This window comes from Hymenobacter psychrotolerans DSM 18569, from assembly GCF_900142395.1.
Classification (GTDB): domain Bacteria; phylum Bacteroidota; class Bacteroidia; order Cytophagales; family Hymenobacteraceae; genus Hymenobacter; species Hymenobacter psychrotolerans.
Map to the genome: position 1 here is coordinate 1 of NZ_FRAS01000027.1, position 52,557 is coordinate 52,557.

The window sequence follows — 52,557 nt, forward strand, 5'->3', positions numbered from 1 at the left end:
TTTGACCGCCGCCACGGCCGTTGGGTACGCCGCCGGGCCTGGGTGCTGCCGCTGGGCGAGGAATTGGCCGGATTGCGCACCTGGCCCGGCTTGCGGGCCATCATCGCGGTCGAAACCATTCGGCAGGTGCAGCACCAGCCAGGCACGCACGTCGAGTGGCGCTACTACCTAAGCAGTTGCCCCGATGCCCCCGCCGTGCTCATCCAAGCCATCCGCCGCCACTGGGCCATCGAAAACAGCCTGCATTGGGTGCTGGATGTCGTCTTTCGCGAGGATGAGGCCCGCAGTCGCGACCAGGTAGCGACCCGCAACTTTGCTGTTTTGCGCAAGCTGGCTTTCAACCTCCTGCAGCAGGGAAAACATCAGCCTGGGAGCCTGCGGGCCCGACGACGGAACGCGGGCTGGAACGATAACTGTGGTACTCCCCAAAAGTTGGACAGTTTAGATGGGCTAGCTTAGCCCATGTATGAACCCCAAACGCACCCGTCGCCGCTTCACGGCCGAGTTCAAGGCCGAGGTGGCCTTGGCCGCTCTGACCGAGCGGCAGCCGTTGGCCGAGTTGGCCACGCGCTACCAGCTTTCCGTCAGCCAGATTACGCGCTGGAAGCAGCAGTTGCGCGAGCAGGCGGCGCAGGTCTTTGCCGAGCCGGCCAACGCGGCTCCGGTCGCTCCCGACGTCGAGCCGCTTTACGCCGCCATTGGCAAGCTGCAGATGGAAAACCAGCTGCTAAAAAAAATGCAGCGCCCGTGAGCCGCGCCGCCCAACGCGTGCTCGTGCAGGCCAGCGCCGAAGGCAGCGTGGCGGCCCGCTGCCAAGCCGTGGGCCTGGCGCGCAGCAGCTACTACTACCGCCCGTGCGGGGAAAGCGCCTTCAACTTGCAGCTCATGCGTCTCTTGGACGAGGAGTACACCCGCCACAGCTTCAAGGGCGTGCTGGGCATGCGCGACCATTTGCGCCTGCACGGCCACCCCGTCAACGAGAAGCGCATACGCCGGCTGCTGCGCCTGATGGGCCTGCAGGCGGTCTACCCCAAGCCGCGCCTCTCGGCGCCGGGCGAAGGCGTCACCCGTTACCCGTACCTGTTGCGCGAGCGGGTGATTACGGCGCCGAACGAGGTGTGGAGCACCGACATCACCTACATCCCCATGGCCCGCGGCTTTCTCTACCTGGTGGCCGTGCTCGACTGGCACTCGCGCTACGTGCTCAGCTGGGAACTGAGCAACACGCTGGACGTAGGCTTTTGCCTCGCCGCCCTGACCACAGCCCTGCGCCAGCAGCCGGCCCCGCACATCTTCAACTCCGACCAAGGCAGTCAGTTCACCAGCGCCGCCTTCGAGCAAGCACTGCGGGCGGCCGGTTGCCAGATCAGCCGCGACGGCCGGGGCCGGGCTACCGACAACGCCTTCGTCGAGCGGCTCTGGCGCTCCGTGAAGTGGGAGTGCGTTTACCTCAGCCCGGCCGACGACGGCCACCACCTCTACCAGCAGCTGCAGGCCTACTTCACCTACTACAACCACCACCGCCCCTACCAGGCACTCAAAGGCCAAACGCCCGCCACCATCTACACGCAAACCCCTACCTTCAACCCCGAACCAATTTGCTTAACCACCCCCGTCTAAACTGTCCAGGTTTTGGGGAGTAGTACAAACTACATGACTCAGCTCCTAACCCGCGCCCGCCAAAACGGCCGGGCAACGGCTCCTTAAATTTGATGCGTAAGCCCTGGAGGCGGACTACCACCAAACGGTCAACTTTTTTCAGGACGAGTCAAAAAAAGGAGGGTGGTCGGAAAACGCCCCTTTTCCGGTACCACCGGGCGCTGCCTAAGATCACGCCCCTAACCCAGCGAATGACGGTACCGGAAACTGGTTTCCGCAATCAAGATACCGTAAATTCGCATTTCGCCTCTTTCCGGTACCGTTCACCCTCCTTTTACTATGAAGAAACTCGGCTACGCCCGCGTCAGCACCCAGGAACAAGTGCTCGACCTGCAACTCGACGCCTTGCGCCACGCCGGCTGCGACGATATCTATACGGACACCGTTTCGGGGGTGCAGGCCCACAAGCCCAATTGGGAAAAACTGCTGGCGTATGCGCGAGCGGGGGATACCATCGTCATCTGGCGGCTCGACAGGCTGGGCCGCTCCACCAAGCACCTGATTGAAGTGGTTGAGGACCTGAGCCGTCGGCAGCTGCATTTGATTTCGCTGCACGACCCCATCGACACGACCTCGCCGGGCGGCCAGCTCGTGTTCCAGATTTTTTGCGCCCTGGCCGAGCACGAGCGCAACGTCCTCGTGCAGCGCACCCGCGCCGGGCTGCAGGCGGCGCGTGCCCGCGGCCGCCAGGGCGGACGGCCCCCGGGCTTGGCCCCACGCTACCAAAAAGTGGCCCCCGCCGTCAAGGAACTCTACGAGGCCGGCCAGCAGTCCACCCGCCAGCTGATGGCCTACTTCCAGATTGGCTCCCGCCGCACGCTCTACAAAATCCTGCGCTTTGCTGGCTGCCAGATTAATGAAAAGTCCATGGTGCCTACCAGCAAGGCGGGCGACGAGGCCTTACCGTAATTCTTTGTCCAGTCACTAACTCAACCCCGAATTGAACGTATGAAGCCGCCTTATTACAAGAATACTACATGGCAAGATTTCCTCTTCACTTCGTGACAAGAGAGATTAGTGTTAGCTGCAAGACTACCGGAGCACCTCTACCCAGCCTTTGACCTGCTGAGTGGACTGCGCGTGACGGAGTAAGTAAAAATACGTTCCATCCGCTAAGCCATCGGCACTCCAGTTCTGCTGGTAATTGGAAGTCTCATACACTTGTTTGCCCCACCGGTTATAAATAACGAGTGACCAAGGCACAGTACCAAGCCCTGTTACTTGTAGAGCGTCATTCTTCCCATCTCCATTCGGCGTGATGATGTTTGGAACGAATACGCTTTGGCGGCATTCATACAACCGAACGAGGATTGTGTCAGTGGCGCTACAGAAATCGGTAGAAACTCTCACCCAATAACGGCCGGAACGGTCGGGGGTGAACGTGGCCCCAGTAGAGCCGTCCTGCCACCGATACCGGACGCCGGGCAGGGTTGCGTCAAGCATGAAAGGCTGCTCTGGCGTACTGCACAAAGTGGTATCCCGGCCTAAATAGACAGTCGGAGGATCCAGGTAGAAAACCCTTACGGAATCTCGCGTACTGCACCCGGCCCCATTGGTGCCTTCAACCCAGTAAATACCAGGCTGATTTACAATTAAGGCGGAAGTTGTCACTCCATTTTGCCATCGGTAGCGTGTCCCTAGCTCAACCAACCGGGGCTGAAGCATTACCGAGGTCCCCACGCAGAGAACCGTATCAGCGCCTAACCGGACTCGAGGTACAGGTGCTGCCCGTATGCGTAGTGAGTCGCGGGTAGTACAGCCTGCTGCGCTAGTGACATCAACCCAATACCAACCAGTCCGGTCTGTGGTAATGGTAGCAGTAGTGGAACCATCCTGCCACCGGTAAGTGGCACCAACAGTTGTTGCATTCAATGTAAGCCTGCTGCCGGGGCACAGCGAAGTATCACGTCCGATGTTTACCTGCGGTAGAGGGAACACATCTACGTAGCGTCGCAAGGTGGAGATGTAGCCCCCCGGCAGTGACAAGGTAAGACTTACCAAATAACGCCCTGGAGCGGAATAGGTGTGCGTGGGTGCTAATAGGGAGGAGAGATTGCGGGGTCCGGACGCAGGATCCCCAAAATCCCACCTGACTGAATCAGGGGCATAGCTAGCCGGGAAGGCAAACGCAATAGGAGAGTTTTGGCACTTCCCTTTTAGGGTAAAGTGCCATAGGTCGCGCTGCACATAGGAAGGCAAACCTAGGGCAGACCGACGCCCGTTCAGGCTCACGCCTTGGTTTATATAGGCGCATGCCGTACCCAAGCTGTTTGGTTCCGTGATTACGCTCACGGCCTGGACGGTAGTGTTGGTGAGTGCCACGTAAATGCGACCATCCGGGCCGAGCTGTAGGGCACTGGGCGTACTGCCTGCTTGCCCCGGTGCCACCGGAATCGGCACCACCGAGGCACCTATATTGGCCGCAGTGAGGTCGTACTGGAAAAGCGCCCCAAAAAACGGGTCGGTCACGTACAGCCGGGTGCCGTCTGGCGAGAACTCCACCCCGTAGCTGGCGATACGGGCTGGAGGCAGCACCACTGGGTTGCTAATGCGACCAGTGGCCGGATCGAAGTCTAGCAATTCGACGCTGGGAATGCCTTGGGTCTGCTGGGGGTTGACGGTCCCGGCAGCTAGGGCGAGGCGACGTCCGTTCGGCGAGGCCTTAAGTTGGCCGATGGCCTGCACCCGCTGGTGAACAAACCCGTCGCGGCTCAGCACCGGCAAACTCACTACTCCCTGAGCGGTTAGCAGATAGACAAAGCACACGTCAGTATCGCGCTCGTGGCCAATCACCCACAGGTCGCGGCCGTTTGCATGAGGTACAGCAGCCACCCGCTCTGTGGAGGTTGGGTGCAGCAACACGTCGCGGCGGACCACCTCGCCCAATCCGCCCTGCCGGTCCATCTCCACAACAGAATAGCGGAATCCTGCACCTTGGCTTACCTCATCCGGCGAGAACAGATAATATACAGAGCGGCTGCCCGGTTGGGCCACCACTAGGCACTGCGTGGTAGATGTGTTACCCCGCAGACTGGCGCCGCCCGCCATCACTTGGTGCTGCCGGTTCCAGACGGTAACCCCATTGGTATAGAACAGCAGGTTGCCAAGGCTATCTGCCCTGCTGCTGCATCCTTCATCCGAATCAAGAGCCCCGTTGGTCAGAGCCACGGGCTCCCCGGCCCGAAAGTCTAGGCCGGCCTGTCGCCCAAAGTACCATTGCGATGCCTCCAGCTGGGCGTGGGCGCACCAGCTCAGCAAAACGCCTAGTCCCGTAAGCAAGCAGCGCCGCAGACAGGAAACCACTCCATGGGGCAGGGCCAACAACAGCTTTGCGCAGGTCGGAAGCATTAGTTCGTCGGACTGGGATGTTAGCGGCGCTTGACAACAAGCACCACACGCTTATCCTTTTTTGCTACGTCCGTCGTTTTCGGGTAGGGTGTGACTTCCTGCAGCACGATTGTATACTGTCGCCCGTTGGCCTGCACCGCCGTCGAATCGACACTACTGGAGCGCCCTTCCAGTTGCAAGGTTAAGACCTGACCCGTGCCGTTCTGGTCCCGGACGCCAAGCACGGTTTGCACATCACCCGGTTGCAAGCAATTCACTCCCTCAGGGCAGCGGGTGTCCACCACGTCATCGACCGTGACAGTCAGTTCCGGAGTACCCTGATTGGGCAAGGCCGCGCGTTGCTGGTAGCGCAATGTTACCGACTGGTTGAACGCCGCATCGATGCTAGGGGCCACGGCGGCTTCTTTCTTGCATCCGGCTAGACACCAGAGGCTGGCCATCAAAATACAGAGTGATTTCATATGAGCGGGGGTTAATTGAAGCCATTGACCTGGCTTCAAAAGCGTGATTTATTTCCGGTGATAATGGTTGCGTCGCCGGTCTAGCTGGTAACTTATAAGTACCACCACGCATGATTTACGCGGCAGTACTTATAAGTTAACGCGCTTTAGCGAGAAGCCAGCCAATTCCTAACGGCTAATCTGAATGCGTTTTGCCGTCGTACCCGATGTCGTCGCGATGGTTACGATAAAGGAGCCAGCTGGTAGCTGGGACACATCAAGAGAAACCATTCGCTGCCCAGGCGCAACTTGCTGAATGTGGAGTGTTCGACCCAGCATGTCCTTAATGCTGACCGTAGTAGGAGTAGCGGTTGGTACAGCCAGGTCCAAGGTCATGAAGGCGTCAGCCGGATTGGGGAAAACAGCAACCTCTTGGCCGGTCGCCCCGCCACTTGCCGCTTGCTGCTGCCGCTGCTGAACCTGTATTTCACATATCTGCCCCGGCGGGCAATAGGGAGGCTGGGGATTGCATATTAGGGTGCTGAGCGAATAGTAGCGCCAAACGTTGGCTGCCGGATTTGGGTACTGAACGTAAACACTGAGCGTGGCCGCATCAGCATACGAGGGTATCTGGGTTAAAACGGCATAATCCACTTGCCCGATTTGCGAGAAACCGAAAGCTGGGTTATCAACCGACCAGGTCTTCGTGGCTCCCGGTGAGGTTTGCACCCGGTACTCAGCGTATACACTGGACCCATTCTCGACGCAAAACTGCGGGGAGCCAGTGATTTGGGCGGCGCAATTAGGGGATGTACTGCTCCCGACGCCCACGGCTGCCCAAGCGTTAGTAGTGGCAATAACCTCGATCGAGCAGGCCCCGTACAGATCTGTCGCGGCCTGAATGGCTCCGGCACGTGCGTTGGCGTAGTTTGAATTAGACCCCAGATAGCGGGTGAGGTTACGGTAGGCAATACGGGCCGCCTTGTCCTCACCGATTGCGGGAATGTAAACACCGGAGCTAGGTGCTGCCCCTACTGAGAGCAGATAGAACCAGCGATTCTGCACACCACCATTCCGATGCGGTCCACCGCCGAAATCCCAGCCATCTCCTTGATACACCTGTGCTTGTGAGGTGAACGGATCCACCTCGCGAGCGAAAGCGCGCCCCAATCCGGCATTGGCTCCTACCCGCCAGTCGTGGTTATTTGAATTGTTGTAGCGCTCGACCATTTCGCCGAAAATGTCGCCGAACGATTCGTTGAGCGCATCTGCTTCTCCACCGTCCAGACCAGCCGAGGTTTTTACTACCCCGTGAGTGAACTCATGGGCCATGACGTCTGTCTCGGCTAAGCTTCTACCATTTGCGCCATTCCGGTACCAGCGCCCAACCACGATGTAATCGGCATCATTCAGCTGGTAGTAATAGGCATTGTTTTGGAGGTTATTCACTGCCACGCGAATGTCACGGTTGCGATTGGCAGGCCCGTTGCGCCCATATTCGGTTTTAAAGAAGTAGTGGGCAGCTTGAACTCCGTAATGGGCCGTAGCGGCCGACTTTGCTTTAAAATCCCAGTTCCAATTAGTGTTCAGCGCGTTGTTCTCGCTGCCACTGGCCGTAATAAAGTACCCGTTGGCAAACTCGCTGGCCGAAGAGCCTGTGCCATCACTGTATTTAGTGTAGATATAGCCCCCGCGGCAAAAGTCCTGGAGCTTAAAGTTATTTGAGTTGCTATCCCACCAAGTGCCTACATACCGGTTGCCGTTATACCAGGTATCAACTTGATTATCTTGGCAGCTACCATTGCTCATTAACGAGGAAATCCGCAGCAAGCGGCCCGTAATAGCATCGATGTATACCGCCTCGTAAGCTTCCGGATCCAACCGCATGATGTCAAAGCGGTAGGCTAAGCGATGGATAGTACCCTCGGCGTTACCGTCATTGGCTGTTAGGGCATATAGTATTTGCCCCTTCGGATAATTGGTGGCTGAGGAGTCGCGCTTGGAGATGCGTAATTGTTGTTCTTGGCGCAGGTCCTGCCATAGGTATCGCTTGGCTGGAACATTGGCCAATGCCGTCGCAAGCGCCTGGCTCTCCGTCACGGCCGGAACTTGCGGGGAGGGGAGCGTCTGAACCAGTCGCCCGTTAGCGAAAAGTGACTTTTCCGCTTTTCCGTAAATACTGAAGTCTGCTCCTTGGACAGGCCATTTTCCGTGGTACTGAGTGTATCGGTAACGGGTGATGCCCAACTCGTCAGTCAACGCCTCAGTAGCTTGGAGTTCATCCGCTGATCCCAAACCAAGCGCTTCCTTGTGTTTGCCTGCAATCTCTTGGGGCTTTTCCTTTAATGTTTCCTTAAAAAGGATCCAGCCGTCAGCTCTCACCTCCTTTGCTAACTGACTGATTTTCTCTTTTGGATAGGGCGCGGTGACTCCTTTTCTGGCCTGGAACTGCGCCATACTGGAATGCACACTCAGACTTAACAAGCCACCTACCAGCAGGGTAAGTTTCGGGGGTCGGAGTGCAAACAAACGCATTGATAAACAGCATTTGGTAGAAGTAAGCATGAAGGGATTGGGTTAGGGTGAAGAAAGAAATGATGAAGTTTTCAGCAAAATATTTCGACAACCCTGCTACCACTTTGCAACTTGGTATGCAAAAACAGATGTATCAAAACACAAAAAAGCCAGCTCCGCACCTTCCTGGAGAGGAAGGCGACGCGAATGCTGGCAATAGGTGTGCAGGATAAGGGAGCGGAGTAGAGGCTCGAAAGTATTAACTATTTCTATTACAATAACTATTTCATATAAATATTTAACAACTTATTATCCTGCTACCTCATGGCTTGGTGGAGATAAGAGCAATTATGAACTACAGAGACCGCACAATCCGCAAAAGCGATTTTTGGACCAAACTTTTAAGACAGGCCAAAGTCTAGGTGCTGGGAGCGAATGACGTTGAGGATAGCCGGTTGGAGGGCACTGTTCACATTGGTATGGACGGATTGCCTTTACTCGTCGGTATCCTCTCAGCAGCTCTAGCTGCTTACATTAACCAACAGTAAGCTGGCCGACCATGGAATTAGGTGGCGCACTCTGGCTCGGAAAGAAAAGCGGGTCCTGTACAACATTCGCTCAGGTCTGTTGATGAGGCTTTGCGCTTTACTGACGGTCCCAAACCGTGCCGCCGCGCTCCTCGAATCGGATGAGCCCCTCAGCCTTTGTCATGTACAGCGTGACGACCACTCTGGAACCGCTCCCGGCCAGGGAAGTCGTGCCACCCAAAACTGCCGGGTAGGTGCGGCCGGCAAAGGTGGCGGGCGAAAGGGATTGGGTGCCGTCTTCCACTTCCTTAAGGGGCAGACTCACCGACGTGTTTCCAATGTTAAACCGGGATTGAACCCGGGTCGTGTTGCCTGCCACCACTGTATACAGTTGCATGGACTTGTTCTCGCTGTTGCCCGTGGAATCAGTTCGCTGAAGAATATGCGAGGTAAACTCCTGGTTATACGTAGGACAGGGGTTCACGCCTGCGCCGACCCCATCCATTTTGTTCTCGGCCTCGGTCACGCGGTAGCTGCGCACGTAGCCGGTGGTGGCGTTGCGAAACCGCAGCACGGCATCTTTTGGATAAGGCGCCGTCCAGGCCCGCAGGCCGGGGGTTAGCGAATACTGGGGGATGTCGTCGGTGTCGCACACCTTTTTACACCCCGAGGAAACAAGGGCCAAACCAACACACAGGATATAAACGAAGGGAAAACGCATGAACAACATCGGATAAATTAGGGAGAAGATAGAATCACGAAAGATACCTCTTTCGCGCCGCAAACGGGCCGCTCACCGGTTGGGCTTAAAACTTCATGCGCTGAATACGCACGGCGTTGAGGATGGCCAACAGGGCGACTCCGACGTCGGCAAACACCGCTTCCCACATGGTGGCTAGGCCGCCGGCGCCCAGGGCCAGCACCACGGCTTTCACGATAAAGGCCAGCCAGATGTTCTGCCACACCACCGAGTGCGTGGCGCGGGCAATGCGCCGGGCGGTGGCAATCTTGCTGGGGTGGTCGGTTTGAATCACCACGTCGGCGGTTTCAATGGTGGCGTCCGAGCCTAGCCCGCCCATGGCAATGCCCACGTCGGCCAGGGCCACTACCGGCGCATCGTTTACCCCATCGCCCACAAAGGCCAGCTTGCGGCCCGCGTCGAGGTACTGCTGCACGTAGCGGGCTTTGTCTTCGGGCAGCAGCCCGCCGTGGGCCTCGTCGATGCCCAGTTCCTTGGCCACGCGCTGCGTGATGCTGTCCTTGTCGCCGGAGAGCATCACGATTTTGGTGATGCCGTCGGCCCGCAGTTCGCGCACGGTTTGCTCGGCGTCGGCCTTGGGCGCGTCGGCCACAGTCAGGTAGCCGGCGTACTTGCCATCAATGGCGGCCACCACGATGCTGTCAAACACCTGGTCGACTTCAGCTGGGTAAGCCACGATGAACTTGGTGAGCAGCTTGGTGTTGCCGGCCAGCACGTCGCGGCCGTCCACGCGCCCGCGCAGGCCGTGCCCGGAAATCTCCTCGACGTTCTCCACGGGTACTCCCGTGGCCGCCGCCCCCACGTGCAGCACCACGGCTTTGGCAATGGGGTGGGTGGATTTGGTTTCCAGCGCGCCCACCAGCCGCAGCAGTTGGGCCGGGTCCACGCCGGGGGCCGGCTGCACCTGCTGCACCGCAAACACGCCCTGCGTGAGCGTGCCCGTCTTATCCATCACCACGGTGTCAATTTCACGTAGCACGTCCAGGAAGTTGGAGCCTTTTAAGAGGATGCCCGCTTTGGACGCCGCGCCAATGCCGCCGAAGTAGCCCAGCGGAATGCTGATGACCAGCGCGCAGGGGCAGGAAATCACCAGGAACACCAGCGCCCGGTACAGCCAGGTGCGGAACACGTAGTCGTCGACCACGAAGTAGGGCACCAGCACCAGCAGCACGGCCAGGGCTACGACGATGGGCGTGTAGACCTTGGCGAATTTGGTGATGAACTGCTGGGTCTTGGCCTTGCGGCCCACCGCGTCCTGCACCATGGCCAGAATCTTGGCCAGCTTGGTGTCCTGGTAGGTGGCCGTCACCAGCACCTGCGCCAGCGACTCCTGATTTATCATCCCGGCCAGCACCACCTCGCCCATTTGCTTGGTTTGCGGGGCGGACTCGCCGGTGAGCGCCGCCGTGTTGAAGGAGGCCGGACCCTTCACCAGGGTGCCGTCCAGGGCCACTTTCTCGCCGGGCTTCACCTCGATGGTGTCGCCCAGCTGCACCTGCTTGGGGTCGAGCACCAGCGACTGGCCGCCGCGGAGCACCGTGACTTCCGTGGCCTGAATTTCGAGCAAGGCGCGGATGCTGCGCTTGGCGCGGTTCACGGCTGCGTCCTGGAACAGCTCCCCCACGGTGTAGAACAGCATCACGGCCACGCCCTCCGGGTACTCCCCGATGGCAAAGGCCCCGAGCGTGGCAATGCTCATGAGCAGAAACTCATTGAACACGTTGCCGCTGGGAATACTGAGGACGGCGGCTTTCAGCACTTTCCAGCCCACCAGCAGAAAGGCCACTCCGTACCAGGCCAGGCGCACGTAGGAAGTAAACCAGGCCACGTCGTAGTAGTCGAGGGCCAGGCCGCCCAGCAGCAGCGCCAGGCTCATGCCGGGCCAGAGGTAGGGGTTTGCCCCCACCTGCCCGTGGTCATGGTCGTCGCCGCTGGCGTGGTCGTGGCCGGCGTGCTCGTCGGCAGCCTTGCCGGCCAGGTCCACTACCTTTTTGCCGGCGGGGTGGTCATGTCCGGCGTGGTCGTGACCCGGCACGTCGTGCCCTTCGGGCTCGGCGGCGGCTTCGGGCGTGAGTTGCTCGCGGCTGAGGGCGCCGACGTTTTCGAGCTTCACCTGCTTGGCGGTGTTGAGCTCTTCGTCGGTATTGGAGGAGGTTGGGTCAGGCATAGGAAAAGGAACGTCATGTTAAAAAATGGGGCAGCGGCCAGCCGGCAGCTACCAGTCCACGAAAAAGCCGGCCACGCCCACCAGCACGAGCACCGCGCCGGTCAGGCGCCGCTCGTGGTGAGCGAGTCCGTCCACGTTGAGGCGGCCCAGGCTGCGGTGGGCCAGGGCCACCAGCGCGCACATGGCCGACACGGACGCCAGCAGGTACAAGCTCATGAGCAGGGCCAGGGCCGCCGAGCCGTGGGTGCCGGCGGCAAGAAAAAAGGTCTGAATCTCCAGGCAGGGGGCCAGGAACATGGTCGCCGCCAGCCCCAGCACCACCCGCCGGCGCGGCGTCCGGCGGCTGAGCGGCCGCGGGTCGGGGTGAGCGTGGCCGGGGCCGGAAAAGGAGTAGAGCAGGCCAATGACGATGAGCAGCAGTGGCGCTACCCAGCCGGCGAACTGCTCGAAGCGGGCCGAGAGGCGCCACCCGAGCAGGCCCAGGGCCAGCCCAATGCCCACGGTGCTCAGCACGTGGGCGAGGCCAGCCACCAGCGTCACCCCCACCGCCCGCCGCAACGGCCAGCCCTCCGCCCGTGCCACGGCCAGCACCGGGGCCCAGTGGTTGGGAATGGCGGCGTGGAGCAGGCTTAGCACAAGGGCACCGGTGAGGAGTTCAAGCATGGGAAGCGGGTCAGGGAAAGCGCACCGCCGGTTACGAGGACAAACCTCGGGAGCCGGACGATGCAATGCTATTGCATTGTTTGGGCGGGGGTTGGCGAGTTGCCCGCGCAGCGCGGGCAGAGGCCCTTCATCACGAGGCTGGTTTCCTGCACCTGGTAAGCGCCGGGCAGGGCAATGGCCGGGACGGGCACGGCGGGCAGGCAGCTGGTTTCCCGGCATTTAGTGCAGAAGAAATGCACGTGCAAATCCTGGTGCTGCTCGGGTGTGCAGCCGGGCTCGCACAGGGCGAACTTGACGGCGCCGCTGCCGTCCTCGATGCGGTGCACCAGGCCCTTGTCGGTAAAGGTTTTCAGGGTGCGGTGCACCGTGATGCGGTCAGCATGCTTGAGCAGTTCCTCCACGTCGGTCAGGCTCAGCGCTGCCGACTGTTTCATCAGCACGTCGAGCACCAGCAGGCGCATGGCCGTGGGCGCAATCTGCTTCGCAATCAAGGTGTCTTCGAGGGGATGGGCCATCATTATTCTTCCTCTTCCGCGTTTTTCATCTTGGCCAGCAGCGAGTAGGCGCCGTCCGTGACGAAGGTGGTGGTGGCTGGTACCCCTTCCGGCAGGGTGACTTCGGTGAAGTTGTCCTCGCTGCGGCCCAGGGTGACGGGCACTAGGCGGTAGCGCCCGGGGGCTTCCACGGCGAAGGCGTAGTTCTTGCCTTCAAAGCGCACCAGGGCCGCGTCGGGCAGGGTGGGCGCCTGCGTGCGGCCGGTTTCAATCATGGCCCGGACGTAGAGGCCGGGCAGCAGCATGGGGTCGTTTTCCTGGTCCAAATGGCCGTGCACGCGCACGGTGCGGTCCTCGCCGATGGCCTTGCCCACCAGATAGACGCGGGCCGTGCGTTCGCGCCGGGAGCCGGTGGAGTCACTGGCCAGCGTGAAGCGAATCAATTGGTCTTTCTGCACCCGGGCCACGTCGCGCTCAAACACGGTAAGTTCGACATGGAGGTGCTCGGGGTCCACGATTTCAAACATGGCGTCGGTGGCCGTCACGGCCTGCCCCACGGTCACGTTGACGGTGCGCACGAAGCCGGCCCGCGGGGCGCGGATGCTGGCCGTGGTCACGATGCGCCCGCCCACGGGCAAGCCCGCCAGCCGCAGCCGGGCGGCTTGGGCAGAAGTTTGCACCTGCAGGGCTCGGTAGTCGGCCTGGGCACGCTGGTAATTTTTCTGGGGGGCCACCTCCTGCTCGTAGAGCTCCTTTTGGCGGGCCAGCTCGGTGCGGGCGTAGTCGAGGCGGGCGCGGGTTTCGAGGTAGTCCTGCTGCAGGGCCACGAACTCGGGGTTGCGGATGGTGGCCAGCACCTCGCCCTTGCGGACGCGGGCGCCCTGCAGCAATTCGGTGTTCTCCACGAAGCCCCCTAACGGGGCCGTGATGCGCACGGTGCTTTCCGGCGGCACGTCCAGGGTGCCCGTCACGGCCAATCCCGCGCCCATGGGCCGGTCGGTCAGGCGGGCGGTTTTTAGGCCCACAGCCTGCTGTTCGGCCGCCGAGAGCGTAACGACGTCGGACGCTTCTTCGCTCTCCGCCTCACGGGCTTCACCGCCGGCTCCTTTGACTTCGGTGGCGGACTCCGCGTCAGCGCTTTCTTTCTTATCGGCACTGCAGCCTACCTGAAAAGTCAGGGCCACAAGTAGTACCAGGGATGCAATCTTATTCATGGTAATTCAAGTCAGGGAGATGGAGAACACCTTACTGGGCCGCGGTGCCGAGCAGGTAGTCCAGGTCAATAGCGGTTTGGTTGTGCTGGAGCACGGCGTCGAGGTAGGCCGTGCGCACGCTCAGGGCGCGCTCCAGGTTGAGCAGCAGCTCGGAGTAGGTGGTTTCGCCGGCCTTGTAGGCCCGCTGGCTCAGGCGCACGATGACGGCGGCCTGGGGCAGGCCGGTTTGCTCGTAGAACTGCACCCGCCGCTGCTGCTCCTGCAGGCGCAGGCGCAGCTCATCCAACTGGGCGGCGGCTTCGGCCTGGTAGCGCTGGTAGGTGGTCGTGGCCACTTGCTCCTGCAGCTTGGCGGCCTGCACGCGGGCTTTCTGCGGCCCGCGCAGCAGCGGGATAGCCAGGCCGGCCTGCACGCTCTGGAACCGGTCGCCGGTGCCGTACGTCGAGGTTTGCCCATCTATCTCATAAGTGCCCCGCAGCGACTGATTGGTGTAACCCACCGTTACCTGCGGCAAGCCCTGGGCCTGTTCCACGCGGGTTTCCGCCCGGCGCTCGGCAACCTGCTGTTGGAGAACCCGCGCTTGGGGCGTGGCGGCCAACGCCGCTGTATCCGCAGAAGCCACCGGGGCGGGCAACAGGCGCAGGATGCTATCGGCAATGGCCACCGGCTGAGTGGTCTGCAATAGGGCCTGCAGCTGGCGCCGGGCAATGGTGTAGTCGGCCCGGGCCTGGGCGAGCTGGTTCTGGGTTTCGCCTTGCTGAATCAGGGCGTTGGCCGGCTCCAGGCGGGCCACTTCGCCGGTCTTGAAGCGCAGCTGGGCCGCGCGCAGGAACTCGGTGTAGATGCTGTCCTGCCCGCGCAGCGTGCGCAGTCGGTGGCGGGCGTGCACCGCCCGCTCGTAGCTCAGGCGCACCTGCCGGCGCACCTCGGCCTGGACCTGGGCCAGCTGCTGCTCCTGGCCCCCAATGCGGGCCTGGCTCAATCCCGCCTGGGCTCGGTAGTAGCCGGGCAGGGCCAGCGACTGGCCGATGCTCAGCACGTTGTCGGAGAGTGGGGAATTGACCTGGCCGTACGTGCCCAGGATGGTCGTGCGGCCCACGTCAAAGGAGGTACGCCGCAGGGCCTGCTGGGCTTCCAGGGAGCGTTGGGCAGCCTGCACCGTGCCATTTGCCTGCAGGGCTTGGCCCACGGCCTGGGTGGAGGTTATCGGACCTTGGGCCCGGGCCGGTAATGCGGCAAGCAAGGTGCCGAGCACGAGCAGCACCACCGAAACCGGCATTGCCGAGACAGGACGGGGCTTTTCTTCGCCCTTTTGTTCCGATTTGCGCTCGGATAGGGCGTAGAGCACCGGCAGCACCAGCAGGGTCAGCAGCGTGGCTGTGACTAGCCCGCCAATGACGACGGTGGCCAGGGGACGCTGCACTTCGGCACCCGCCGACTGCGACAGGGCCATGGGCAGAAAGCCCAGCGAGGCGACGGTGGCCGTCATCAGCACCGGCCGCAGGCGTACCTGCGTGCCTTCCAGGATGCGCTGGTAGACGTCCGTTTGGCCTTCCTCCTTGAGCTGGTTGAAGTAGCCGATGAGCACGATGCCGTTGAGCACGGCGACGCCGAACAGGGCAATGAAGCCCACGCCGGCCGAGATGCTAAACGGCATGCCCCGCAGCCACAACGCCAGCACCCCGCCGATGGCCGACAGTGGAATGGCCGTGAAAATGAGCACCGACTGCTTAAGCGACTTAAACGTGAAGAACAAGAGCACGAAAATGAGCAGCAGGGCCACCGGCACGGCGATGCTCAGGCGCTCGGAGGCCTGCCGCAGGTTTTCGAACTGCCCGCCATAGGTCGTGTAGTAGCCTGGAGCGAACTTCAATTGCTGGTCGACTTTGCCCTGCAGCTCGGTGACGACGGATTCCACGTCACGACCGCGCACGTTAAAGGCCACCGTGATGCGGCGCTTGGCGTCGTCGCGCTGAATCTGGTTGGGGCCCTCCTGCAGGTCCACTGAGGCCACTTGCTCCAGGGGAATTTGTTCGCCGCCGGGCGTGGCCACCAGCAGCTGCCGCACGTTGCCGATGTTCTGGCGCAGCTCGGGGGCCAGGCGGAGCACCACGTCGAAGCGGCGCTCCTGCTCGAAGAGCTGGCCGGCGGTCTGGCCGGCGAAGGCGGTTTGCACGGTGCGATTCACGTCCTCGGCGTTGAGGCCGAAGCGGGCCAGGCGGTTGCGGTCGAGCTTGACCACGATTTGGGGCAGGCCGGTAACCTGCTCCACGTACACGTCTTCGGCGCCCTCAACTTGGCGCACCAGGCGGGCGGCCCGCTCGGCGTAGGAGGAGAGTTGCTGTAGGTCTTCGCCGTAAATCTTAAGCACGACGTCCTGCTTGGCGCCGGAAATCAGCTCGTTGAAGCGCATTTGGATGGGCTGCTGGAAGCCGAAGGTGACGCCGGGAATCACGCTCAACGCTTCGGCCATCTTCTCCGCCAACTCTTCCTGGGTACTCGCGGAAGTCCATTTGTCTTTGTCCTTTTCCAGAATAATCATGAGGTCCCCGGCTTCCACCGGCATGGGGTCGGTGGGAATCTCGGCCGCGCCGATTTTGGCTACCACCTCCTTGACTTCGGGAAACTGCTTTTTGAGAATGGCTCCCGCCTGCAGGCTGCGGTCCACGGTATAGCTCAGCGAGGAACCCGTGAGCGTACGCAGTTCGACCGCAAAATCTCCTTCCGAAAGCTGGGGAATGAACTCGCCACCCAGGGTGCGGAACAACAGCAGCGAGCCCACGAAGAGGGCAACGGCCGAGGTGAGCACCACGGCCTTGCGGCGCAGGGCCCATTCCAGCACCGGGCGGTAGCGGGCTTCGAGCCAGCTCATCATCCGGTCGGAGAAGTTGCGCTTCACCTCCGTCGAGCGGCTCAGGGCCAGCGCCGACATCATGGGCACGTAGGTCAGGCTCAGGATAAAGGCGCCGATGATGGCAAAAGCCACGGTCTGGGCCATGGGCCGGAACATCTTGCCCTCGATGCCGACCAGGGCCAGCAGCGGCAGGTACACGATGAGGATGATGATTTCCCCGAACGCGGCCGAAGAGCGGATTTTGCTGGCCGCGTGGTAGGTTTCCTCGTTCATCTGGTCGGTGCTCAGGCGGTTGCCGGCTACCCGCAGCTGCCCGCCGTGCAGCCGGTGTACGATGGCTTCGACGATGATGACGGCCCCATCTACCACCAGGCCAAAGTCGATGGCCCCGAGCGAGAGCAGGTTGCCCGACACGCCGAACAGGCGCATCATGGCGATGGCGAAGAGCATGGCCAACGGGATGACGGAAGCCACGACCAGTCCAGCCCGCCAGTTGCCCAGGAACAGGATGAGCACGAAGAGCACAATCAGGGCGCCCTCAATCAGGTTGGTTTTCACCGTGCCGATGGCCCGGCCCACCAGCTCGGAGCGGTCGAGGTACACGTCGATGGCCACGCCCTCAGGCAGGGATTTCTCGACCGTCAGCATGCGGGTTTTCACGTCCTTGATGACATCGTTGGCGTTGGCCCCCTTGAGCATGAGCACGATGCCGCCGGTTACTTCGCCTTCCCCGTTGCGGGTCATGGCCCCGTAGCGCACGGCCGAGCCCAGGCGCACGTCGGCCACGTCGCGCACGAGCACCGGCATGCCGCCGGCAGTGTTGCGCACCACGATGTTGCCCAGGTCGGCCGCGTTTTCGGCCAGGCCTTCGGTGCGGATGAAGTAGGCGGTGGGCTTTTGGTCGAGGTAGGCACCCCCGGCGTTCTGGTTGTTGCGTGACACGGCCTGGTAGACCTGCTCGGTGGTGACGTTCAGCGAGCGCAGGCGGGTGGGGTCCAGCCGGATTTCGAACTGCTTGAGCTGACCGCCGAAGCTGGCCACGTCGGCCACGCCGGGCGTGCCCAGCAGCTGGCGGCGCACTATCCAGTCCTGAATGGTGCGCAGCTCGCGGGCGTCGTACTTCTTCTCGTAGCCAGGCTTGGCGCGCACCAGGTACTGGTACACCTCGCCCAGGCCGGTGCTGACAGGGGCCATTTCCGGCCGGCCGATGCTGGCCGGAATCTGGCTTTCCGCTTCGCGCAGCCGCTCACCGACCTGCTGGCGGGCCCAGTAGATGTCAATTTTGTCCTCGAAGACGATGGTGACCACCGAGAGGCCAAAGCGGGAAAAGGAGCGCACTTCCTCGCGGCCGGGGATGGTAGCCAGGCTCTGCTCGACGGGGAAAGAAACGAGGCGCTCGATGTCGCTGGCGGCTAATGACGGGGCCACCGTGTAGACGACAATCTGGTTGGTGGTGATGTCGGGCACCGCGTCAATCGGCAGCCGGCTCAACGAGTAGCCGCCCCAGGCCACCAGGGCCAGGGTCAGAATCCCGATGATGAGCTTGTTGTGAATGGAAAAATGAATCAGCCGGTCGAACATCCGTGGCGATGGGGTTAAGTCTAACGCTTCCGAAAAACACCCTGCGGCCCGGCGGCTTCGGCTGCGAAGAGCGGAAGCGGGCTGGACGGAATGACTTATGGCAAAACGCAATGCGCCCGGCGGCCCGGTGACCCGACTGCACGCGGCAGCAGGCGACCCGGGCGGGAAGTCAGCAGGAAATAGGGGAGGGGTTAGGCTCTGGGCGGTTGCCAGATGGTGCCCAAGGCCCGCGTGGGGGCCGCCACGACCAGCGGGCCGTGCTGGGGGCTGCTGCCCCATTCCACCGCGAGAGGGTAGTCCCCCACGGGAGGCTGAGTTAAACCGATGACGACGCCCCCGCAGCAGTGGCACTGGCAGAGCGGCGAGCACCAGTCGCCCAGGGCGTCGGTGCCGCAGTCGGCGTGCCAGGCCGCGGCGACGGTGGTGGTTTGCTGTTGGTCCTGGCACACCGCTACCTCGTCCGTGCACGTCATGGTCGACAGGCAGGCGAAGTAAAAGGCGAAAAATAGGGACAGCAGACGCATCGGGGCAAAGGTAGCGACAATGGGAAATTGTCAGGTACGGCTTTTACCAGTTCATGCAGGCAAAGGTTCCTGAAACAACAAAAGTCTCACAGTCTTAGCGAAGACCCTGCATTTTTAAAAAAAGGCCACCGGGGTTCTTCGTCGCCTTGATTTTATCCGTCTTCAGCTTGTAGATAAAGGCAAATAAGGCATCCACGTGCTTGGGCGACTGCAGAATGTCTTGCACCAGCTTGGGCTCCTGAACGCCCAAGGTTTCGAGGTGCTTGCGGGCCAGCTGCACCTTGGCATCATCGGCCTCCAGTTCGAAGGGGATGGGCAACTGCTGGGGCACTTGGGTGTTGACGTAGAACTTGATGCTCTGGAAGGAGCGGCCTTTCTTGAGCAGCTCGTACTTGATGCGCAGGTCAGTGTGCTCGTTTATCTGCGTGGTGGCCACGTCGAGCACGTACTTCTGCAGCGAGGAAATCTGGGCGTACTGCTCGGGCTCTTTACCTGCGGGGTCCTTGAGCTTGAGCATGCCCTTAAACTCATCCAGCGAGTAGGTCTTGGTTTCGCCGATGTCCTTCCACTGCGAGGCCAGCTGGTAGATGCGCTTAGCGTACTTGCTGCTCAGGCTAAAGGCAGCCTGTAGGCGGTAAGACGTGAAGTTACTCTTCAGGTCTATCAGGAAGGGCCGCATGCGCTCGGATATCTCCAGCTCAATGGTGCCCTCGCCCTTGCGGTACAGGGCCGAGGCCAGCAGACTCACTTGCAGCAAGGTTTTGCCCGTCTCGATGTGGTAGACCCGGCTGTTGAGGTTCTCAGTGGATTCGAGCAGCTGCTTGTAGTTCCAGGTCCGACCCGTCAGCTCCATCAGCTCCTGCACCCGGATTTCATAGATGGTGCCGGACTTGTCCTGCTTGGTGAGCTTGGAGAGCAGCGAAAAGACGATGTCCATCTCGCAGGCACTCATCTCGTAGCGCGCCGTCGTCAGCGCGTTGTGCTGCCGAATTTCTATCGGGACGGTGGATTCGGGCGCGGCCATACGCAGCTACTGTGGTGATACAAAGCAAACATACGGCTTAAATCGGAAACTAATAGAGCCAAATTGTACTACTCCCCAAAAACTGGACAGTTTAGACGGGGGTGGTTAAGCAAATGACGTTAGGGTTGAAGGTAGGGGTTTGGGCGTAGATCGTAGCCGGGGTCAGGCCTTTCAGGGCCTGATGGGGGCGGTGGTGGTTGTAATAGGTGAAGTAGGCTTGCAACTGCTGGTAGAGATGCTGCCCGTCGTCAGCTGGGTTGAGGTAAACGCACTCCCATTTGACCGAGCGCCAGAGCCGCTCGACGAAGGCGTTGTCCGTGGCGCGTCCCCGCCCGTCGCGGCTGATTTGGCAGCCGGCGGCGAGCAGTGCGTGCTCGAAGGCCGTGCTGGTGAACTGGCTTCCTTGGTCTGAGTTGAAGATGTAGGGTGCCGGCTGCTGGCGTAGCGCGTCAGCCAGGGCCGTGAGACAAAAGCCTACGTCCAGTGTGTTGCTCAGTTCCCAGCTGAGCACGTAGCGCGAGTGCCAGTCCAGGACAGCCACTAGGTAGAGGAAACCGCGGGCCATGGGGATGTAGGTAATATCCGTGCTCCACACCTCATTGGGGGCCGTAATCACCCGCTCGCGCAACAGATACGGGTAGCGCGTCACGCCTTCGCCCGGCGTGGAGAGACGCGGCTTGGGATAGACTGCCTGCAGGCCCATCAGGCGCAGCAAGCGGCGCACGCGCTTTTCGTTGACGGGGTAGCCGTGCAGGCGCAAATAATCGCGCATGCCCAGCACGCCCTTGAAGCAGTGGCGGGTGTATTCCTCATCCAGCAGACGCATGAGTTGCAGGTTCAGCGCCGTTTCGCCTTGCGGGCGGTAGTAATAGCTGCTGCGCGCCAGGCCCACGGCTTGGCAGCGGGCCACCACGCTCCCCTCGGCGCTGGCCTGCACCAACGCCCGCTGCTCAGCCACACTCACGGCCGCTGCATTTTTTTTAGCAGCTGGTTTTCCATCTGCAGCTTGCCGATGGCCGCGTACAACGGCTCGATATCGGGGGCGGCTGGCACCGCAGCGGCGGGCTCGGCAAAGACCTGCGCCGCCTGCTCGCGCAACTGCTGCTTCCAGCGTGTGATCTGGCTGACGGAAAGCTGGTAACGGGCGGCCAGTTCGGCCAGCGGCTGGCGCTCGGTCAGAGCGGCTAAGGCGACTTCGGCCTTGAACTCGGCCGTGAAGCGGCGACGGGTGCGTTTTGGGTTCATACATGGGCTAAGCTAGCCCATCTAAACTGTCCAACTTTTAGGGAGTACTACAAATCCTGAATCTATGAGTAAGCGGAAAGGCGGCAGCTTGGCTGGCTTATAAAAGCTATTAGTTAGACTTATGAAACCTATTAGTTAGCCCGCCGCGAGTTTTTGGCGAGGCTTATAAAAGCTATTAGTTAGACTTATAAAAGCTATTAGTTCGCGGCCCGCCAGCATAGCGTCTCAGAAACCATGAACCACCAGCGGCTTATAAAATCTATTAGTTCGCGAACAGTAGGGCTTATGATAGCCCCACGAATTGACTCTATTAGTTAGCTTATCAAACCTATTAGTTTGGCTTATGAAACCTATTAGTCAGCTTATGAAACCTATTACTCCACTTATAAGACCTATTAGTTGGCTTATAAAACCTATTACTAAAGCCGCTTAAGCTACTGAGGTACAAAAAGTTGCGAGCCCTGCAAATACCTTAAATACTTAAAATACTCACAAGCTTGTTGAAGCTGGAGTACAAAAGCTTATAAAGTGGTGGTTTAGGGCGATGCCCGAACGAAAACAACAAAAAAGGGAGTCTAAACAAGCACAAAATGGGATTGCACTTTTTAAAGAATTTTTTACCTTTTTCTACTATTTAGAACATCTCTGTATACCTCAAAGGTAACTGTAATACTACGCTCAAAGCTAGCACAAGCCTCATTAATAGATTTTATAAGTCTCACAAGAGGCTCTCAGCAGCTTCTTCAGCAACACCGGAAACAGCCCAGGGAGGAGCAGTTGAGCATAATAGCACCACCAACAGCACCCTCTGGGCTTATAAAACCTATTTTTTAGCGGGGTTGGCAGCCTACAGTTCAGCTGAGCCGGTGAGTGAACTAATAGGTTTTATAAGCCATAATGCGGGGTAGCACCATTTGGCAGCAGGTTGTGGAATGCTACCGGATGGCACAGCGAAGCATTGCTAGTTTCCTTGATTGCAACGGAGCGGCAGCAAGCGTATCAGGACTAACAAATGGCTTCTGCGTACCCCTGAAGGGCAGTGGGACGTAGGCAGAACCGCTCGGACTAGTTTTCTTTGCGCCAAATGCACCTCACGGGTACCGTCCTGACTGACCTTAACAGTTACTCCTGAGCCCAGCATGGCGTAGCCAGGAAAAAGATACACCACACATGACTGAAGAAGTAACCCGCCAGACCGACGTTGCCCCGCTGCCATTCCCAGACCTGAGTTTGACCGTTTCCTATGCTGATGCGCTGCTCTATGCCCAAGCAAGGTTAAAAATGCTGGGCAGTGGGGAGTTGAAGCCGTTTTGTGAAACGCACCAGCTCACCTACACCAACATCGTCAACCTGAAAAATGGCAAGCTTAAGCGCGAGGAGCCTCGCCTAGTGCAGCGTGTGCTCGGTAGCTTGGGCCTACCTGCGCAGCAGTTACGCTTTCCCCTATCAAGTAAGACTACGTGGTTTGTGTTGCCGGATACTGAGGCACTTGCTTCTTTTCAGGGACAGTTGCAGTTCCTCACGACCCCGGAGGCTGAGGTATAGTTAATTGATTATTAAGAGGGTGGGGTAGCAACATCAAAAATCACTGAGGCGGGCAATCGCCAGAGCTAGCGAAATTGGCGACTACCAGACCAACCACTTCGTGCAGACTAGGCATAGATAGCCCGAAGCTTCTGTTCTAGTTGGGTTGGAATAGTATAGCCAGTAGCCGAAACGTGCTTTAAGGCTTCAAACGGCTTGTACTTGCTGCGACTTGGGATGAAGGCAATTTCTTCCTCAATGTCGTTGTCGAATAAAATCGAGGTGCCATACGTGGCGTCAATTTTGTCCTCAATTAACTGAGATGAAGCGGTGGCACCCTCCAACTGCGCGGGCGTCTTGTGGGCTTGGTGGTCTTTATCATACACCACCACATACTTTATTTTAAAGCAGTTGAATAAGTGGATGTACAGCGGGATTCCCTCTTTGCCCGACGCCTCGATAAAGCTGTATTCGTGCTTGAAGATGTTTAGGCTCTTGGCTAGAAATGGAATGACAGCCTTGTCGGTGGGCCCTTCCACAATAACCACCTTCTTGGCAAAAAAAGACTCGCTGCGTTCTGGGTTTATCAGCAGCTGTAAGCCGAATAGCTTACGGGCGTCCTCTTCGTGGTAAAGGTCATCATTGCATTGCACAATGGTGGTGCCCTCTTCAAAGTCGTTTTTATGGACGATGACGATGGATTTGTGGTCTTCTAAGTTCACAAACGAACTGGAGTGCGTCGTGAGAAACACCTGGTTGTCGGCTTGCGACAACTCCTTGAGCGACGTGAACAGCTCCCGCTGCGCCTGCGGATGCAAAAAGAGCTCGGGCTCCTCAAAAATGAAGTACGTCGAATGCGAAGCGCCCCGCTTCGGGCCATCTTCACCGGCATCGGCCCGGCGCTTTTCGCGCTCCTCCTTCATGATAACCGCCCAGGCTTTGATGAGGGCAAAGACCAAGGAGCGCTGTAAGCCATTGCCTTTGCGGTCGATGTCCGTCTTTTTACCGTCAAACACCATTACGGACGTTTCCAGCTTTACGGCGTCTTCAACATGGGGGGCCGTAAACTCGATTTCCAACTTGGACTTCCACGCTTCCATTTGCGCTCCAATCAATTCCTCTAATCGGGTTAGCTCTTCTGGCCGTTCGGTATTAGGAGAGCCGTCCGGATTGGTTCGATTCATGGAGCTCACCAGTGCTGCCAAGGCCGCGCTGGCCTGCCGGTACAAAGGGTTCGTTTCCGATATTTTGGTCGCGACCCGAGAATAGAGCTTGTTGAACATGGAGCTGCCTTTCACGGCCAGTTCACTTGCCGCTACCGTCACAGCCGGGATGTAAAGAATTTCGCCAAACATGCTTTGGCCAATGCCCCGGGCACCAAAAAATGGGGTTGTTTCCAATTGGTACTCCATTGGAATCGCAGCACGGTTAGCTTCTATGTGAGCAGCCAAATACGATTTGAGCTGGTCCTGCGTAATCCGGCCGGCTGGTAATTGGTCAGCAAAGGGCAGTTCGCTGCGCTTTTCGGCGGTGGTGAAGCCGCTCATGGCATCTTCTCGCAAATTCACGTCCCGAGGGAGTTCGAGATAGCCGTATAAATCCGCCGCGCTACCCTTTTGCGCCACTTTGCGGACCTTGATTTCGCCTGAGGCGGTTACGTATTTCTGAAACTGATTTTGGTCGAATTCATCCAGGCAACAGAAGGTGATTTCGACATACAGCTCGGTGTCGCAATCGTTAAAATCATGCTCTGTATGCTTGATTTCCCCGAAAAAGAACAGCAAAGCATTCAGGATATTGGACTTGCCGTTGTTGTTCTGACCAATGAAGATGGCTAAATCCTGCAGCTCAAGTTGTAAGCTCTTAATGGAGCGCCAATTGCTGATTTCTAAACTTTTAATTTTCATTACTACCGCACCTGAAGAGTGGAGTAGTTGTCCCGTACGTGGTCGTTGAAATAGGCCCCGTGGGAACGGGCGTCCATCAAGGCTTCGTAAATGGATTCTGGAACCCGACTATATTGATAAACACTGCCTGATTGGAATTCTACTTCCAGTGTCTGGGAGTTGACTTCGTAGCCGATGGAAGAAATGTTGCTGGAGCGTACACGTGCTCTTTCCATAGGGGAGAGGATATTTAACAAGGCACTTGAAGTTTAACTTAGAGCCTTAAGGGGGCCAAAGTACAGCAAATGCTTAGGTTCACTGTCCTAACCTTGCAAGTGGTGCCTGATAGTGCTGATTTTCAACGGTTCTAATTACTTGCCTTTGTCATCAGGATGCATCATTTACACCTAATCTGTCCACCCAAAAGCCTTGCTGTTGCCATTGCTGACAGAAATAGGTCGCGCTTATCGGAAAGGACCTATTTTGCATCGTGCTTTATACCGACTTCGAAACCCGCTGGCTAAAATCAGGCGGAGCGGAGCGGGCCAACTACGGCCTGTTTCTCCAGGATTTATGTGACTTACTCGGCGTTCCGCGCCCGGACCCAACCACCGATAACCCCGCCCAGGATGCGTACGTGCTGGAGCGGGCTGTGACGTTCGAGGACGGGGGCGGCAAGCAGACCACCGGCCGGATTGACTTGTACAAGCGCGGCTGCTTCGTACTTGAAACCAAGCAGGGCACCACTACCCCCGACGAGCAGGCCGCCGCCGAGAAAGCTCAGCTCGGCTTGCCGGCCGAGAAGCGCCGCAAGGGCCACGCGGTGCGCGGCACGGCCAAATGGGAGCAGATGATGAAGGCCGCTCAGGAGCAGGCCTTGCGCTACGTGCGGGCCCTGCCGGCCTCGGAACCACGCCCGCCGTTTGTGGTCGTGGTGGACGTGGGGCACTGCTTTGATGTGTACAGCAACTTTGCCGGTGTGGGGGATACATACGTGCCCTTTCCCGATGCCGCGCATTCCCGCTTCTACCTGCCGGCACTGACCAAGCCTGAGCTACGAGAGCAGCTGCACTTGCTCTTTACCGACCCGCAGCAGCTCGACCCCAGCCGCCGCGCCGCGCGGGTCACGCGCCAGCTCGCCGGTTACCTGGCCGGATTGAGCACCCAGCTGGAAAAGGCCGGGCACCCGTCCGACGTGGTGGCCCAGTTCCTGATGCGCTGCCTGTTCACCATGTTTGCCGAGGACGTGCAGTTGATTCCGGCTGATTCCTTTAAGGGGCTGCTGGCCACATACGCGGAAACGGAAGAATCGCGGGGCTATCTGCCCGACGCGCTGCAAGGCTTATGGGCCGTGATGGACAAGGGCGGCTTTTCGCCCGAGCTGCGCACCAAGCTCCGGCGTTTCAACGGCCAGCTGTTCAACGAGGCGAAGGCCTTGCCTTTGAACGGTGACCAGATAAAACTGCTGGAACTGGCCGCCGCTGCTAATTGGACGGAAGTAGAGCCAGCCATCTTCGGTACCCTGCTCGAACGGGCTCTGGACCCGACCGAACGCCACAGCCTGGGCGCTCACTATACGCCCCGGCGTTACGTCGAGCGGTTGGTGCTGCCGACAGTGATTGAGCCGCTCCGCCGCGAGTGGGCGGCCGCGCAAGCCGCCAGCGCCACCCGCCTGGACGAAGGCAAGGGCAAAAAGGCGGTTGACGCGGCCCGCGAGGAGCTGCTGAAATTCTTGCGCCGGCTGACAGCGGTGAAGGTGCTGGACCCGGCCTGCGGCTCCGGCAACTTGGGGTAGCGCAAGAGTAAGAACAGAAATTCCCGTTAGGAGAGTTGGGCGAGTTGTTCCTCCAAGCTGGTTGGGTCGCGTAGCGGCCGCAGCTGTCCGGCGGCAATGCCTTCAGGCAAACTAAAATCGTAGCGGCCCAGCATGTTGATGTGCTCGTGCAGCAAGGGCGAGAGGCGTGCCACGTCGCCCGGCTCCGGCGGTCCGTCCACGGCTTGGTGGTGTTCCAGCGCTTGCTGCAGATAGCGGGTGTTCCACAACACCAAGGCGTTGACGACCAGGCCCAAGGCCCCGAGTTGGTCTTCCATGCCCTCGCGGTAGCGCTGGCGCAGCTCGCCTTTCTTGCCGTGGAACACGGCCCGGGCCACGGCGTGTCGCCCCTCGCCCCGGTTGAGCTGGACCAGGATGCGCCGGCGGTAGGCCTCGTCCTGCACGTAGGCCAGCAGGTACAGGGTTTTCTCCACCCGCCCGACTTCGGCCACAGCCCGCCCCAGCCCGGAGAGGGTACCGGCCCGTTGCAGGGTGCGCATCACGGCCGTGGCCTTGACCTTGCCGAGTTTGAGCGAGCCGGCCAGCCGCAGCATGTCGTCCCAGTGCTCGGCGATGAGCCGGGCATTGACCACGTGGCGGCTCAGCGCGTTGAGCGGCCCGTAATCCGCCTCTTTTTCCAGGCGCCAGAAGCGCTGGTCCGGCAGGTCGGCCAGGCGGGGGCTGAAGCGGTAGCCCAGCAGCGAGAACAAGCCGAACACCACGTCGCTGTAGCCGTGGGTATCGGCCATGATTTCCCGCGGGTCCAGGCTGGTTTGTTGTTCCAGCAGCCCGGCCAGGATGAAGAGCGAGTCGCGCAGGGTGCCAGGAATGACGATGCCGTGAAAGCCCGTGAACTGGTCGCTGGTAAAGTTGTAGTAGGTCACGCCGCGCTCCGAACCGAAGTATTTGCGGTTCCAGCCCGCGTGCACCGTACGCACGGGCACCACGAACCGCATGCCGTCGGCCGAAGCGACTTCCCCGCCGCCCCAGGCCTGGGCCAGGGGCAACCGTGCCTGGGCATCCACCAGCCGGGCGTTGGCGGCCGTGAGCGTTTCCACGCGCAGGTAGTTTTGCTGCACCCACGAGAGGTGGGGCAGCGTCAGGGCCGGCACGTCCGCACGAGCCACGGCCTTCAGACCGATGTTGCAGGCCTGGGCCAGCAGCACGGCGCAGATGCTCAAGGGCAAATCGGCAGCCGCCGGCTGCCCATCGGCCACGTGGGTAAACGCACGGGCAAAGCCGGTGAAGGCGTCCACTTCCAGCAGCAGGGCTGCCAACTCCACCTGGGGCAGACGCTGGGCCAGTTGTGCCCGCAGCGTGCGTAGGCCGTCCGACTCGGTTTGGGCCGTCAGGGCGCTGACGCTGACGTAGGGCTGCCCGTCTTCTTCGAGCACCTGCAGGGCCGTGTTGTGGGGCAGGTTCGTGTGCACTTCCGTGTAGGCCGCCGCCAGCTGTTGTTGCCAGCGGGCCAGCTCCACCTGCGGGTCCGTGGCGCGTTCCAGGGCCCGGGCCACCGAGTCGCGGACCTGCTCCCAGCCCTCGCCGCGCAGCAATTCGGCGCGCGGGTCGCCGTAGCGCTCGCTGCGGCGCACGAACACGTCGCGGCGGCGCAGCGCCTGGTGCAGGCGCTCGACCACGCAGAGCGTGTAAGCGGGCGGGTGGACCTGGCCTTTGGCGGGAAACACCCGCCGCGCCCACCGGGGCGGCACAACGGTACGCGGGGCTGCGGCCCACCTCGGGCAGCCACGGCCGCCGGCTTCCTGGCCCTGCAAAAAGCGCCAGGCGTCGAGCAGGGGCTTGGCCGCGGGCGTGCCCTCGAACACTACCCCGCGCAACAGCGCCGGCAGAAAGCGCCGCACCGTGGCGTAGCGCGTGGTCAAGGCCTGCACCAGCGGGTCCTCGTCGCTGCGGGCCAACTCCTGCACCGCATCCGCCGCATCGCGCAGGGTGTCTTTGCTGAAGCGGTCGAGCACGTGCTGGCGCAGGGCCGCATCCGGCACGGCGTCGTCGAGCAGCAGGCGCACGGCCTGCTCCAGCACCAGGGCCGCCTGGTCCAGATCCTTGAGCGAGCGCAGGCGCTCGCGGCGCCGGGTGGTTTCGCCGCGCAGGGCCAGTGTGGCCATCAGGCCGTCGAAGAGGTCGAGCAGGTCATCTGTGGCCGTGCGTTCGAGCGTTTGCGCGAACACGAGCAGCGTGGCCAAGCGGCGCTCCTCGCTCATGCGCTGCAGGCTTTGGGCCCAGGCGGATTGGGCATGCCGGGCCAGGCGCGCCAGCCGGGCTTCGGGCAAGTCCTGCACGGGCACCTCGCCCACGCCCAGGGCGCGGATGTGCACCAGCCGGCGCAGGGCGGCCACTAAAGCGGGAGCCGAAATCCGGGTAGGGGCCGTGCGCAGGATTTCCAGCGGGGTGAGGCGCTCACCCGGCTCCACCTGCAGCAGCGCTTCCAGGGCCGCTTGTTGCACCGGGTTCAGGCGGGTGCGCAGCTGGCGGTAGAGGTGGCGCCCCGTGCGCTCGCGCACGCGGGCAATCAGGCGGGCCAGCACCGTGACGCCGGGCAGCACCACGCGCTGGGCGACCAGGTGGGCCGTGGCTAAATCGAAGAGCACACTCGGCCGCACGGTGCTGGTGGCCACCTGCGCGTAGAGCCAGCGGGTGAGGCGGAAGGCCTGCCGGCCGTCAAACGCGCGGTACTGCAGGTAGGCCTGAATCAGGGGCTGATGCTCGTAGGCGGTGTTGGGCCGGTCGCCGTACGTGGCCAGTTGCTCCGGCGCCAGGCCGAGTTGCTGGGCCAAGGTCTGCACCACAGCGGGCGGCACTTGCAGCGGGTCGACCAGAAAGGTGCCCAAAAACCGCAGCGTCCCCAGCTGCACGGCGCAGCCCAGGCGGGTGTGCGGCAAGCGCCGGGCCGCCAGGAACTGCTGGTCGGCCGCGCTCAGGTAAAAGAACCGGGTAAGCTGCTCCGGGCTGGGGTCGGCGTGGTACCGGCCGTAGCGAGCGGCTTGCTCGTCATTGAGAAACTCGACAGGCATACGTGGCGCTTACTGGCTGGCCGGACTGCCACCCGTCGGAACGCCCAGGTGGGCAAGGTAGCGGTAGATGGTGGCCCGACCAACGCCCAGCAACTGGCCAATTTCGGCCACCGTTTTGTCCTGCTGCAGATACAGCGTCTTGGCGGCCTGGGCCTTGGACAACGCTTCTTTCGACAAGCCTTTGGGCCGCCCACCCTGCCGGCCGCGGGCGCGGGCGGCCGTTAGGCCGGCGCGCGTTCGTTCGCGGATGATGTCGCGCTCAAACTCGGCTAGGGAGGCAAACAGGTTGAACATGAGCCGGCCCTGCGCCGTGGTGGTGTCCAGGTGGTCCTGCAAACTGACAAAGTGGATGCCTTTGTCCTGAAAACCCGTCACCAGCGTGACCAGGTCTTTGAGCGAACGGCCCAACCGGTCCAGCTTCCAGACCACGAGCGTGTCGCCTGCCCGCAGGCGGGTCAGCAGGTGCTGCAGCGCTGGCCGCTCTTTGGCGGATGATACCTTCTCCTGCGCGACCTCTTGGCAGCCGTAGGTCTGCAAGGCATCGGTTTGCAGGTGCAGTTGTTGGTCGGGGGTGCTAACGCGGGCGTAGCCGAAAATCACAGGTACTGTTCTCAGAAAGTCAAGAATGGCAAAGATAGCGAGCCATTGATTTGTGAGAACAGCGTATGAGACATTTATTACTGGTCACGAGCGCCTCCCGAACGGGCGAGATCACCGGGCCGAAAAAACGCCCGTTTTCTGAGACACCCCGGCCCACACAGTTTGTCCTTGCCGTTACTTTCTGTGTCTACTCTTGTCTTACTTCTAATAGGTCGCTATGCTACTGTCTATGCCCCACCCAGATTCTGAAAAAGCAGCAACTCTAACGGCAGCGCTTCCACTTGCTGCTGCACCTCGCCAAGTGGTTGGAAAACTTCCGTGCTGGTATTGGGCTTTGCCGGGCTGGAGCTGCTGGGCGTGAAGCTCCTTTCAGGCGTTGGCCCGGCGCTATAGCTGGTGGGCACCATAATCTGGCTGATCTCAACAGCTGACCCGTCAACCTTTGCCCGGAACCGGGGGTATAGCCAGGGGAGGGCAGCGTAATATAGCCCTTCTTTACCCTTGCCCACTGAGGCCAGCTGGCCCAGGCATGTTACCACTCCCCTTAATCCCCGCTGATGGATTTTTCCCTTGCCTGGCAGAAGCTTCACCAGATTGGCCGCGACCTGATGCTGGCCCTGCCCAACATCGTTTTCGGCCTGATCGTCTTTCTGGGATTTCTGCTGCTGGCCCGCGGCGTGCGCGCCTTGGTGCAGCGTATCACGCGCAGCAGAAAAAGCAGTCACAACTTGCCTCTGTTGCTAAGCCGGCTGGCCTACGTGGCCACGCTCATCCTGGGGGTGCTGGTCACGGTGACCATCGTGCTGCCGGGCTTTACCCCGGCGAGCCTAGTCAGCGCCCTGGGCGTGGGCGGCATCGCCATCGGCTTTGCCTTCAAGGACATTTTCCAGAACTTTCTGGCCGGCATCCTGCTGCTTTTTACCGAGCCGTTTCGCATCGGCGACCAGATTAAGTACAAAGATTTCGAGGGCACCGTGGAAGATATCCAAACCCGGGCCACCAGCATCAAAACCTACGACGGACGCCGCGTCATCATTCCCAACGCGGAGCTGTTCACTAACGCCGTGACCGTGAATACGGCCTACGACAAGCGCCGCCTGCAGTACGACGTGGGCATCGGCTACGGCGACGATATTGCCCGGGCCCGGGAGCTGATGCTCGAAGCCATGCGCGCGGTGCCCGGCGTGCTGCAGGACCCCGCGCCGGAAGCCCTGGTGATGGACCTGGCCGCAAGCTCCGTGAACATCCGGGCGCGCTGGTGGGTGGATCCGCCCCGGCAGGCCGACATCCTTGATGCCCAGGACAAGGTGCTCGAAGCCATCAAGAACAAGCTCGCCGAGAATGGCTTCGACTTACCCTTTCCCACCCGGCAGATTCTATTCCACGACCAGACCGAAACTACCGATGGGGACCGACGCCGGCAGCGCGAGGGCTGGCCGGCGGGCTCTGGCGACGTTCCAGTGGCCCGGGCGGCCGCATATGGCTCCGAGCCACTGGAGAATACCCCTCAATAGCCGGCGGGGCGGGGGCGGTATGCGGTTGTGCTTCCCCTCAACCCGTAAAGCAGTTGTTTGGACTTCGCGTATTCACCTGGTTCCAACTCGTTTTTATTTTCCCAACGCCGTGGGCCTGATTGACCATGTGCCCCGGACCCATGTGTACCTGCATTGGACGGGAGCACCGGTATCTAGCGTCGAGTTTCGGGCCCTGTACGTGCACATATGCAACCTACTGCAGCGCCACCAACTGAAGGCGATTCTAGCCGACCATCTTTGATGACTCAGACCGGGCCAGCGCCTGGTTTCAGGGCGCCTAGATTTCTTACCGATAAGGATTATCCGGCCTTATTCCCTCGCCGAAGGCGGCGGCTACCTCTGCCAGCCGCTGGCGCACCTGCTCCCGCTCGTAGTCGGTGGGCAGGGTGCGCCGGGCGGCTTCGGCTATCAGGTCAGCTTGCTGGCGCAGGGCCTGGCGGCGGGCCGGGGCCTGGGTCCGCTGCCCGATGGTGGCCAGGGCCGTGAGCAGGCGCAGGTACACGGCCACGTTGCCGTCGGCACTGCCGCGTATCTGGTCGAAGGCCGTGGCCAGATAGCCGCCAAAAGTGGGGCGCACGGCAATGACGCGGACCCGCTCGTGATCGGTACGCCAGGGTTGCTCGAAGTGCCGGTCGGCCAGCTGCGCGAGCAGCGCACTCAGGTGGTCGATGCCGATGAGGGCGGTGGTGGTGTCGTTGATGCCCGGCGAGAGGGCCTTGAGGGCAATGTCCACCAGCTGACGCAGACCGAAGCCGGCATCCTGCTCGATGGTGCGCTGGCTGCCCAGGCTAAAGCAGTCGTTGAGCTGCGCGGTGAGCTCCCCCGTCAGGGCCATGGGAGCTGCCGGCTCGTAGCGCGCCACACTGGCCAGGGCCGCGCCGCGGGCCACGAACCCGCCCATGCCGTGCTCTAGGCGCACCACGCCCCCCAGCCGGCGGGCCAGCGCGAGCAGTGCCTCCTCGTCCATGCTTTGCACGTAGCCCGTAGCCCCAGCCGGCACCGGCTGCCAGTGCAGCTGCCCGGCCTGCCGGAGCAACTCCTGCGCTTGCGCCGGGTCGGCTTCCTCGCCCAACTGCTCGGGAAACAGGCGGGCAATGGCCGCCTGAGTCTCCTCGGTGGCGTGACGGATGATGGTAGACGCCTGGATGGCCGTGGCCATGTGGTGGATGAAGAAGATGAGCACCCCGATGCTAACCAACGCCAATACCAGCCCCATGAGCACAGCCAGGGAGGGAATAAAGCCGCCTTCGTCGCCGCCGCGGATGGTGCGCAGCACGATGAGGCAGTACACGAAGATGCTCACGAAAAAGCCCAGCACCACCTGATTAGCCCGGTCGCGCATGAAGTTGCGCAGCACCCGTGAGGTGTACTGGCTCGACACCTGGGCCAGGGTGCTCAGCGTGAGGGAGAAAATCAGGGCCGCCACTGTGACCATGGAGCCGGCAATGGCCGTGAGCATGCCCCGGGCCCCGTCGGAGCCGGCCCCGAACAGCAGGGGGTAGTCCGGCACCCAGTCGTGGCGGATGCCGGCGTCGAGAAATACCAGCGCAAAGGCCAGCCCGATGGCGGCGGCTACCATCAGGGTGGGCACAAACCAGAGACTGGCGTTCAGGTGCTGCCACAGGGCGCGGAGTCGGTGCATAGGAAGCGGTTTACGAGCAGTTAATGACCGGCATCGGCGGGCGCCTCGCCGGTACTCAGACCCAGCCGCTTGACCAGCGGCCCGATGGTAAGGCCCTGCCCGATGATGCTGAACACCACCACCACGTAAGTAACGCCCACCAGCAGGTCGCGGGGCATGGAGGCGGGCAGCGACAAAGCCAGGGCCACGGAAATGCCGCCCCGCAGCCCGCCCCAGGTCAGCACACGCAGCGTCCGGCGGTCGAAGGGGTAGTAGCGCTGTAGCAGAGCCAGCGGCAGGCCCACCGACGCCCAGCGGGCCAGCAGCACCACCCCGATGGCCACCAGGCCGACCAGCAGGGTAGTGCGGCTGATGTCGAGCACGAGCATCTCCAGGCCGATGAGCACAAAGAGTACGGCATTCAGAATCTCATCGAGCAGCTCCCAGAATTTGTCCAGGTACTCCCGCGTCTCGTCCGACATGCCCAGCTCCCGGCCCTGGTCGCCCACAATCAGCCCCGCCACCACCATGGCCAGCGGCCCCGAGGTGTGCAGCCGCGCGGCCAGGGCGGTGCCACCCATCACCAGGGCCAGGGTGATAAGCACCTCTACCTGATAGTGGTCGATACTGCGCAGGGCCCAGAAGCCGGCGTAGCCCAGCGCCGCCCCCAGGGCCAGACCGCCCACGGCTTCGCGCAGAAACAGCTCCCCGATGATGGCCGGCGTGGCCTGGCCGTTCCCGAACTGGGCAATCTGCAGCAGGCTCACGAACACGACCACGGCAATGCCGTCGTTGAAGAGTGACTCGCCCACGATGCGGATTTCCAGGCGCGGATCGATGCGCGCCTGCTTGAGAATGCCCAGCACCGCAATGGGGTCAGTGGGGGAGATGAGGGCCCCGAACAGCAGACAGTAGATGAAGTCGGTGGGCAGGCCAAAGAGCGGCAGCAGGTAATAGAACGCCGTGCCGACCAGGGCCGTCGAGAGCAACGTACCGGCCGTGGCCATGGCCCCCACGGCCACGCCTTCCTTGCCCAGGGTCCGCAGGTCGACGTGCAGGGAGCCGGCAAACAGCAGAAAGCTCAGCATCACCTGCATGAGCACCGTGTGAAAGTCGATGCCGCGCACCAGCTCACCCGCGGTCAGCACCCAGTCGACGCCCAGCTTGCCCAGCCCGATGGCTAGCAAGGACGAAACCAGGGCCAGCACCATCAGCCCGATGGTACCGGGCAGTCGAAGGAAGCGGTGGTTGACGTAGCCGAATACGGCGGCCAGAACAATGAGCAGCGCCAGGGTATTATATAATTCCATCGGGAGGCCAGGGGCGGGTAAGAGTTCAGTAGACGCGAAACAGCGAAGTTAGTTAAGCAGCGCCTGGCTAAGGAGCCGCGGCGGGCCGGAGCGCAGGGCGTGCAGCCCGGCCGGCCACGGCTCCCGGACCATCGTATACTGGTTACGGGCCGATGGCCGGTCCGGCCCTCATGTTCCTTCTGTTGTTGTGCTTATGACTTCCGATGCACCCATGCCCATGGCGCCACATCCCTACCGCGGCTTTGCCGTGATGCTGGGTATTTCCTTTGTGCTCATGTACGGGATTATGTTTCTGAACGTGGACCAGCCCGACCATGTTTACCTGAGCCTAACCCGCACCTATATGAGTTTGCTGATGGTTTCGGCCATGGCGTTGGTCATGCTCGGCCTCATGCGCCACATGTACCCGGACAAGCGCACCAATCAACTCATTGCGGGCGGCAGCGCGGCTTTGTTTGTGCTTGTTCTATTGCTGCTACGCGCCCAGATTCCGGTGGGCGACGTGCAGTACATGAAGGCCATGATTCCGCACCATTCCTCGGCCATTATGGTCAGCCGCTCGGCCAAGTTGCAGGACCCGCAGGTACAGAAGCTGGCCCAGGACATTATTCGGTCGCAGGAGCGGGAAATTGCCGAGATGAAAGCGGCCATCGCTCGCCTGAATGGGCCGCAATAGCTTCGAACCCTTCTGCCTGGTGTAAGCTGAACGCCCTGCTGGTTACCGGCCCCGCAATGGCTAGGGCACTTTGCCCTATGCTCTTGGTGCGGTTCTGGCCGCACTTTGCGGCTACCTTGCGGCGGGATGCGTATGCAGCGCCTTCCCTGCTACTCTCTTTCGAATGAATGTGCGCTTTCTGGTCTGGCTCCGCCAGCGCTTTGACCTTTCCCACGACATGGCCGACCCGGCCCACATCCTGGCTGGCGTGGAAGAGGGCATTGTCTTCCGCGGCACCAACCTGTGGGTGCTCATCTTCGCTATTCTGGTAGCCTCGGTGGGGCTCAACGTCAACTCCACGGCCGTCATCATCGGGGCCATGCTCATCTCACCGCTCATGGGGCCCATCGTGGGCATTGGCTTCGGGGCCGCCACGGCCGAGGTAGAGCTGGTGCGGCGGGGTTTGAAAAACCTGTTCATTGCCGCCGGCATCAGTTTGCTGGTGTCGGCCCTGTACTTCCGGCTCACGCCCCTCACCGATGCGGGCTCCGAGCTGCTGGCCCGGACCCAACCTACCACCTGGGACGTGCTCATTGCTTTGTTCGGCGGGGCAGCCGGGGCCGTGGGCCTCACCCGCCGCTCGCGGGGCAATGCCGTGCCCGGCGTGGCCATTGCCACGGCCCTAATGCCGCCGCTGTGCACGGCCGGCTACGGCCTGGCCACATCCCACTGGAGCTATCTGCTGGGGGCGCTGTACCTGTTTTTCATCAACAGCGTGTTTATCAGCCTGGCCACCTTTCTGGTGGCCCGCATCCTGCCGCTGCCGCACCACACCTTTGTCAGCCGCCAGCGCGCCCGGCGCGTGCAGCTTTCCATCTGGGCCGTGGCCCTGCTCACCGGCATACCCAGCGTGTACCTGGCTTCGCGCATCGTGCAGCGCACCGTGTTTGCCCACAATGCCCAGCAGTTCGTGGACGAGCAGTTTAATCAACAGCCGGGCACCTACGTGGTCACGCGCCGCATTGAGGCCGACACGCGCACCATCAACGTGCTGCTGGCCGGGCAGCGCCTCACGCGGGCGCAGCTGCGCGAGGCCCGGCAGCAGCTGGTCCGCTACCGCCTGCCCCAGGCCCAGCTGACCGTGCGCCAGGGCCTGGCCCAACTCGACTCGGCCGATGCCCAAACCATGCGCAACAGCCTGCTCGAAGACGTACGCAGCCGCAACGAGCAAACCCTGGCCGGCTACGATGCCCGCCTGGCCCAACTCCAGCAGGTGCTTACCCAGCCCGATAACCCCGCCCTGACCGGCCTGCCCACCGCCCCAGTTCTGCTACGCGAGGTGCAGGCCGAGCACCCCGCCGTGCGCCAATTGGGCGTGAGCCGTGTGGTGCGGCCCGCGGCCGATTCGCTGCGGGCCGATACGACCGTCGTCGTGTCGGTGCGCACCGCGCAGCCCCTGCCGGCGGTCGAGCAGCAGCGCCTACGGCAGTGGCTGAGCGTGCGCGCCGGCAGCCAGCATCCCGTGCAGCTGCTACTGGAAGCGCCACCCCGGCGCTAAGGATAGGGTCCCATCCTTCAGGTTGGACGCAGCTTCCACAGTTTGTCGATGTACTACCCACCCAGAACGTACACCCGCAAAGCCACCGGCAGGCCCGCTTCTGCTCGCTTCACCCCAACCTACGCAGCGCAAGTCCAACCAAGCCGGGCGCGAAGAGCCAGAATGTTTTTGGTGCGGTCCTCTTTTCTCGCTACCGCAAAAGAAGCGAGAAGCATTCAATGCTATTCACTTTCAGTAGCTTCTTGGTTAAGCTTATGACGTTGCCTGGGCACGATAACCACCCAACGCCCCGGCCGCCGCGGGGACTTTTTCGTGCCGCATCCGCGCCAGCCGACCCAACCCCGCTGCCCGGCCGTAGGTAAGGGTACCCTCCACCATTCCCCGGCCGCATGACAGATATTAACCGCGCCTTCACCCTATTATCGGGCAAGCTTACTCGCTGGCTGCAGCAGTTTATTCTGCTGCTGCCCAACCTGCTCATTGCCCTACTGATTCTGGTCGTCACCTTCTTCGCCGCGCGGCTCGTGCGCCGGCTGATGGGCCAGGTGCTGCCACGGGTATCCACCCACGCCACGCTGAACAACCTGGTGAGCACCTTGGCCTACCTGGGCGTGCTGCTGGTGGGCACCTTCTTCACGCTGGAAGTGCTCAGCCTCGACAAGACGGTGACCTCGCTGCTGGCCGGCGTGGGCATCATCGGGCTGGCGCTGGGCTTTGCCTTTCAGGACATGGCCGCCAACTTTATCAGCGGCATCATCATCGCCGTGCAGCGGCCCTTCACCGTGGGCGACGTCATCCAGACCGACGCCTTTTTCGGCACCATCGAACGCATCAACCTACGCACCCTGGATTTGCGCCAGGTCACCGGTGAGCTGGTGCGGGTGCCCAACCGCAAGGTGTTTGAAAGCGCCGTGATAAACTACACCGTCACCACCCGCCGCCGCGTGGACCTGGACTGTGGCGTGGCCTACGACTCGGACCTGGAGCAGGTGCGCGCGGTGGCGCTGCAGGCTATGCGCGACTTTCCCAAGCTGCTCACCGACCGGCCGCCGGAAGTCATGTTTACCGGCTTTGGCGATAGTGCCATCACCTTCACGCTGCGCTTCTGGATTCCCTACCAGCAGCAGGTCGACTACGTGGGCGCCAAGAGCGAGGCTGTTATGCGCATCAAGCGGGCGTTTGACGAGGCCGGGATTGTCATTCCCTTCCCCATCCGGACCCTGGACGTATCGCCGGCGCTGCTGGCCCAACTGCGGCCCACGGCGGCCGAGTAGGGCTGGCACCTATTGACCTGAATCAGGAACCAGCCAGGAGGGTTTTTCTGTGTATTTTTCCCGCATATGAGGCCATTTTTTACCTGCTTATTCCTGTTGCTGACCTGGGGCGCGGTAGCCCAGACGCCCGATTCCCTGGCCCCGGCGGCCCGGCCCGCGCCGGCGGCACCGGCCGGCGCGGCCGTGGTGCTGCCCCCCGCCGATACCTTGTTTCGGGTGTACGGCCGGGTGGGTTCGTTTGGCCCCCGCGAGCGGGCCGAGGCCATCCAGCGCCGCCTGCAGGCTCTGCTCGACGCGCCGCTGTTCCGGCCCGACTCGCTCTACGTGGTCGACGCGGAGCAGGACTCCGAAATCATGTACGCCGACGCCCACGTGCTGAGCGTGGGCCAGGCCGAAGCGCAGGCCCTGGGCCAGCCCCGGCAAGCCGTGGCCCGCCAGTACCTCGGCCTGCTGCGCCGCCACCTCACGGCCGCCCAGCAGGCCAGCTCCCTGCCCGCGCTGCTGAAGCGCGGCGCCCTGGCCGTGCTCACGCTGGTGATGTTGGCCGGCTTGATTTTCGGGCTGAACCGCTTTTTTCGGGCCATCAACCAACACATTCTGCGCTGGCGCGGCAGCCCCCTGCGGCCCTGGCGCATCAATAACTACGAGCTGCTCACGCAGCAGCGGCAGCTGGAGGTGCTGCGCACATTACTCAAGGTGCTGCGCCTGGTACTGGTAGCCCTGACGGTGTACCTCGCGCTACCCCTGCTCTTTAGCCTCTTTCCCTGGACCGAAGGTTTCTCGCGGCAGCTGCTGGGCTACGTGCTGGGCCCCGTGCAGCGGGTGGTGCTGGCCATCGTGCACTACATTCCCAACCTGCTCACCATCGTAGTCATCTACTTCTTTACCACCAACGCCGTGCGCCTGCTGCGCTTCCTGGCCACGGAAGTGGCCGAGGGCAAGCTGGTCATCGACGGGTTCTACGCCGATTGGGCCCTGCCTACCTTCAACCTGGTGCGCTTTGCCCTGTACGTGTTCATGTTCATCGTCATCTTTCCCTACCTGCCCGGCTCCGACTCGCCGGTGTTTCAGGGCGTATCGGTGCTGCTGGGCTTCATTATTTCCTTCGGTTCCACCTCGGCCATTGGCAACCTGGTAGCGGGCATTGTCATCACCTACATGCGGCCCTACAAGGTGGGCGACCGGGTCAGGATTGGCGAGGTGGTGGGCGACGTGCTCGAAAAAACGCTGCTGGTCACCCGCCTGCGCACCATCAAGAATGAAGACATCACCATTCCCAACTCCAACATCCTCACCGGCCACACCGTGAACTACAGCGCCGCGGCCGCGCGCGAGGGCCTGGTGCTCCATTCTACCATCACCATCGGCTACGACGTGCCCTGGCCGCAGGTCCACGAGCTGCTGCTGGCGGCGGCCCGCGCCACGGCGGGCGTGGAGGCCTCGCCCGCCCCCTTCGTGCTGCAAACCAGCCTCGACGATTTCTACGTCTCCTACCAAATCAACGCCTACACCCGGCAGCCGCACCGGCAGGCCGCCTTGTACTCGGAGCTGCACCAGCACATCCAAACAGAGTTTGCCCGCGCGGGCGTCGAAATCATGTCCCCGCACTACCGCGCTACCCGCACCGGGGCGGAGGCAGCCAGCACTGTTCCACCTATGTCCGCAGAGGGCTAAGCAGACCCACCGGATACCCATCTGCCATTTAAGCCAAACGCGTAACTTAGCCCAACCCCAGACTATTCCGTGCCAGTTTCTACTGGCTCAAGTGGCCAAGAAGTGCAGGGGCATATAGCGTACCCCGAGCTGCGAACAATCTATCAGGGCGCCGGAGTATTACCGTGCACCTCCAGGTTTATTGCCGCTGCTTTCCGCTACTAGTCTTGGATGACATTGTGCCGGGGCTGTCCGCTTCGGTTTGCGCCTGAATTATGTAGCGTTACAAGCCCTCTCCTTCGTGTATGTCCACTAGTACCACTTCTAACCAGTGCAGCAGCTCTTCTGCTGCGCGAATCGTTCGCCTACTCTATTGGGACCTGCTGGCCCTACAGAAAACAACGCCCTACCGATCAGCTCGCCTGCGGCGCATCGCGGATCAGATGTAGTATGCCGTGCAACACTGGCCCGCCCAGACCTGGCCTCAATTCAGTCCACAGGGGTACCCGGTACCCAAGCAGGTGCGTGTGATAGCCGATCTGGCCGACTTACCTTCCGCGCTAGTGACCCAGCACCAGTACCTGCTTGTCCTGGCCCGCTCCTTATGCTAACAGGGCGCGCTGTCCGTAGGGCTGAATTGTTGTATAGTAAGGCATAATTCTCTCCCTACGCAACGGCCATTGGTGCGCTAGTACAATTTGCCGAACTTGCACCTGCTGCGTGGTAGTTGTCGGCTTTATCCTGCCTTTATTCCATGTCTTATCTTTTCCCGGCCACCGCTGACGAGCTGCTGGCGTTGCTGCGTGATGTGCTGGCCACGTCGCTGACACCCATGTACCTGGGCCGCCCGGTGTACAGCGCCGAGGGGGTGATAACCGACTTTACGCTCGCCTACCTGAATCCCGCCGGGCAAGCGCTGCTTAGCCTGCCCGAGCGACCAGACCGTACCCTGGGGGCGTGTTTCCCAGCGACCGAGCAGCCCGGTATACTGGCCTTTTACCGGCAGGTGTTTACCACGGGAGAGCCGGGGCGCTTCCCGGTTGATTCCCACGGTCAAGCCCAGCAGGCTACCGTCGCCGCGCGGCGCAGCGGAGAGTGGTTGGTCATTAGCCTGCTCACCGGGCCCGCGCCAGACATGAAAGGGTGCCCGCCCACCAGGCTGGCGAGCGACGCGGCCGGCCGCGTCAACGCGGAGCAGCCGCCGAGCCAGCACCACCACCGCCTGGAGCAGGAGCCGGCCCGCCACGACGAGCTGGCGGCGGCGATGCGCGCGGCGGAGCGCGAGCGGAATGTGCTGCAAGCGGTCCTGACGCAGGCACCGGTAGCCATCGGGGTGTTTCAGGGAGCCGACTTAACCGTTGCGGCGGCCAACGACCAGCTGTGCCGCATGTGGGGCTATGCCCCGGAGCACGTGCTGGGCCGGCCGTTGCTGGAGGGTGTCCCCGAGCTCCGCGAGCAAGGCTTCGACACGCTGCTGACGGAAGTGGCCCGCACCCGGGTGCCGTTCGTGGGCACGGAAGTAGCCGCTGCGTTGCGGCAACCCGCCGGCGACGTGGCCACCCACTACTTTAATTTCGTGTACCAGCCGCTCTACGACGCGGCCGGGGAGTTGCTCGGCGTGCTCGACATCGCCATTGACGTGACGGCGCAGGTGGTGGCGCGGCAGCAGGTGCAGGACCTGAACGAGCGCTTAGTCGCCACGAACGAGGAGCTACTGGCCGCTAACGACGCGTTGCAGGCCACCAACCAGGAGCTGCTGCGCGCCCAGCTGCAATTACAGCAGCTCACCCAGGACTTGGAAACGCGCGTGCAGGAGCGCACCCGCGCCGCCACGCTGGCCCAGGCCGCGGCCGAGCACCAGCGCGCCCAGCTCAACACGCTGTTTATGCAGGCCCCGGCCGCCATCTGCGTGCTTCACGGTCCCGAGTGGGTGTACGAGCTAGTGAATCCGGGGTACCAGCAGGCGTTTCCCGGTCGGCGGCTGCTGGGCAAGCCCCTGCTTGAGGCCTTGCCCGAGCTACGCGACTCCCCCATCCCCGGCATCCTGCGCGAGGTCATGGCCACCGGCCAGGTATTTCACGCCGAGGAGATGCCGGTGTCGCTGGCCCGCGAGGCCGCGGCCCCGGTGGAAATGCTGCACTGGACCTTCACCTATCAGCCCCGCCGCAATGCCTTCGGGCAGGTGGACGGGGTGCTCGTCTTTGCCTACGACGTAACCGAGAGCGTGCGCGCCCGCCAGGCCCAGCGGGCGCAGCAAGCCGAGCTAGAGCGCCTGTTCGCGCAGGCTCCCGTGGGCATTGCCATCCTGCGCGGCCCGGCCCTCGTGGTGGAGCTGGCTAACGAGGCCGTGCAGGCCATCTGGGGCCGTTCGGCCGCCCAGGTGGTCGGCCGGCCCTATTTCGAAGCCTTGCCCGAAACGGCCGGGCAGGGCTTCGAGGCCATCCTGGCCGGCGTCCTGGCCACCGGCGAGCCGTTCTTCGTGACGGAGGCCCCCGTCCGGCTGCCCGCGCGCGGAGACAAGCCCCCCGGGCCGGCCTACGTCAACTTCGGTTTCCATCCCCTGCGCAACGAGCAGGGCGAGGTGACGGGGCTGCTGGCCCTCGGCGTGGAAGTCACCGAGCAGGTGCGGGCCCGCCAGCAGGCCGAGGCCCTGCAAGCCGAGCGGCTCCACTTGGCCCAGGCCCAGGCCCGGCAGCGGCAAAACATCTACCAGGTGTTTGAGCAAGCCCCCGTGGCCATCATTCTCCTGCGCGAGCCCGACCACCGGGTCGAGTACTTTAACCCCGCCTACCGCACCCTGTTTCCCCACCCCCCGGCCGTGGGCACCACCATTGCCCAGAGCCAGCCGGCCGCGGTCGAGTTGGGGCTGGTGGCCTTGCTTGACCGGGTCTACCAAACCGGGGAAGCCCACGTGGGCGTGGAGCTGTCGCTGGCGCCCTTCCATGCCGGGCCGGAGCGGTACGTTAACTTCACCTACCAGGCCTACCGCGAGCAGGAGCGCATCGTGGGCGTATCGGTCTTCGTCTACGACGTGACCGAACAGGTCGTGGCGCGGCAGCTGCGCGAGGCGCAGCAGCGCCAGCTGCACGCCGTCTTTACGCAGGCGCCCGTCGCGATTTGCGTGTTCCAGGGGCCGGCGTACGTGCTGGATGTGGTCAACCCGCTCATGGGCGAGATGCTCGGCCACGCCCCGGCCGAATTGCTGGGCCAGGCCTTTTTCGCGGCCCTGCCGGAGCTGGCGGACCAGGGGTTCCCCGAGCTGCTCGACGCCGTGCGCATCACCGGCGAGACCTACCGCGCCCAGGCGCAGGCCATCCACTTGGCGCGCCATGCTGCGGGGGAAGTGGGCTATTTCGACTTTGTGTATGAGCCGCTGCGCGACGCCCAGGGCCTGGTGGCCGGCATTGTGTGCGTGGCCACGGAGGTCACCGCGCAGGTCCGGGCCCGCCAGCGGGAACAAGTCATCAACGACGAGCTGACGGCCGCCAATGAGGCGCTGCACACCAGCAACACCGAACTCACGCGCGTAAACAAGGACCTGGACACGTTCATCTACACCGCCTCGCACGACTTAAAGGGGCCCATCACCAACATTGAAGGACTGCTTACGGCCTTGCGGGAGGAGCTGGTCCTGCCCCCCGCCGAAGCCGATACGGCGACCGTGCTGCACCTGATGGACGATTCGGTGCAGCGGTTCCAGCGCACGCTCCAGCACCTGACCGACGTGACCCGCCTGCACGCGCCCGCGCAGCTGCCGGTCACGGCCGTCTCCCTGGCCGCCCTGGTGGCCGACATTCGCCTGGACCTGCACCCGCTGCTCGTCGTCAGCGGCGGGCATGTCACGGTCGACCCCGATGGCTGTGAGCTGGTAACCTTCGCCGAGAAGCACTTGCGCAGCATCCTCTACAACCTCATCAGCAACGGGCTCAAGTATCGTTCCCCCGACCGGGCGCCGCGGGTTGTCGTGCGCTGTCACCTGCGCGACCAGGAAATTGTGCTGGAAGTACAGGATAATGGCCTGGGGCTGACGCAGGCGCAGCAGGCGCGGGTATTTGGCCTGTTCCAGCGGGTGCACGAGCACATCGAGGGCTCCGGCATTGGCCTGTACCTGGTCAAGCAGGTGATCGGGGCCGCCGGGGGCCGCATCAGCCTCGAAAGCCAGGCGGGGGTCGGGTCGCTGTTCCGGGTGGTGCTCCCCCAGCCCAGCCCAACTTTTGCGCCCGACGTCTCGTAAGGCAGAAGTTCATGCAACTTCTCCCAACCGTGCTGCTGGTGGACGACGACCAGACCGCCCGGTATTTGGCCGCGCGCCTCTTGCGGCCCTATGCGGACCGGGTGCGGGTGCTCATGGCCGAAGATGGTCACCAGGCCCTGCAGCTGCTCGCTCACTACGCCACAGAATTAGTCCCCACGCTGGTCCTGCTGGACTTACAGATGCCCGTGCTGGATGGGTTCGGCTTTCTGCACGCCCAGCTTGGGTGGCCGCCTGCCCGGCGCGCGGCGGTCCGGGTGGTCATCGTTTCCTCCTCCGATATACCCGCGGAAGAGCAGCGGGCGCGGGAGTTGGGCGTGCCGATGCTGCCCAAGCCCCTGACGGCGGCCACGCTGGCCCGCGTGCTGCACCAGCAACTAGGCGAGGCATTTCAACTTGCCTAACTGCCCTAACGGGAATTTCTGTTCTTACTCTTGCGCTACCCCAACTTCCTGTACGTGACACTGGAGCACCTGAAACGACTGGAAGGCGAGGTGCTTACCTCACTGGCTAAGCTTGGCGGCTCTGGGCGCCTGGATTTGGGCGAGGGTACGACGGTTAGCCCCCGGCAGCTGCTGGGCCTAGAGTTGAACCCCCGCGCTGCGGCAATTGCTGACGTGGTGCTGCGCATTGGGTACTTGCAGTGGCACTTGCGGTCCCACGGCCTCACACAGTTAGCAGAGCCCTTGCTGGACAACTACCAGAATATTAAACAGCAGGATGCGGTATTGGGGCACAATGATGATTACAGCAAGACGTGGCCTGCCGAATGGCCCGCAGCTGACTTCATAGTGGGCAACCCGCCGTTTGTGGGGGACAAGGCCATGCGGCGGGCGCTGGGTGACGGTTACGTAGATGCCTTGCGAAAGACCTACAAAGGCAAAGTAGACGAATCGGCCGACCTGGTTATGTACTGGTGGGAAAGGGCGGCCGAAGTGACCCGCCTGGGCCATACGGAAGCATTTGGCTTCATCACCACTAACTCCATCACCCAAACGTTCAACCGCCGCCTTATTCAGCGACACTTGGCGGCCTCGCCGCCGCTGTCGCTCACTTTTGCCATTCCCGACCACCCGTGGGTCGATAGCGCCGACGGTGCGGCCGTGCGCATTGCCATGAGCGTAGGACGTGCCGGTACGCACACGGGCAAGGTCGCGTCGGTGATGCGTGAAACCGCTACAGAAGATGACGACGCTCCCACGGTGGAACTAGTGGAAGCTGATGGGGTCATTAACGCGGATTTTACGACCGGAGCCGATGTGGCAGCGGCACAGGCACTCAAATCCAATGAAGGCATATCCAGCAACGGTATGATGCTGGCAGGTGCTGGCTTCATCGTCACCGAGGTCCAGGCCCACGCATTGGGGTTGGGCACAGTCGCCGGTCTTGAAACCCGAATTCGACCTTATCGCAACGGTAAAGACCTTACGGCCCGGCCCCGAGGCGTGTACTTAGTAGACTTATTCGGCCTGACTGAAGCCGAGGCTATTCGCGAATATCCGGCGGTGTACCAGCACTTATATACCCACGTCAAGCCTGAACGCGACAACAACAACCGCAAGAAGCTCAAAGAAATCTGGTGGCAATTTGGTGAGACCCGCAAGGGTCTACGTTTGGCCTTGCACGGACTACCGCGCTACATTGCCACGGCCGAAACAGCGAAGCACCGCATTTTTCAATTCTTGGATGCAGGTATAGCACCTGACCACATGCTGGTGGCGCTTGCACTCGATGATGCTTTCCATTTAGGGGTGTTATCAAGCAGGATGCACCGCACCTGGGCCTTGGCCGCCGGGGGAAGGATGGGTATGGGTAATGACCCTCGCTACAACAGCTCCCGTTGCCTTCTGCCTTTCCCGTTTCCCACTGCAACAGACGCCCAAAAAGCCCACATTCGCGAATTAGCCGAAGACCTTGATGACCACCGCAAGCGCCAGCAGGCACAATACCCTAGCCTTGCGCTCACCGACCTCTACAACGTGGTGGAAAAACTGCGGAGTGGCCAGGCGTTGACGGTTAAAGAGCAAACGACCTATGAAACAGGTTTGGCGACCGTGGTGCTCAGTCTGCATCAGCAACTTGATGCTGCCGTAGCTGAGGCCTACGGCTGGCCCGCAACATTAAGCGACGCTGAGATTTTGACGCGCTTGGTACACTTAAATCAGCAGCGTGCTAGTGAGGAAGCGGCCGGCACGGTGCGATACTTGCGGCCCGCGTACCAAGCTCCTGGTGAGCAGCAGGGTAAGATGGCCTTGCCGACCATGGTAACAGTGGCAGCCGACGAAGTTATGGGCGAGGCTAAACCGTGGCCAACTGAATTGGCGCAGCAGATGTTCGCCGTGCGCAGCATTGTGCAGCAGGCCGGCGGCGAGTCCCTGAGCAGTGCCCAGGTAGCTGCCCGGTTCCTGCGTACCAAAGTCGATAAGGTAAAGCCCTTGCTCGATACGCTGGCCATGATGTCGTTGGTGCGCCACTTGGAACAAGAGGACACTTATGCAGCTTAATTCACAGACATAATAGTTAGCTTACTCACCCTCTTGGCTGCAAGGCCCCAACGATTCCGCTTTCTTTCTATCAACTCGACTGAGGTGATACAATATGGTCATCAGGCCAATTCTAAAATCAAAACGAATGCCCCATAAGAGGTAGTTAGCGTCCCAATGGACAGCAGCAGTGCCCGTGCCCGTCGAGTAGCATGGGGAAGCACATTTCTTAACTTCGAAACAAACCGTATTACGCCTTTTTTAGGCAATTGACACCCGCCTTATGTACAGAGGATTCAACGTAACAATCGACTCGTTTACCCGTCAGCCAGGCCGTAACGAGGAGTATTATCAGCTAGGAAACGATGTATTTAATAAGGATAAGCGTTTCATAAAAGGCGCGTTAGAAGAAATGATATTGAAGGATGGAACCTTGGATGGTACCAAGCTTCAAGAGCAATGGTTTCCCCTAGTAGAAGCGGACTTGTTTATCTCCCATTCACACAAGAATGAAGAAACAGCCATCATTCTTGCCGGGTACCTACTTAAGAATTTTGGAATCAGGTCTTTCATCGATTCAACCGTTTGGAGCTACAGCAATGATTTACTGAAACAGCTCGACAACGAATACTGCCGTAACAAAGGCGAAAACACATACAATTATCAAAAGCGAAACTTTTCGACAAGCCACGTCTATCTCATGCTTTCTGGCGCATTGTCAAAAATGATTGACAACACGGAGTGCGTTTTCTTCCTCAACACCCCTGACTCAATAAAGCCGGACAAGATTATTGATTCTACCTTATCACCGTGGATTTATTCAGAAATTCTAGCGACTCAGTTTATTCGAAAAAGAGCACCCAGTGTTCACCCTGCGCGGAAGCACCGCCTGGTGAAAGGCTATTCTCAGGGTGGACAGATTTTAAATGAGTCCAAGCTTGCTGTGACCTATGAAGTGGAAATGAGCCACCTGACGAGCATCAGCTTTGACATATTCAAAACTTGGCTTAACAAATCCAGCAAAGAAGAATACAAGTTGGATGCACTTTACAAAATGTACCCTCTTGAGAAAGAGCCTATTAATAGTTAAATCTAATACTTGAACGGTAACACTTTCGTGTTGCCTTTTGGGCCAGCGGGTAAAATTTTCCCGCTGATACCCAATAACTCCAAAGCTTGATATTACCTCCCGGCAAGTTTTGCAGCTAGCTCTATCCAGTCGTCAATTAGATTCCTCCCCTGTTCATTTCCCATGGGTCCGAGCCAAGAATATGTTTTGTATCGGTCGTAATATATTAATTCAGTGCCACCGGCATCTTTTGCATAGCGTAGGGGGTTTGGTCCACTGCGGTCAATTTCGCTGCGCAGGTTTTTCATGCCTCGCATGTCAATCGCTACAATTCCTTTCCCTTCACTATGAGCTTTCTCAAGTTCATACTTCACCCAAGGACGCTGATACGTTTCTGCCCCAAAACAAAGTACCACTACTGAAGTACCGTGCATGTTATTGTCAATCCAGTTCTGAATAGCTCGCGGGCCAGTACGCTTAATCTGCTCCCAAGCAGCTCTATCTAAGTATGTGCTCTCCAAATAATTTTGGACCAACACGTTGGAATTTCGGATTTGAGAAACGCGGTGGGAGTCTCTAGTGTAATGGAAACTAAAAAACACTTTGCGGGCCATCCAGATGTTGATGTAAGGGTGCTAATGAAGTTTTAAGCGGGATTCTGGCCAGCTAGCTTGATGATGGAAGATATTGCGTCAAGCCATTTGTCTACTCCAGCGTGAGCGTCGTTGAGTATTTCAAGGTGTTTGCTGACTTGGGGCATTGCTGGGTAGTACACTTCCAAGTTCGCCATAACTTCCTCGTGAATCTTGCTGGCCACATGTCCACTCACACCTAAGGGAATGGGGTACTTTTTCTGGTCTTTACAAATGTTCCATTCCTCAATCATGCCATCGGCTTCTACTACCTCCTCATTCTTGAGCTTGTTGCCGCAGATGAAGAGGCAGAACCCAGCCTTGGAAATCATATCTATCCGATATTTACTCCACATCTCAATCCGTTCCTCATTAGAGTTGAAATTCTGAGGGAACGGTCGCAGAGTTAGACGTTTGCTTAAGTCGCGCCTTGGCTGGCTATAGAGCGCTTCAAGTGCTCCAATAATAACATTTCCTCCTATGCCGAGGCCAAAACCTGAAATCAGGTTGCATTCTTGCTCAATGATTTTGGTACCTAGTTGCCGAGCTAACTGTTCAACTACAGTTTGTCCTAGAGGGTCATAGGTATGCGCACTGCCGGATACAAAGATGTCGTTAAGGCGACTACGTCTCTTGAGCTCCTGCAGCATTTCTGTTATCTCGTTGAAATCAAGTATTTCAACGGTATGAACACCATAGCGCAACAAGTCAACCTTGCGTAAATCGAACTTTCGTAAAGCGTATCTGAAGTTTGCAACTTCCTCAGGTGTAGGAGTATCTCCCGCTTTGGTAAAGTGCATCTGCTGTGGTTTTCTCATCACGCAGAAATGCTTTTTATTCTGACCCAGCAATGCTAAATGTAGATTGCCTAATACAAACTCGATATTAGGGTCATCAAAGCTGAATCCTAAAAACAGGAACGTTTTGCTGACCAAATCACTACGGAGGACGCTTAGGAAAAGCTCGCGTTCCCTTGTGCTGGCATAAGCGATGTAATCATCTTTCGTTAGAACGGCATCACCGGGGCGACTTACATCGCCGTGCATTTTGTAAACAACCACGTCGCGACGCGGTGAAGTGATGCGTAAGTCCTTTGATTCAATGATAGCATCAACCACTTTGTGAGCTCGCTCGAATGCTTGTTCGAGCAAATGGTCATAGTTGGTAGTCCAAACAGTCGACAGGTCTAAGTCAGCAATTAGGTCGTGGTTAGGGTGACGCTTGGCTCTAGTTTTAAAAGCTTTGACAATGAGTTCGTCAATCTCCGTGCGGTTACCCATTCTATCATTAACATGGTACTGAGCGACTGCTAATAGGTCTGACTCCAACTCGATATCAAGACCCAACTGGTTCGCGATGCCACTCAGTAATTCCCGCCAATTCATAAATCCAGCCCCCGCGGATAAGCCAGCACCAGCAAATAGTGCGGCGCGGCCAGATTCTAGGCCTTGGCCGAAGGTTTGGTAAAGGTCTGCTTTCGAAGCACTCATGCCTAGTTAGATTACTGATACGGTTTGATTGTAGTTGTTGCCCAATACAAGCCACTGGTCCTTAGTTAACTGACGGCCAGCAATCCGTTGGCTCTTGACCTGCAGCAGTCCGCCAACCTCATCAACATAGGGGTAAATCCCCAAGTATTCTTGGCCTTTATAAGCTTGGATAAGTTGATTAGCTGGAGCCAGCGGAAGAATTGCTACCCTTCCATGTAGAGCATCACTAAATCCAAGTTCCCATGGCATCCATTGTGACGCGGCTGCATGTACCGAGGCAGCATAAATGAGAGTTTTGCTATGCCGCATGGCTTCACGGAGCACTGCTGCAGTGCCCGGCGAAACTTTGCTTCTGTCTAGTTCAGGATTTTCAATCCAATCGACATAAACGCTTAGCCCCTTAGATTCTAAGAAAAGCTTTATTCCTTCAACCAGTTCTGCATCCTTGAATGCATGTGAAAGGAATACATCGTAGGAGTCGGTTGAGGTGAATGTTTTAACCGAGTTCCTCTTTAACCGTGTTGCGGATGACTCAAATAGTTGCGTATGCTTAGGTACGAAGCTGCGCACCTCATTTTCTGATATTAGAGCCATCCAGTAAATATTATAAATGTGTAGCCTGAAAAAGGATGGGCTAAGGTACCATTGTTCGCTTATAGCCCAAGATTCTGGGCAGCATTAAAACTCACCACGTCATCCAGCCGGGAGTAGCGGTCAATCATAGCGTCGGTTTTCTGCTTCGTCTGGTTCTTGATGAACCGGTTGGACTGACCTCGTAGCACGGATATCGTAATAAAGGAGACGCGCAGGGAGTGGGCCGAGTAGTTCTTCTCCGGAACCTTGTGACCGTCCTCGTCGTGGTTCAGGTGCAACTGAACCAACTCGTTTACACGCAAAGGAGACAGCCGCTTCAAGGTGGGCATGGCTTGGCCTTTTACCTTGCCTCGCTTTAAGGAAACGAATAGCGGACCTGTATTCCGGCCCAACTGCTGCAGCCAGGCCCGGGTGCAGCGAACGGGGCAAAAGGCCGATGTCGCAGCGTAGAACACGGCTTTGTCTTCGACCTCGCCGGCCTGGTTGGTTTTGCTCTTGGCCAAGTGTACAATCAGTGCTTTTTCCGTAAACTCTAGGTGTTCCACGTCCAAAGCCACGAGCTCCGAGCGACGGAAGGCACCGGCGAAGCCCAGCAAGAGCAATGCCCGGTCGCGCAGGCCTGCCGTGGTCGTGACGTCCAGGCGCCGGATGCTTTCCTTGAGCTCCTCCACGGTGAATGCCGGCGCCTGCTTCTGCCGCTTGCCCAGCGTGCGGGTGATGCCTTCCATGACCAACGCCAACTCGTCGGCCCGCACCGGCGACAGGTACCCGCGCAGTTGGTGGTGCTTGTGGATGGCGGCCAGGTGCCGCCGGATGGTGGAGAGCTTGCGCGGGATGTCGGCCAGGTCGGCCACGTACCGGGCGAGGGTGGCCACGTCAGCCGGCAGTTGGTTCAGGCCGTGGAGCTGGCAGAAGTCCCCGAAGCTTTTCAGGTCGGCCGAGTACGCGAGCACCGTGTTGTCGGCGCCCTCCAGGCCGGCCTTGATGTAGCGGGCCACGTTGGCCGCGGCCGTCGACAGCTGCGAGCCCAGGGCCTGCGGCTCGTCGGGAATTCGGGTGATTTCGGTGCTCATGGCGGCAAGATACTTTAGGTATCATAATTAAACGTTATGATGCCTAAACTTTACACTGAGCAGTCCAAGCAGTCAGATGTGAAAATTAGAGTCAAAGCAACTTGTTAGTACATTTACCAACCGCCCTTCTGCTTATTCTACTGGCTTTCTCTGTATGGCAAAACTTTACCTTCTACAGTTTCTACTCCTTATTATAAGTGTACCCGCGCTGGCCCAGCGACCCAAGCCCGCCGCAGTTTCGTTGCCGCCCGCCGATACGGTCTATTTCGACCGGGACTGGGAACGCACCGAAACGCTGGAGGAAGTGGCCTACGCCCGCATTGCCCGCCACGATGCCGCCGGCAAAACCATTGGCACGGTGCGCGACTACTTCTATCCGTCCTGGAAAAAGCAGTGGGAAGGCAAGATGGCCAGCGAAGCCCCCGACAAGCCCACGGGACTGTGTTGCAGTTGGCATGAAAACGGCCAGGTTAGCTTTAAGGGCACGTACGTCAACGGCGTGCAGCAGTCCGACTTTCGCAGCTGGCGCGACGATGGCCGGGAAATCAAGTGCAAGTCTCTCATGCAGGAGGCATTGCCGCTGAGCACCGCCTCGATTCACTGCAGCAACTGCATGCACATTAGCCGCAAGGTCTTCACGGTGGACATCCCCGAGGGCACGGTGGGCATCGTCTACAAGCTGGACGTGCGCGACGAAGGCCAGCCCCCGGTGTCGTGGTCCACGGCCCTGGCCCTGGCTGGCGTTGTCGGTACGGGCGGCATGTCCGCGCCCGCCCTGCTAACAACGGCGGCTACGGCCTTGACGAAGCAGGGCAACAATGCGCCGCCCACCGTGAGCACCAAATGCCACTGGTACATCACCCCCGACGAAGCAGCAGCGCAGCAGTTTCTGGACACGAAAGGCTACATCAAGGACGTGAAAAATTGCCTGCGCGTAGCCTCCAACACCCCCCAGGAAACCCGGCCCATCAGCCTGCCGCCCGGCATCCGGCGCTTGTATGTGTGCGTGAACAACGACAACTACACCACCGACGCCACGGCGACGTTGAGCGTGACGGCGCTGGTGCAGACCTGCAAGTAGGAAGCCGGCTGCCCTTTAATAGTGAAGCGTCAGGCCGGCGCCCCACTTGTAGTCGCTGTCGTAGTTGGTGCTCAGCGACACGTATTTGCTGACCATGTAGCGGAAGGCGACGTTGTACTCGCGGTCGGTGTTCACCAGCAGGTCGGCGAAGAAGTTGTTGCTCAGGGGCAGGTCCGTGCGCTTCAGCTGCAGGCGCACCTTGCCGTTGCTGTCCAGGCGCAGCTCCGAGCGCACGAGCAGCGGCAGCAGGTAGTACAGGCCCACGTCGAACACGCGCCGGTTGTTTTTGGTGTTCCGTTCGCCCTCCGCCAGCAGCGTGCGGTTGTTGCGGTAGTCGAAGCCGACGAAGGCGGCGAGAAACTGCCGGTTGTCGAGGTAGCGCAGCAGGTGGGTTTCGGTTTCGAAGTTGCC

Annotated in this window: 38 protein-coding genes and 2 pseudogenes; 16 read left to right on the forward strand and 24 right to left on the reverse strand. The window is 60.5% G+C overall.

Annotated elements, in window-relative coordinates:
• The 4 genes and pseudogenes from BUE15_RS18270 to BUE15_RS18285 all read left to right on the forward strand — a co-directional run.
• Positions 1-459, forward strand: a 459-nt coding sequence (locus BUE15_RS18270) for an ISAs1 family transposase (RefSeq protein ID WP_139252413.1), incomplete at its 5' end; no start/stop codon positions are given.
• Between the two features lie 7 nt (positions 460-466).
• On the forward strand, positions 467-751 hold the full coding sequence (locus tag BUE15_RS22400; RefSeq protein WP_073288264.1) for a transposase: 285 nt from the start codon (positions 467-469) through the stop codon (positions 749-751).
• Positions 742-1,620 (forward strand): annotated as a pseudogene (locus tag BUE15_RS18280) (IS3 family transposase); the annotation flags it as partial. The gene BUE15_RS22400 and the pseudogene BUE15_RS18280, both read left to right, overlap by 10 nt.
• A gap of 318 nt (positions 1,621-1,938) precedes the next feature.
• Positions 1,939-2,568: a recombinase family protein gene (locus tag BUE15_RS18285; RefSeq protein WP_073288266.1), complete on the forward strand. Its 630-nt coding sequence runs from the start codon at positions 1,939-1,941 to the stop codon at positions 2,566-2,568.
• A 123-nt stretch (positions 2,569-2,691) separates the two neighbouring features.
• On the opposite strand, the gene BUE15_RS22650 is transcribed toward BUE15_RS18285, so the two are convergent.
• From BUE15_RS22650 to BUE15_RS22085, 13 genes are all read right to left on the reverse strand, one after another.
• Positions 2,692-5,007 carry a T9SS type B sorting domain-containing protein gene (locus BUE15_RS22650; RefSeq protein WP_084549169.1) on the reverse strand — a complete coding sequence of 772 codons (2,316 nt, stop codon included), beginning with the start codon at positions 5,005-5,007 and terminating at the stop codon, positions 2,692-2,694.
• A 20-nt stretch (positions 5,008-5,027) separates the two neighbouring features.
• Positions 5,028-5,468, reverse strand: coding sequence for a hypothetical protein (locus BUE15_RS18295; protein ID WP_073288270.1), 441 nt, complete (start codon positions 5,466-5,468; stop codon positions 5,028-5,030).
• A 168-nt stretch (positions 5,469-5,636) separates the two neighbouring features.
• A complete protein-coding gene (locus BUE15_RS18300; protein ID WP_084549170.1) occupies positions 5,637-8,012 on the reverse strand; it encodes a M4 family metallopeptidase in 2,376 nt (791 codons plus the stop codon).
• A 594-nt stretch (positions 8,013-8,606) separates the two neighbouring features.
• Positions 8,607-9,209, reverse strand: coding sequence for a hypothetical protein (locus BUE15_RS18305; RefSeq protein WP_139252415.1), 603 nt, complete (start codon positions 9,207-9,209; stop codon positions 8,607-8,609).
• An 85-nt stretch (positions 9,210-9,294) separates the two neighbouring features.
• A complete protein-coding gene (locus BUE15_RS18310) occupies positions 9,295-11,415 on the reverse strand; it encodes a heavy metal translocating P-type ATPase (protein ID WP_073288275.1) in 2,121 nt (706 codons plus the stop codon).
• Between the two features lie 48 nt (positions 11,416-11,463).
• Entirely contained in the window at positions 11,464-12,078 is a 615-nt protein-coding gene (locus tag BUE15_RS18315; protein WP_073288277.1) for a hypothetical protein, read from the reverse strand.
• Positions 12,079-12,146: 68 nt separating this feature from the next.
• Positions 12,147-12,593, reverse strand: coding sequence for a Fur family transcriptional regulator (locus tag BUE15_RS18320; protein WP_073288326.1), 447 nt, complete (start codon positions 12,591-12,593; stop codon positions 12,147-12,149).
• A gap of 2 nt (positions 12,594-12,595) precedes the next feature.
• A complete protein-coding gene (locus tag BUE15_RS18325) occupies positions 12,596-13,786 on the reverse strand; it encodes an efflux RND transporter periplasmic adaptor subunit (RefSeq protein WP_084549171.1) in 1,191 nt (396 codons plus the stop codon).
• Between the two features lie 31 nt (positions 13,787-13,817).
• Positions 13,818-18,221, reverse strand: coding sequence for a CusA/CzcA family heavy metal efflux RND transporter (locus BUE15_RS18330; RefSeq protein WP_073288279.1), 4,404 nt, complete (start codon positions 18,219-18,221; stop codon positions 13,818-13,820).
• 191 nt (positions 18,222-18,412) lie between these two features.
• Positions 18,413-18,745, reverse strand: coding sequence for a DUF6660 family protein (locus BUE15_RS18335; protein ID WP_073288281.1), 333 nt, complete (start codon positions 18,743-18,745; stop codon positions 18,413-18,415).
• 94 nt (positions 18,746-18,839) lie between these two features.
• Positions 18,840-19,769, reverse strand: a complete 930-nt coding sequence (locus tag BUE15_RS18340) for a replication initiation protein (protein ID WP_073288283.1) — start codon at positions 19,767-19,769, stop codon at positions 18,840-18,842.
• Positions 19,770-19,860: 91 nt separating this feature from the next.
• Positions 19,861-20,727, reverse strand: coding sequence for an IS3 family transposase (locus BUE15_RS18345; protein ID WP_084549172.1), 867 nt, complete (start codon positions 20,725-20,727; stop codon positions 19,861-19,863).
• A 2-nt stretch (positions 20,728-20,729) separates the two neighbouring features.
• Entirely contained in the window at positions 20,730-21,014 is a 285-nt protein-coding gene (locus tag BUE15_RS22085; RefSeq protein WP_073288287.1) for a transposase, read from the reverse strand.
• A 1,170-nt stretch (positions 21,015-22,184) separates the two neighbouring features.
• Between BUE15_RS22085 and BUE15_RS18355 the strand changes: the two genes are divergently transcribed.
• On the forward strand, positions 22,185-22,559 hold the full coding sequence (locus BUE15_RS18355) for a hypothetical protein (RefSeq protein ID WP_073288288.1): 375 nt from the start codon (positions 22,185-22,187) through the stop codon (positions 22,557-22,559).
• A 107-nt stretch (positions 22,560-22,666) separates the two neighbouring features.
• On the opposite strand, the gene BUE15_RS18360 is transcribed toward BUE15_RS18355, so the two are convergent.
• Positions 22,667-24,445 carry an ATP-dependent nuclease gene (locus tag BUE15_RS18360; protein ID WP_073288289.1) on the reverse strand — a complete coding sequence of 593 codons (1,779 nt, stop codon included), beginning with the start codon at positions 24,443-24,445 and terminating at the stop codon, positions 22,667-22,669.
• A 2-nt stretch (positions 24,446-24,447) separates the two neighbouring features.
• Positions 24,448-24,660, reverse strand: coding sequence for a KTSC domain-containing protein (locus tag BUE15_RS22655; protein ID WP_073288290.1), 213 nt, complete (start codon positions 24,658-24,660; stop codon positions 24,448-24,450).
• 254 nt (positions 24,661-24,914) lie between these two features.
• On the opposite strand from BUE15_RS22655, the gene BUE15_RS18370 reads away from it, so the two are divergent.
• On the forward strand, positions 24,915-26,219 hold the full coding sequence (locus BUE15_RS18370; RefSeq protein WP_244535978.1) for a type IIL restriction-modification enzyme MmeI: 1,305 nt from the start codon (positions 24,915-24,917) through the stop codon (positions 26,217-26,219).
• Between the two features lie 26 nt (positions 26,220-26,245).
• Here BUE15_RS18370 and BUE15_RS18375 read toward each other — a convergent pair whose 3' ends face one another.
• Positions 26,246-29,266: a Tn3 family transposase gene (locus tag BUE15_RS18375; RefSeq protein ID WP_073288292.1), complete on the reverse strand. Its 3,021-nt coding sequence runs from the start codon at positions 29,264-29,266 to the stop codon at positions 26,246-26,248.
• Positions 29,267-29,275: 9 nt separating this feature from the next.
• The gene (locus BUE15_RS18380; protein ID WP_073288294.1) at positions 29,276-29,866 is read right to left on the reverse strand and encodes a recombinase family protein; all 591 of its coding nucleotides are present in this window, start codon (positions 29,864-29,866) and stop codon (positions 29,276-29,278) included.
• Positions 29,867-30,423: 557 nt separating this feature from the next.
• Between BUE15_RS18380 and BUE15_RS18390 the strand changes: the two genes are divergently transcribed.
• The gene (locus BUE15_RS18390) at positions 30,424-31,380 is read left to right on the forward strand and encodes a mechanosensitive ion channel family protein (protein WP_073288297.1); all 957 of its coding nucleotides are present in this window, start codon (positions 30,424-30,426) and stop codon (positions 31,378-31,380) included.
• A gap of 307 nt (positions 31,381-31,687) precedes the next feature.
• Here BUE15_RS18390 and BUE15_RS18395 read toward each other — a convergent pair whose 3' ends face one another.
• Positions 31,688-33,043, reverse strand: coding sequence for a DUF2254 domain-containing protein (locus BUE15_RS18395; protein ID WP_073288299.1), 1,356 nt, complete (start codon positions 33,041-33,043; stop codon positions 31,688-31,690).
• 20 nt (positions 33,044-33,063) lie between these two features.
• Positions 33,064-34,332 (reverse strand): cation:proton antiporter, encoded by a 1,269-nt coding sequence (locus BUE15_RS18400; protein WP_073288300.1) that lies wholly within the window; start codon positions 34,330-34,332, stop codon positions 33,064-33,066.
• A 193-nt stretch (positions 34,333-34,525) separates the two neighbouring features.
• Here BUE15_RS18400 and BUE15_RS18405 point away from each other — a divergent pair, with 193 nt between their 5' ends.
• The 8 genes from BUE15_RS18405 (at position 34,526) to BUE15_RS18440 (ending at position 47,297) form a co-directional block, all read left to right on the forward strand.
• Positions 34,526-35,008 carry a DUF305 domain-containing protein gene (locus tag BUE15_RS18405; protein WP_244535979.1) on the forward strand — a complete coding sequence of 161 codons (483 nt, stop codon included), beginning with the start codon at positions 34,526-34,528 and terminating at the stop codon, positions 35,006-35,008.
• 163 nt (positions 35,009-35,171) lie between these two features.
• Positions 35,172-36,545: a DUF389 domain-containing protein gene (locus BUE15_RS18410; protein ID WP_073288302.1), complete on the forward strand. Its 1,374-nt coding sequence runs from the start codon at positions 35,172-35,174 to the stop codon at positions 36,543-36,545.
• Positions 36,546-36,934: 389 nt separating this feature from the next.
• The gene (locus BUE15_RS18415; RefSeq protein ID WP_073288304.1) at positions 36,935-37,819 is read left to right on the forward strand and encodes a mechanosensitive ion channel family protein; all 885 of its coding nucleotides are present in this window, start codon (positions 36,935-36,937) and stop codon (positions 37,817-37,819) included.
• A 66-nt stretch (positions 37,820-37,885) separates the two neighbouring features.
• Positions 37,886-39,493 carry a mechanosensitive ion channel family protein gene (locus tag BUE15_RS18420; protein ID WP_139252417.1) on the forward strand — a complete coding sequence of 536 codons (1,608 nt, stop codon included), beginning with the start codon at positions 37,886-37,888 and terminating at the stop codon, positions 39,491-39,493.
• A 733-nt stretch (positions 39,494-40,226) separates the two neighbouring features.
• Positions 40,227-43,706: a PAS domain-containing protein gene (locus BUE15_RS18425; protein WP_073288308.1), complete on the forward strand. Its 3,480-nt coding sequence runs from the start codon at positions 40,227-40,229 to the stop codon at positions 43,704-43,706.
• Positions 43,707-43,717: 11 nt separating this feature from the next.
• Positions 43,718-44,128, forward strand: a complete 411-nt coding sequence (locus BUE15_RS18430) for a response regulator (protein ID WP_073288310.1) — start codon at positions 43,718-43,720, stop codon at positions 44,126-44,128.
• Between the two features lie 30 nt (positions 44,129-44,158).
• A complete protein-coding gene (locus tag BUE15_RS18435; RefSeq protein ID WP_073288312.1) occupies positions 44,159-46,228 on the forward strand; it encodes a class I SAM-dependent DNA methyltransferase in 2,070 nt (689 codons plus the stop codon).
• A 262-nt stretch (positions 46,229-46,490) separates the two neighbouring features.
• Entirely contained in the window at positions 46,491-47,297 is an 807-nt protein-coding gene (locus tag BUE15_RS18440) for a hypothetical protein (RefSeq protein ID WP_073288314.1), read from the forward strand.
• A gap of 92 nt (positions 47,298-47,389) precedes the next feature.
• Here the strand turns inward: BUE15_RS18440 and BUE15_RS18445 are convergent, their stop codons facing one another.
• Genes BUE15_RS18445 through BUE15_RS18460 form a run of 4 tightly spaced genes read right to left on the reverse strand, consistent with a single transcriptional unit; the run spans position 47,390 to position 51,065 of the window.
• Positions 47,390-47,890: a TIR domain-containing protein gene (locus BUE15_RS18445; RefSeq protein ID WP_073288316.1), complete on the reverse strand. Its 501-nt coding sequence runs from the start codon at positions 47,888-47,890 to the stop codon at positions 47,390-47,392.
• Between the two features lie 32 nt (positions 47,891-47,922).
• A complete protein-coding gene (locus tag BUE15_RS18450; protein ID WP_073288318.1) occupies positions 47,923-49,398 on the reverse strand; it encodes an SIR2 family protein in 1,476 nt (491 codons plus the stop codon).
• A gap of 6 nt (positions 49,399-49,404) precedes the next feature.
• On the reverse strand, positions 49,405-49,992 hold the full coding sequence (locus tag BUE15_RS18455) for a toll/interleukin-1 receptor domain-containing protein (protein WP_073288320.1): 588 nt from the start codon (positions 49,990-49,992) through the stop codon (positions 49,405-49,407).
• Between the two features lie 59 nt (positions 49,993-50,051).
• On the reverse strand, positions 50,052-51,065 hold the full coding sequence (locus BUE15_RS18460) for a tyrosine-type recombinase/integrase (RefSeq protein ID WP_073288322.1): 1,014 nt from the start codon (positions 51,063-51,065) through the stop codon (positions 50,052-50,054).
• Positions 51,066-51,219: 154 nt separating this feature from the next.
• On the opposite strand from BUE15_RS18460, the gene BUE15_RS18465 reads away from it, so the two are divergent.
• Positions 51,220-52,146, forward strand: a complete 927-nt coding sequence (locus tag BUE15_RS18465) for a toxin-antitoxin system YwqK family antitoxin (protein WP_139252418.1) — start codon at positions 51,220-51,222, stop codon at positions 52,144-52,146.
• Positions 52,147-52,161: 15 nt separating this feature from the next.
• Here the strand turns inward: BUE15_RS18465 and BUE15_RS22090 are convergent.
• A pseudogene (locus tag BUE15_RS22090) lies at positions 52,162-52,557 on the reverse strand (copper oxidase); the annotation flags it as partial.

Coding starts and splice junctions, on each gene's coding strand:
- BUE15_RS22400 (WP_073288264.1), top strand. CDS start 467: ATGAACCCCAAACGCACCCGTCGCCGCTTCACGGCCGAGTTCAAGGCC.
- BUE15_RS18285 (WP_073288266.1), top strand. CDS start 1,939: ATGAAGAAACTCGGCTACGCCCGCGTCAGCACCCAGGAACAAGTGCTC.
- BUE15_RS22650 (WP_084549169.1), bottom strand. CDS start 5,007: ATGCTTCCGACCTGCGCAAAGCTGTTGTTGGCCCTGCCCCATGGAGTG.
- BUE15_RS18295 (WP_073288270.1), bottom strand. CDS start 5,468: ATGAAATCACTCTGTATTTTGATGGCCAGCCTCTGGTGTCTAGCCGGA.
- BUE15_RS18300 (WP_084549170.1), bottom strand. CDS start 8,012: ATGCTTACTTCTACCAAATGCTGTTTATCAATGCGTTTGTTTGCACTC.
- BUE15_RS18305 (WP_139252415.1), bottom strand. CDS start 9,209: ATGCGTTTTCCCTTCGTTTATATCCTGTGTGTTGGTTTGGCCCTTGTT.
- BUE15_RS18310 (WP_073288275.1), bottom strand. CDS start 11,415: ATGCCTGACCCAACCTCCTCCAATACCGACGAAGAGCTCAACACCGCC.
- BUE15_RS18315 (WP_073288277.1), bottom strand. CDS start 12,078: ATGCTTGAACTCCTCACCGGTGCCCTTGTGCTAAGCCTGCTCCACGCC.
- BUE15_RS18320 (WP_073288326.1), bottom strand. CDS start 12,593: ATGGCCCATCCCCTCGAAGACACCTTGATTGCGAAGCAGATTGCGCCC.
- BUE15_RS18325 (WP_084549171.1), bottom strand. CDS start 13,786: ATGAATAAGATTGCATCCCTGGTACTACTTGTGGCCCTGACTTTTCAG.
- BUE15_RS18330 (WP_073288279.1), bottom strand. CDS start 18,221: ATGTTCGACCGGCTGATTCATTTTTCCATTCACAACAAGCTCATCATC.
- BUE15_RS18335 (WP_073288281.1), bottom strand. CDS start 18,745: ATGCGTCTGCTGTCCCTATTTTTCGCCTTTTACTTCGCCTGCCTGTCG.
- BUE15_RS18340 (WP_073288283.1), bottom strand. CDS start 19,769: ATGGCCGCGCCCGAATCCACCGTCCCGATAGAAATTCGGCAGCACAAC.
- BUE15_RS22085 (WP_073288287.1), bottom strand. CDS start 21,014: ATGAACCCAAAACGCACCCGTCGCCGCTTCACGGCCGAGTTCAAGGCC.
- BUE15_RS18355 (WP_073288288.1), top strand. CDS start 22,185: ATGACTGAAGAAGTAACCCGCCAGACCGACGTTGCCCCGCTGCCATTC.
- BUE15_RS18360 (WP_073288289.1), bottom strand. CDS start 24,445: ATGAAAATTAAAAGTTTAGAAATCAGCAATTGGCGCTCCATTAAGAGC.
- BUE15_RS22655 (WP_073288290.1), bottom strand. CDS start 24,660: ATGGAAAGAGCACGTGTACGCTCCAGCAACATTTCTTCCATCGGCTAC.
- BUE15_RS18375 (WP_073288292.1), bottom strand. CDS start 29,266: ATGCCTGTCGAGTTTCTCAATGACGAGCAAGCCGCTCGCTACGGCCGG.
- BUE15_RS18390 (WP_073288297.1), top strand. CDS start 30,424: ATGGATTTTTCCCTTGCCTGGCAGAAGCTTCACCAGATTGGCCGCGAC.
- BUE15_RS18395 (WP_073288299.1), bottom strand. CDS start 33,043: ATGCACCGACTCCGCGCCCTGTGGCAGCACCTGAACGCCAGTCTCTGG.
- BUE15_RS18400 (WP_073288300.1), bottom strand. CDS start 34,332: ATGGAATTATATAATACCCTGGCGCTGCTCATTGTTCTGGCCGCCGTA.
- BUE15_RS18405 (WP_244535979.1), top strand. CDS start 34,526: ATGACTTCCGATGCACCCATGCCCATGGCGCCACATCCCTACCGCGGC.
- BUE15_RS18410 (WP_073288302.1), top strand. CDS start 35,172: ATGAATGTGCGCTTTCTGGTCTGGCTCCGCCAGCGCTTTGACCTTTCC.
- BUE15_RS18415 (WP_073288304.1), top strand. CDS start 36,935: ATGACAGATATTAACCGCGCCTTCACCCTATTATCGGGCAAGCTTACT.
- BUE15_RS18420 (WP_139252417.1), top strand. CDS start 37,886: ATGAGGCCATTTTTTACCTGCTTATTCCTGTTGCTGACCTGGGGCGCG.
- BUE15_RS18425 (WP_073288308.1), top strand. CDS start 40,227: ATGTCTTATCTTTTCCCGGCCACCGCTGACGAGCTGCTGGCGTTGCTG.
- BUE15_RS18430 (WP_073288310.1), top strand. CDS start 43,718: ATGCAACTTCTCCCAACCGTGCTGCTGGTGGACGACGACCAGACCGCC.
- BUE15_RS18440 (WP_073288314.1), top strand. CDS start 46,491: ATGTACAGAGGATTCAACGTAACAATCGACTCGTTTACCCGTCAGCCA.
- BUE15_RS18445 (WP_073288316.1), bottom strand. CDS start 47,890: ATGGCCCGCAAAGTGTTTTTTAGTTTCCATTACACTAGAGACTCCCAC.
- BUE15_RS18450 (WP_073288318.1), bottom strand. CDS start 49,398: ATGAGTGCTTCGAAAGCAGACCTTTACCAAACCTTCGGCCAAGGCCTA.
- BUE15_RS18455 (WP_073288320.1), bottom strand. CDS start 49,992: ATGGCTCTAATATCAGAAAATGAGGTGCGCAGCTTCGTACCTAAGCAT.
- BUE15_RS18460 (WP_073288322.1), bottom strand. CDS start 51,065: ATGAGCACCGAAATCACCCGAATTCCCGACGAGCCGCAGGCCCTGGGC.
- BUE15_RS18465 (WP_139252418.1), top strand. CDS start 51,220: ATGGCAAAACTTTACCTTCTACAGTTTCTACTCCTTATTATAAGTGTA.